61 protein-coding genes and 1 pseudogene (1 of these 62 running past the window's edge) are annotated in these 57,671 nt (G+C 38.6%); 26 read left to right on the top strand and 36 right to left on the bottom strand.

Annotated elements, in window-relative coordinates:
* Positions 1-180: 180 nt before the first annotated feature.
* Genes RWN13_RS17975 through RWN13_RS17985 form a run of 3 tightly spaced genes read right to left on the bottom strand, consistent with a single transcriptional unit; the run spans position 181 to position 3,018 of the window.
* Positions 181-483 carry a PTS sugar transporter subunit IIB gene (locus RWN13_RS17975; RefSeq protein WP_314066456.1) on the bottom strand — a complete coding sequence of 101 codons (303 nt, stop codon included), beginning with the start codon at positions 481-483 and terminating at the stop codon, positions 181-183.
* A gap of 1 nt (position 484) precedes the next feature.
* Complete coding sequence (locus RWN13_RS17980) at positions 485-955, bottom strand: PTS sugar transporter subunit IIA (protein WP_314066459.1); 471 nt, start codon at positions 953-955, stop codon at positions 485-487.
* A 2-nt stretch (positions 956-957) separates the two neighbouring features.
* Entirely contained in the window at positions 958-3,018 is a 2,061-nt protein-coding gene (locus RWN13_RS17985; protein WP_314066461.1) for a BglG family transcription antiterminator, read from the bottom strand.
* A 401-nt stretch (positions 3,019-3,419) separates the two neighbouring features.
* Between RWN13_RS17985 and RWN13_RS17990 the strand changes: the two genes are divergently transcribed.
* The 3 genes from RWN13_RS17990 to RWN13_RS18000 all read left to right on the top strand — a co-directional run bounded on the left by RWN13_RS17990 (position 3,420) and on the right by RWN13_RS18000 (position 6,143).
* Complete coding sequence (locus RWN13_RS17990) at positions 3,420-4,925, top strand: hypothetical protein (protein ID WP_314066464.1); 1,506 nt, start codon at positions 3,420-3,422, stop codon at positions 4,923-4,925.
* A gap of 180 nt (positions 4,926-5,105) precedes the next feature.
* Positions 5,106-5,378, top strand: coding sequence for a hypothetical protein (locus RWN13_RS17995; RefSeq protein ID WP_314066467.1), 273 nt, complete (start codon positions 5,106-5,108; stop codon positions 5,376-5,378).
* A 324-nt stretch (positions 5,379-5,702) separates the two neighbouring features.
* Complete coding sequence (locus tag RWN13_RS18000) at positions 5,703-6,143, top strand: hypothetical protein (RefSeq protein ID WP_314066469.1); 441 nt, start codon at positions 5,703-5,705, stop codon at positions 6,141-6,143.
* A 395-nt stretch (positions 6,144-6,538) separates the two neighbouring features.
* Here RWN13_RS18000 and dgt read toward each other — a convergent pair whose 3' ends face one another.
* Positions 6,539-7,933 carry a dGTP triphosphohydrolase gene (dgt, locus tag RWN13_RS18005; protein ID WP_314066471.1) on the bottom strand — a complete coding sequence of 465 codons (1,395 nt, stop codon included), beginning with the start codon at positions 7,931-7,933 and terminating at the stop codon, positions 6,539-6,541.
* Positions 7,934-8,218: 285 nt separating this feature from the next.
* On the opposite strand from dgt, the gene RWN13_RS18010 reads away from it, so the two are divergent.
* The 3 genes from RWN13_RS18010 (at position 8,219) to RWN13_RS18020 (ending at position 10,572) form a co-directional block, all read left to right on the top strand.
* Positions 8,219-9,082, top strand: a complete 864-nt coding sequence (locus RWN13_RS18010; RefSeq protein ID WP_314066474.1) for a hypothetical protein — start codon at positions 8,219-8,221, stop codon at positions 9,080-9,082.
* Between the two features lie 688 nt (positions 9,083-9,770).
* Positions 9,771-10,136, top strand: coding sequence for a MerR family transcriptional regulator (locus RWN13_RS18015; RefSeq protein WP_314066477.1), 366 nt, complete (start codon positions 9,771-9,773; stop codon positions 10,134-10,136).
* On the top strand, positions 10,114-10,572 hold the full coding sequence (locus tag RWN13_RS18020) for an SRPBCC family protein (protein WP_314066479.1): 459 nt from the start codon (positions 10,114-10,116) through the stop codon (positions 10,570-10,572). Before RWN13_RS18015 ends, RWN13_RS18020 begins: the two co-directional genes overlap by 23 nt.
* Before the next feature lie 43 nt (positions 10,573-10,615).
* On the opposite strand, the gene RWN13_RS18025 is transcribed toward RWN13_RS18020, so the two are convergent.
* Both RWN13_RS18025 and RWN13_RS18030 read right to left on the bottom strand, forming a co-directional pair.
* The gene (locus RWN13_RS18025; RefSeq protein ID WP_314066481.1) at positions 10,616-11,977 is read right to left on the bottom strand and encodes an Nramp family divalent metal transporter; all 1,362 of its coding nucleotides are present in this window, start codon (positions 11,975-11,977) and stop codon (positions 10,616-10,618) included.
* Between the two features lie 169 nt (positions 11,978-12,146).
* Positions 12,147-13,778 (bottom strand): peptide ABC transporter substrate-binding protein, encoded by a 1,632-nt coding sequence (locus RWN13_RS18030; protein ID WP_314066484.1) that lies wholly within the window; start codon positions 13,776-13,778, stop codon positions 12,147-12,149.
* A gap of 281 nt (positions 13,779-14,059) precedes the next feature.
* Between RWN13_RS18030 and RWN13_RS18035 the strand changes: the two genes are divergently transcribed.
* The 3 genes from RWN13_RS18035 to RWN13_RS18045 all read left to right on the top strand — a co-directional run bounded on the left by RWN13_RS18035 (position 14,060) and on the right by RWN13_RS18045 (position 18,105).
* A complete protein-coding gene (locus RWN13_RS18035) occupies positions 14,060-16,309 on the top strand; it encodes an L-type lectin-domain containing protein (RefSeq protein ID WP_314066486.1) in 2,250 nt (749 codons plus the stop codon).
* Between the two features lie 64 nt (positions 16,310-16,373).
* On the top strand, positions 16,374-17,024 hold the full coding sequence (locus RWN13_RS18040; RefSeq protein ID WP_314066488.1) for a WxL domain-containing protein: 651 nt from the start codon (positions 16,374-16,376) through the stop codon (positions 17,022-17,024).
* 46 nt (positions 17,025-17,070) lie between these two features.
* Positions 17,071-18,105 carry a DUF916 and DUF3324 domain-containing protein gene (locus tag RWN13_RS18045; protein ID WP_314066491.1) on the top strand — a complete coding sequence of 345 codons (1,035 nt, stop codon included), beginning with the start codon at positions 17,071-17,073 and terminating at the stop codon, positions 18,103-18,105.
* A 116-nt stretch (positions 18,106-18,221) separates the two neighbouring features.
* On the opposite strand, the gene RWN13_RS18050 is transcribed toward RWN13_RS18045, so the two are convergent.
* From RWN13_RS18050 to RWN13_RS18075, 6 genes are all read right to left on the bottom strand, one after another.
* Positions 18,222-19,523, bottom strand: a complete 1,302-nt coding sequence (locus RWN13_RS18050; protein WP_314066494.1) for an MATE family efflux transporter — start codon at positions 19,521-19,523, stop codon at positions 18,222-18,224.
* 357 nt (positions 19,524-19,880) lie between these two features.
* Complete coding sequence (locus RWN13_RS18055) at positions 19,881-20,414, bottom strand: DUF308 domain-containing protein (protein ID WP_314066497.1); 534 nt, start codon at positions 20,412-20,414, stop codon at positions 19,881-19,883.
* Between the two features lie 48 nt (positions 20,415-20,462).
* The gene (locus tag RWN13_RS18060) at positions 20,463-21,611 is read right to left on the bottom strand and encodes a S1C family serine protease (RefSeq protein ID WP_314066500.1); all 1,149 of its coding nucleotides are present in this window, start codon (positions 21,609-21,611) and stop codon (positions 20,463-20,465) included.
* Between the two features lie 348 nt (positions 21,612-21,959).
* Positions 21,960-22,163 carry a type II toxin-antitoxin system PemK/MazF family toxin gene (locus RWN13_RS18065; RefSeq protein WP_314066504.1) on the bottom strand — a complete coding sequence of 68 codons (204 nt, stop codon included), beginning with the start codon at positions 22,161-22,163 and terminating at the stop codon, positions 21,960-21,962.
* 114 nt (positions 22,164-22,277) lie between these two features.
* On the bottom strand, positions 22,278-22,556 hold the full coding sequence (locus RWN13_RS18070; protein ID WP_314066505.1) for a hypothetical protein: 279 nt from the start codon (positions 22,554-22,556) through the stop codon (positions 22,278-22,280).
* A 28-nt stretch (positions 22,557-22,584) separates the two neighbouring features.
* Positions 22,585-23,127 carry an HAD-IA family hydrolase gene (locus RWN13_RS18075; protein WP_314066507.1) on the bottom strand — a complete coding sequence of 181 codons (543 nt, stop codon included), beginning with the start codon at positions 23,125-23,127 and terminating at the stop codon, positions 22,585-22,587.
* A gap of 614 nt (positions 23,128-23,741) precedes the next feature.
* Here RWN13_RS18075 and RWN13_RS18080 point away from each other — a divergent pair.
* From RWN13_RS18080 to RWN13_RS18090, 3 genes are read left to right on the top strand one after another with little or no spacing between them, the layout of a single operon-like run.
* Entirely contained in the window at positions 23,742-24,014 is a 273-nt protein-coding gene (locus RWN13_RS18080; RefSeq protein WP_314066509.1) for a hypothetical protein, read from the top strand.
* 10 nt (positions 24,015-24,024) lie between these two features.
* Complete coding sequence (locus RWN13_RS18085; protein ID WP_314066510.1) at positions 24,025-24,381, top strand: hypothetical protein; 357 nt, start codon at positions 24,025-24,027, stop codon at positions 24,379-24,381.
* A 21-nt stretch (positions 24,382-24,402) separates the two neighbouring features.
* Entirely contained in the window at positions 24,403-24,666 is a 264-nt protein-coding gene (locus RWN13_RS18090) for a hypothetical protein (protein WP_314066512.1), read from the top strand.
* A 27-nt stretch (positions 24,667-24,693) separates the two neighbouring features.
* On the opposite strand, the gene RWN13_RS18095 is transcribed toward RWN13_RS18090, so the two are convergent.
* Both RWN13_RS18095 and RWN13_RS18100 read right to left on the bottom strand, forming a co-directional pair.
* Positions 24,694-26,205 carry a hypothetical protein gene (locus RWN13_RS18095; protein ID WP_314066514.1) on the bottom strand — a complete coding sequence of 504 codons (1,512 nt, stop codon included), beginning with the start codon at positions 26,203-26,205 and terminating at the stop codon, positions 24,694-24,696.
* Positions 26,206-26,228: 23 nt separating this feature from the next.
* Positions 26,229-27,248, bottom strand: a complete 1,020-nt coding sequence (locus RWN13_RS18100; protein WP_314066515.1) for a hypothetical protein — start codon at positions 27,246-27,248, stop codon at positions 26,229-26,231.
* A gap of 266 nt (positions 27,249-27,514) precedes the next feature.
* Between RWN13_RS18100 and RWN13_RS18105 the strand changes: the two genes are divergently transcribed.
* On the top strand, positions 27,515-28,156 hold the full coding sequence (locus tag RWN13_RS18105; RefSeq protein WP_314066517.1) for an immunoglobulin-like domain-containing protein: 642 nt from the start codon (positions 27,515-27,517) through the stop codon (positions 28,154-28,156).
* A 245-nt stretch (positions 28,157-28,401) separates the two neighbouring features.
* Positions 28,402-28,653: a hypothetical protein gene (locus RWN13_RS18110; protein ID WP_314066520.1), complete on the top strand. Its 252-nt coding sequence runs from the start codon at positions 28,402-28,404 to the stop codon at positions 28,651-28,653.
* 68 nt (positions 28,654-28,721) lie between these two features.
* Here the strand turns inward: RWN13_RS18110 and RWN13_RS18115 are convergent, their stop codons facing one another.
* From RWN13_RS18115 to RWN13_RS18145, 7 genes are all read right to left on the bottom strand, one after another.
* Positions 28,722-28,886: a hypothetical protein gene (locus RWN13_RS18115; RefSeq protein WP_314066522.1), complete on the bottom strand. Its 165-nt coding sequence runs from the start codon at positions 28,884-28,886 to the stop codon at positions 28,722-28,724.
* 15 nt (positions 28,887-28,901) lie between these two features.
* Positions 28,902-29,708: a peptidoglycan amidohydrolase family protein gene (locus RWN13_RS18120; RefSeq protein ID WP_314066524.1), complete on the bottom strand. Its 807-nt coding sequence runs from the start codon at positions 29,706-29,708 to the stop codon at positions 28,902-28,904.
* 3 nt (positions 29,709-29,711) lie between these two features.
* Positions 29,712-30,212 (bottom strand): phage holin, encoded by a 501-nt coding sequence (locus RWN13_RS18125; RefSeq protein ID WP_314066525.1) that lies wholly within the window; start codon positions 30,210-30,212, stop codon positions 29,712-29,714.
* A gap of 595 nt (positions 30,213-30,807) precedes the next feature.
* Positions 30,808-31,248, bottom strand: coding sequence for a YopX family protein (locus RWN13_RS18130; protein ID WP_314066526.1), 441 nt, complete (start codon positions 31,246-31,248; stop codon positions 30,808-30,810).
* A 14-nt stretch (positions 31,249-31,262) separates the two neighbouring features.
* Positions 31,263-31,451: a hypothetical protein gene (locus tag RWN13_RS18135; RefSeq protein ID WP_314066529.1), complete on the bottom strand. Its 189-nt coding sequence runs from the start codon at positions 31,449-31,451 to the stop codon at positions 31,263-31,265.
* Positions 31,441-32,352 carry a DUF1642 domain-containing protein gene (locus RWN13_RS18140; protein ID WP_314066530.1) on the bottom strand — a complete coding sequence of 304 codons (912 nt, stop codon included), beginning with the start codon at positions 32,350-32,352 and terminating at the stop codon, positions 31,441-31,443. Before RWN13_RS18140 ends, RWN13_RS18135 begins: the two co-directional genes overlap by 11 nt.
* Before the next feature lie 34 nt (positions 32,353-32,386).
* The gene (locus tag RWN13_RS18145; protein ID WP_314066531.1) at positions 32,387-32,557 is read right to left on the bottom strand and encodes a hypothetical protein; all 171 of its coding nucleotides are present in this window, start codon (positions 32,555-32,557) and stop codon (positions 32,387-32,389) included.
* 115 nt (positions 32,558-32,672) lie between these two features.
* Here RWN13_RS18145 and RWN13_RS18150 point away from each other — a divergent pair, with 115 nt between their 5' ends.
* Positions 32,673-33,059, top strand: a complete 387-nt coding sequence (locus RWN13_RS18150; protein WP_314066532.1) for an immunoglobulin-like domain-containing protein — start codon at positions 32,673-32,675, stop codon at positions 33,057-33,059.
* Positions 33,060-33,185: 126 nt separating this feature from the next.
* Here the strand turns inward: RWN13_RS18150 and RWN13_RS18155 are convergent, their stop codons facing one another.
* Complete coding sequence (locus RWN13_RS18155; RefSeq protein ID WP_314066533.1) at positions 33,186-33,446, bottom strand: hypothetical protein; 261 nt, start codon at positions 33,444-33,446, stop codon at positions 33,186-33,188.
* 115 nt (positions 33,447-33,561) lie between these two features.
* Here RWN13_RS18155 and RWN13_RS18160 point away from each other — a divergent pair, with 115 nt between their 5' ends.
* The 7 genes from RWN13_RS18160 to RWN13_RS18190 all read left to right on the top strand — a co-directional run bounded on the left by RWN13_RS18160 (position 33,562) and on the right by RWN13_RS18190 (position 40,184).
* Entirely contained in the window at positions 33,562-33,885 is a 324-nt protein-coding gene (locus tag RWN13_RS18160) for a hypothetical protein (protein WP_314066535.1), read from the top strand.
* Between the two features lie 144 nt (positions 33,886-34,029).
* Positions 34,030-34,326, top strand: coding sequence for a hypothetical protein (locus tag RWN13_RS18165; RefSeq protein ID WP_314066537.1), 297 nt, complete (start codon positions 34,030-34,032; stop codon positions 34,324-34,326).
* Between the two features lie 304 nt (positions 34,327-34,630).
* Positions 34,631-35,368, top strand: a complete 738-nt coding sequence (locus tag RWN13_RS18170) for a site-specific integrase (protein ID WP_314066540.1) — start codon at positions 34,631-34,633, stop codon at positions 35,366-35,368.
* The gene (locus RWN13_RS18175; RefSeq protein ID WP_314066542.1) at positions 35,349-35,732 is read left to right on the top strand and encodes a tyrosine-type recombinase/integrase; all 384 of its coding nucleotides are present in this window, start codon (positions 35,349-35,351) and stop codon (positions 35,730-35,732) included. The genes RWN13_RS18170 and RWN13_RS18175 overlap by 20 nt, the downstream gene beginning before the upstream one ends.
* Positions 35,733-35,981: 249 nt before the next feature.
* A complete protein-coding gene (locus RWN13_RS18180; RefSeq protein WP_314066543.1) occupies positions 35,982-37,760 on the top strand; it encodes a flavocytochrome c in 1,779 nt (592 codons plus the stop codon).
* A 100-nt stretch (positions 37,761-37,860) separates the two neighbouring features.
* Complete coding sequence (locus RWN13_RS18185) at positions 37,861-39,471, top strand: histidine kinase (protein WP_314066546.1); 1,611 nt, start codon at positions 37,861-37,863, stop codon at positions 39,469-39,471.
* On the top strand, positions 39,468-40,184 hold the full coding sequence (locus tag RWN13_RS18190) for a response regulator (RefSeq protein WP_314066549.1): 717 nt from the start codon (positions 39,468-39,470) through the stop codon (positions 40,182-40,184). The genes RWN13_RS18185 and RWN13_RS18190 overlap by 4 nt, the downstream gene beginning before the upstream one ends.
* An 84-nt stretch (positions 40,185-40,268) precedes the next feature.
* Here RWN13_RS18190 and RWN13_RS18195 read toward each other — a convergent pair whose 3' ends face one another.
* From RWN13_RS18195 to RWN13_RS18220, 6 genes are all read right to left on the bottom strand, one after another.
* Positions 40,269-40,580, bottom strand: a complete 312-nt coding sequence (locus tag RWN13_RS18195) for a transketolase C-terminal domain-containing protein (protein ID WP_314066550.1) — start codon at positions 40,578-40,580, stop codon at positions 40,269-40,271.
* Positions 40,567-40,854 carry a hypothetical protein gene (locus tag RWN13_RS18200; protein ID WP_314066552.1) on the bottom strand — a complete coding sequence of 96 codons (288 nt, stop codon included), beginning with the start codon at positions 40,852-40,854 and terminating at the stop codon, positions 40,567-40,569. The genes RWN13_RS18195 and RWN13_RS18200 overlap by 14 nt, the downstream gene beginning before the upstream one ends.
* Positions 40,855-41,096: 242 nt before the next feature.
* Entirely contained in the window at positions 41,097-43,286 is a 2,190-nt protein-coding gene (locus RWN13_RS18205) for a glycosyl hydrolase family 65 protein (RefSeq protein ID WP_314066554.1), read from the bottom strand.
* A gap of 132 nt (positions 43,287-43,418) precedes the next feature.
* Positions 43,419-44,288 (bottom strand): AraC family transcriptional regulator, encoded by an 870-nt coding sequence (locus tag RWN13_RS18210; RefSeq protein ID WP_314066555.1) that lies wholly within the window; start codon positions 44,286-44,288, stop codon positions 43,419-43,421.
* Positions 44,289-44,409: 121 nt separating this feature from the next.
* Entirely contained in the window at positions 44,410-44,814 is a 405-nt protein-coding gene (locus RWN13_RS18215; protein ID WP_314066557.1) for an organic hydroperoxide resistance protein, read from the bottom strand.
* A complete protein-coding gene (locus RWN13_RS18220; protein ID WP_314066558.1) occupies positions 44,798-45,250 on the bottom strand; it encodes a MarR family transcriptional regulator in 453 nt (150 codons plus the stop codon). The genes RWN13_RS18215 and RWN13_RS18220 overlap by 17 nt, the downstream gene beginning before the upstream one ends.
* 245 nt (positions 45,251-45,495) lie before the next feature.
* On the opposite strand from RWN13_RS18220, the gene RWN13_RS18225 reads away from it, so the two are divergent.
* The 3 genes from RWN13_RS18225 (at position 45,496) to RWN13_RS18235 (ending at position 46,862) form a co-directional block, all read left to right on the top strand.
* Complete coding sequence (locus RWN13_RS18225; protein WP_314066560.1) at positions 45,496-46,155, top strand: phenylalanine--tRNA ligase beta subunit-related protein; 660 nt, start codon at positions 45,496-45,498, stop codon at positions 46,153-46,155.
* A 190-nt stretch (positions 46,156-46,345) separates the two neighbouring features.
* Positions 46,346-46,645, top strand: a complete 300-nt coding sequence (locus RWN13_RS18230) for a hypothetical protein (protein WP_314066562.1) — start codon at positions 46,346-46,348, stop codon at positions 46,643-46,645.
* Positions 46,646-46,670: 25 nt separating this feature from the next.
* Positions 46,671-46,862, top strand: coding sequence for a hypothetical protein (locus tag RWN13_RS18235; RefSeq protein WP_314066564.1), 192 nt, complete (start codon positions 46,671-46,673; stop codon positions 46,860-46,862).
* A gap of 54 nt (positions 46,863-46,916) precedes the next feature.
* On the opposite strand, the gene RWN13_RS18240 is transcribed toward RWN13_RS18235, so the two are convergent.
* The 4 genes and pseudogenes from RWN13_RS18240 to RWN13_RS18255 all read right to left on the bottom strand — a co-directional run.
* Entirely contained in the window at positions 46,917-47,867 is a 951-nt protein-coding gene (locus RWN13_RS18240) for a DUF979 domain-containing protein (protein WP_314066582.1), read from the bottom strand.
* Between the two features lie 8 nt (positions 47,868-47,875).
* Positions 47,876-48,565: a 5-oxoproline transporter, DUF969 family subunit gene (locus RWN13_RS18245; protein ID WP_314066567.1), complete on the bottom strand. Its 690-nt coding sequence runs from the start codon at positions 48,563-48,565 to the stop codon at positions 47,876-47,878.
* 192 nt (positions 48,566-48,757) lie between these two features.
* Positions 48,758-51,934, bottom strand: a complete 3,177-nt coding sequence (locus RWN13_RS18250) for a M14 family metallopeptidase (protein ID WP_314066569.1) — start codon at positions 51,932-51,934, stop codon at positions 48,758-48,760.
* 532 nt (positions 51,935-52,466) lie between these two features.
* Positions 52,467-53,804: pseudogene (locus RWN13_RS18255) on the bottom strand (PTS transporter subunit EIIC); the annotation flags it as partial.
* 258 nt (positions 53,805-54,062) lie between these two features.
* Between RWN13_RS18255 and RWN13_RS18260 the strand changes: the two are divergent.
* Complete coding sequence (locus tag RWN13_RS18260) at positions 54,063-55,262, top strand: enolase C-terminal domain-like protein (RefSeq protein WP_314066571.1); 1,200 nt, start codon at positions 54,063-54,065, stop codon at positions 55,260-55,262.
* 2 nt (positions 55,263-55,264) lie between these two features.
* Here RWN13_RS18260 and RWN13_RS18265 read toward each other — a convergent pair whose 3' ends face one another.
* From RWN13_RS18265 to RWN13_RS18280, 4 genes are all read right to left on the bottom strand, one after another.
* Positions 55,265-55,969, bottom strand: a complete 705-nt coding sequence (locus RWN13_RS18265) for a GntR family transcriptional regulator (RefSeq protein WP_314066573.1) — start codon at positions 55,967-55,969, stop codon at positions 55,265-55,267.
* Between the two features lie 129 nt (positions 55,970-56,098).
* Positions 56,099-56,326: a hypothetical protein gene (locus tag RWN13_RS18270; protein ID WP_314066575.1), complete on the bottom strand. Its 228-nt coding sequence runs from the start codon at positions 56,324-56,326 to the stop codon at positions 56,099-56,101.
* Positions 56,327-56,444: 118 nt separating this feature from the next.
* Positions 56,445-57,602 (bottom strand): amidohydrolase, encoded by a 1,158-nt coding sequence (locus RWN13_RS18275; protein WP_314066577.1) that lies wholly within the window; start codon positions 57,600-57,602, stop codon positions 56,445-56,447.
* 28 nt (positions 57,603-57,630) lie between these two features.
* On the bottom strand, positions 57,631-57,671 hold the 3' portion of the coding sequence (locus RWN13_RS18280) for an aminotransferase class I/II-fold pyridoxal phosphate-dependent enzyme (RefSeq protein WP_399553699.1). The gene runs 1,054 nt beyond the window's last position; only the last 41 of its 1,095 coding nucleotides appear in the window; its start codon lies off the right edge, out of view; its stop codon occupies positions 57,631-57,633.

The following is a 57,671-nucleotide window of genomic DNA, read 5'->3' on the forward strand; positions in this document are numbered from 1 at the left end:
TCCCTTATCTCTATAGACGAACGTCTTAAGAATAACGGCTCTTCGCTTCGCTTCGGTGTCCCTTATCTCTATAGACTTACGTCTTAAGAATAATGGCTAAAGCATTAAGCATAGGGGCCCTCCTTTACTCTTTTTTCTCTTTTTTCTCTTTTTTCTCTTTTTAACTCAGTTTGACGTGTTTTATTTAACTCTCTGGTTGTCTCCTTTTAGAACGGCGATAATTTGTGCGTCCATCTCTTCCATGCCTAGTCCTGTGATATATGAGGTGGCTACGATGGCTGGAATCTCATAGGTGGTTGGTAAAATGGTGGTTGAAATGATTAAGTCTGCGTCTTTTTGTAATGATTTGGCTTCAACAATTTTTATTTGTTGAATGTCTGCCTCAATCTGGTTATCTTTTAATAATTGTTCGATTCGATTCATCACAACGGTTGATGTGGCTATCCCTGCTCCACATGCTACTAATAGTCTTTTTTTATTCATTCTAATCGTTCCCTTCGACTTGTATTTTTTCCAGTGCACTTAAGACGTCCTTGATGCTCTTTTCTTGCATAATTTCTTTAACCAGTTGTTCATCTTGAATCACTTGCATCAGTGTTTGAAGAACCATCAATTGATTGTCGGCTTTTGTTAAGCCTAAAATAAAAACCAATCTAACGGGCACTTCCACTTCGATATTATCCATGGATTTAAACGAAACGGGTTCGTTTAATGTGGCCACGGAGATAAACTGTTCTGTGATGTATTCCGGATCAGTATGAGGGATGGCCACGCCATAATTCCCTAAGTTCAAGCCAGTCGGAAAGTTGCCTTCTCTCTCTTTCAGTTTTTCCACGAACTGTCCTGTTCCAAATCCTCTAGCCGAGATTTGCCCGCCAATGTCGTCAAACAACGCATCACTGCTTGCGTAACTTTTATTTAAGAACACGAGTTGTTGATTCAAGAATTCAATCATATTTATAATTCCTCCAGCTTTCGATAGTGATACGAATTAATTTGTTGCGCAATTTCCCTGATGGGCTGTTTTTTCATTGTCTCTAAAAATAACTGGTCTTCAGCTATTTCTAGCAACTCAATTAAGGCGTTAAAATGAGCTTTTTTATTAGGTGAGGCGATCATCACGATGTGCGAAACCGCTTTATCTTCATAGCTTAAGGGTTCCTCTAAAACCAGTAAACTCATGCCCAACTTTGTAGTAGGCTCAGGGCTAGTGTGAGGGATGGCAATATTCCCTCGCAAAACAATGCCACTTGTTAGTTTAGGTTGCTCGGACTTAATCGTTGAAAGATAGGTCTGACTGATGATGCCATTTTCCAACAATGGCAGGCTGACAATCTCAAGGGCCTGATGCCAATCTTTAACTGCTTCTCTCTTTAAAATGTGGCCTTCATGAATTAAAGTTGCTAGATTCGCACTGTTAGTCTCCTTTGACTCCCTCTTTGGGTTAGTGTTGACAGGAGAGAATACCGCCAACAGCTCTTTTCTCATCTTCTCCCGATCTAACTGTTTGGCGTGTTTTTCTGCTGTATGAATAATATCTTCAATAGTAATGTCAATCCCGCTAAACTGATATAAGACGGACATTACTTTATTGCGAATATTAATCACATCTAAGTCTTTCGATAAGTCAGATACAAAAAAGACTGGCTTGACTGACTCCAATGGCAGTGAGGTGAAAATTAAATCGTAGGGGTTCGTTGTTTCTCCCATCTCTTTTAGTGACATAGGTGGGTAAAAAAATAACTCTGGGAATATTTTTTTTAATGAATTTTCCAGCAAATTGGAAAATGATAACCCATTTTGACACACAATAATGGCTCGGAATTTCGCATCTAGCTGATTGGACTGTTCAATCAAATGACCTCCGATTAGCATCGATAAAAAACGGGTCTCCACCTCAGGCAGTTCCACTCCCAAATATTGGACAAGAGGGACCTTGGATTCATTGATTAAATTGTGAATGGCTTCATAGTCATCGTCTAAAGTAGGCAATCCTTTATAATCAGTGGTCAATTGGTATTTAATCCGATAATAAGCTGGTTTAAAATGAATAAATATTTTATCAATCAAGCGCTCCTTATTACTTAGGCTCGTGAATGCCACCCGCTCAAATTCGTCAACAAAGGCAATGATGGCTTCCCGTAACTGAGGTAGTTCTTCGACTAGGGGCTGTTCTGTTTGGTAAACATTGCTTGATAATAAATGAAGCGTAAAATACAATTTTTCTTCTTCTGATATCACTGTGTCTTGGATTAATACTCTCACGGCATCAAATTCTCTTGTATCTGCTAGCTCGTGGTAATCGATAAAAAAGATTCCAGTAACATCGTGGCCCAGTTCAATTCGAAATAAAATCCCCATAATGATGTATGGCAAGACAGTTGTTTTCGTATCAACAAAGGACAAGTCTAGCTTTTTTTCGACTTTCTCTAAATTTCGGTAAATCCCTTCAAACCTCTCCTCTGAGATTTTCATAAAGTACTTTAAGTAGCGCTCCCCATCTAGTTGATTCATCACATAATTGATCAGATGAATCATGATATTGCGTATATCCCACTCTTTGCCCCTTATTTCATATCCTGTTAATCGGGAGTAGTGAATGCTTAGCTTAAAAGGGTCCATTATTTTTTTTGCTTGCCTTAAATCGCTTAGGACGGTATTTTTACTTATTTTGAATTCATAGGTGAAAAAATTAATGGAAAAGTCGGCTTGGCGAACTAACATGATCAGAATCATAATGGCAGCTCGATCAGCAGAATCCGAAACAAAAAGCGTCTCAGAACTTGTGGTACTAGATTTAAATAAGCCATAGATTCGTTTGTCAATATTAAATTTACCTTGAGCTGTCCTGGTAATGATGGGGATATTTCTATCCATTAACACGTCATTCATCTTCTTAATTGAATAGTCAACTTGCCGTACGGTGAGATTATGCCGTTCTCTTAACTCGTCGATTGTCAGACTGTCGTTTTTAACGATATCCGACAATAACAGTTTTGATCGATCATCGACTTTCATTTTATATTCCCCCTAACACTTTTTAGTATAAACGATACTTGGTTCGTTTTGTTCACGCTTACATCCCAATTGTTTGTGTCGTAAAAAAACAAAAATGAGCTGAGCCCCTCTCGTACTTGTGATTGATCACAAATCAAAAGAAGGACAGCCCTCTAGCCTTCCTGTCATGTTCCTGATAATTCACAAACAAACAAAAGATTAAATAACTATTATACCAATAATAAAGGTTTGTAATCGTTTCAACTTGTTGGGCTTTTTTCATTTTTTTAGAGACTCTATTGCCCAGTGAAACCCCTTATTTTGACGATTCCCAATTGCCTCTCTTTTTCAACCTGTGATACAATATAATGGAAACGTTTTACATTTTCGAATGACTACCAATCAAGACAAAGGAGGATCGTATGGTAAAAAAGAAGATAGGCTTATTCTTCGGTGCAGGGGCGGAAATCGGTTATGGTTTACCTGCAGGTGGCCGTTTCGCTTTGGACATTTTTAAAATGGGCAAGGAGACCGACCGAGACCATTTCAAGGAACTTATCGCAAGGATTGACCCACGCTCGCAAATCGCTCGACAATGGCTACCTGAGGGCTATGGCTCTCGAAGTATCTATGTCTTTGGCAAAGGAAATTTTGAAGAAATCATCGCCTCTAGTTTAGAGAACCAGAAAGATGTGATTCTGACTTATTTGGACGCTTTTGATAAGGGGGTAAGTCGGGTCATTAACCAAATCGATGGGATTGATGAAGACGGGGTTAGGCGCGTTTTTGAAGAGAGTTATCACCTGAGGATTGGTGACTTTTTATATGCGGATCGAATTCAACTAAACCAGAAACTAACCAGTGAATCCGCGATTTTTTCCTCACCTTTTTTCTCAGCCTTTTTATACATGCTAGAAAAAACAGCTAATAAGGAGATTCATAAAATCGTTCTAGGAATCATGGAGTTATTGGTTGGCTCTCTTGGAGAACATCTTGTTAATGAGCTGAACAATGAATTAGTGAAAACAGATAACACTAGTCTTAATGTCTTTAATGACTTAGGAAGTTTATTTGCCTTGAATTACGGTTCTTTGGGGAATACAGGGCTTGAACTGGCCTTGCGGGAGAGTTCGGTCTCCTTAAAGGAAGACGTCACCGTTGAGGAGTTATTTGTGGAAATCGGCACTCGTTTACTGGAAGATGCTTACTCTCAAGTCTTGGATTATCAAGGGCTAATTGACAGTCATTTCAGGTATTTGTATCAGCCTAAGGTTCACTGGGCCAAATTTACCCGAATCGCGGTCTTTCTCCATAGTGTCCAACGTTATATTCAGGCTCAGATACCAGAGGAAATTCCTAATGAAGGGATTTATCATGACCTGAGACTCTCTGACAGATACACCCTCGCAACTATCGGCACCTCCAACTATACCAATTTGCTTGACACGCTGATTGCTAAAGAACTGTGTCCCCCCAAAAAAATAGTTCATTTAAATGGCTATCTTAACGATTGTTACGATCCTTACCGCAATCACATTTATTCCGATGACGGAAATGTTGACCCTAGTAACCAACTGACGGTTCCTTTTCTCTTCACACAAAGTGGGATTAAGCCTTTAACCGCCGTCTCCATGTCAGAACGTTATGTGGATTATTACCGTGATTTAAAACGATGTCAGGAAATTGGGGTTTTGGGTTATGGGTTTAACGGTGATGATGGTCATATAAATGGGATCTTCAGGCGCTTAGTTGACGAGGATCATAAGCTGCTTCATCTCTTTCACTATGGGGATAATTTGCCTGGCCGTGATTTAGCTGAGGTGTATGCCGAAAAATTACGATTGACTCAAAAGGAGAACTTGATTGTCCATCTCATCGATGACTTACGGCAAGTCCAGGGCCAAAACTGGACAACGGTCTTTGAGTAAGGGGGCTTAATCAAGACGATCAACAAAGTAACTTTATTTCCCTGATTTTCGATGTTTACCCGTAATAACTCAAGGAAAAATACCAATTAACTTGGAGTTAAGCCAACTTAAAGGTAACAACTGGAAACAAAAAGGCCTGCTGACAATTAAGCTTTCAATACTTACTTTATAGAAAAGGAGGTGAACCAACTGACCGATACACTTAAACCTCATCCATTACTTAACTATCACTACTATTATTCGACTACAAGCCCGACCGTTAGCGGCTACTTTGTCATTCACAAGAAAACCTGTCTTTTATTGACAAAAGAGAAAAGCCAGCGTCGCTTCATTGGCTATGCTCAACGCCCTTTAGACGCCTTGTTTATTAGCCAAAAGATTTTTCCAGCTGATTCCTTTATTTTATGTCAGGAATGTGGGGAACTCTTATGGCATAAACCGCCTAACCGTTAACAGATTTTTTGGCAGTTAGGGAAAGAAACATGACCTTTAAGGCCTCGTACCTCAATACCAAAAGCTATTTGCTAAACATACTTTAACAACAAATGAAAGAGGTAATAGCGATGGCAAAGGAAAAGATATTCTTAGCAGATTTCCTTACTTTAAATCAAAGATAATCAAGTTGTTTAACGGCCGACAAACACAAAACTAATTCCCCCTTTCCCCTACACAAAAACGCCTCTTACTCATCAGTATAAGTAAGGGACGTTTTTGTGTGATTGATTTTTTTGCTTTTTCCCTTTCCATGGCTTAGTATGAGAGGTAAGGAGGGGTGGTATGTCTAAAAAAGTTAGTAAGGCCGGCCATTTAATAGGTCACATGGTGTTTATCTTTGGTTTGACTGCATTTCTTTTATTTTTATTAATTAGAGTCCTTGATTTTTTTATCAAAAATGTCTCAACTGAATCTGTTTTACTCGAATTAATTCAACTTAATTTTAAGGAGTTATTCGTTTTTGGTTTCTTTTTACTTCTTATTTTGTTTGCGATCTGGCTACTGTTTACCTTGATTATTTTTCTTATGGGGATTGTCCTGCCGATTACAACTGCCCAGATAGAACATTATACGATTTTCTTAGAAAAATTAACCATTGCTCTTTTTCCAACCTTATTATTAGCTGGTTCCTTAAATGCTGATTCCTTCACCTTGGTTACTAGCTTGGTTTCATTTTTCGCCATTTTTTCTTTTGTCTTTAAACCCCATGTTAATAAGAACTAAAAGAAAACAAGCTGGGACATAAAGTCGTTTTGCTCCGAGCACTACACAAGTTACGATGTCCCTCATCTCTAAGGTCTAAAGACCTAAGAATGACGGCAATCTCGAAGAACCGGTCCAAGCGAATCGGCTTTTTCGATTGCTCGGTTTTTGAGAAATTGCCGAGCCTTCAAATCTTAATGCTTTAGCATTTAGAATTTGTTGAGATCGAAGCGTAGCGTAGAGCCTTAACTCTAGCATTTTAATGCGTAGAAGTTTAGGACAGCGAAGCGAGCAGACTTTTGGAGCGCGTCTATCGCATAATGTTCGTAAAAATATCGGAGGCTGGGACTTTTGTCCCAGCCTCTACTTATTACAAGTTTGACACGGGCCAAAATCGACTCTCACTAACTGCCTTCCTAGCGATTAATCACTTCAAAACCCATTAATTTTTCCGATAACCTTAACGCTTGTTCATCGGTTAATTCTGTTAAAAAGTCCACGACCATTAATAAACGATGATAGAGCTTATCGCCTTGACTTGGTTTTTTGTATCCGTCCAGATCGGCATGATACAGATGTTTGACCTGAGTGGATAAGTGCATATTAACGACTCTCTCCTCTTCAGTTCTTTCTTCTTCAAAATATATGACAGCTGGCACAAAACGCTTTAATAAGTCAAAAATACATTCTCTGCCAATTTGTTCCGATTTCTGCAATTGTGAATGGCAAATAATTTGTTCTTCAACAAATCCTTCTAACCCTTTCATTAATGGTTCAACATCCGTCTCATAAAATAAATCATGTCGGTAATCCCCAGTCATGATAGTTGTGTGTTTCTTGTTAAAACTTGAAGCTGCGTTATTAATGAAGCGCAACTGCAAGTCTTCAATCCACAATAAAACGGCCGACTCATCCTGTTCTTCCTTATATAAAAAATGAGTTCTCTGTCCTAATAACTCCCTGTACTGATACAATTGACCATAAGTTAGCTTGCTGTCATCAATCTTATTTTGTAAGTAACTAACAATTTCTCGAGTGTTTATGAGCCCTTTTCCAATTGCCTCTTTAATGGTAGAAGTAGTCCTGGCTATGTCTGATGCGGCTTGTACGATTAAGGTCAACGGGTGTTGGTTAATGACACCCATTTCATCAGAAACGTTTCTATAAAATTGCTGTTCACTCTGGTAGTGGTCCAAGTGGGATTGTTTCCTCTTTTTCGAAGGACGTAAAGATAATTTTAACATAGTGTTTAAGATTGGATACGTTAAATTAAGTTTTTTTCTGAGCTTTTCATCGTGTAAGTGTCTCACTATTCTTAAGCTTTGAGCTTGGATATTGAGATGCTCAAGATCACGACGTTGTTGTTCGCCTAGCCAATCGACTACTGGTCTTCCATTGTAAGTAAACCCTACCAAGTATGCTTGAAACCAAGCTCGCATCGCAGCTTCACCACAATAACCAAATGCTGGCAACCCAATTTCTTGCATTAAGCCAACTGCACTAACAGTATTTGACATTTTGGCAATTTCTTTCAGGCTTAGACTTTTACGCATATTTCGTTCGGCAAATTTATGAACAATCATTTTTGAAAAATAAGAAACTTCCAGCGAATGCACCATACTTGTCCGGCAACATTCCCAGCTTTCAAGAGGAAATATATGGGTTTTTTCTGGTAGTTTCTGAAAGGCTTCTGACTTAATTATATTCATGCTATCGATGTTATACGCACTTTCTCCTCGTAAATAAAAAATATTACTGGTGTTATAGCGCTTCTCTACTAATAATTGTTGCCAATCCATCTTACGTTCCATACCATCACTTCCTGGGTTTTATTATACTTACGTTTAAAAAAAGAAGAAGCAAAAACTAGTAATTGTATTTATTACCAAATTTATGCCTCTTTGTTTATTGCTATTTAAGTATGACCGACTGTACACATTATTCCACCAAGCGGGACTATTAATAAGCTTTCTAATATAATTAACATAAAAATCCTCCTTTCTTGACATATATATGTTTCATAATATTAATATTAGTATATAATAAAGAAAAGAGTGTATTTTTTTCATATATGAAAAAAGGAGGAAACCATTAAAATGATGTACGGAGAAGAATTCAAAAAACTCAGACTTGAAAAACAATTAACCATCGCTGATACCGCTTCTGGAATCATGTCTATTTCTCTACTATCAAAATTCGAAAGAGGACTATGTGAAATTACTGTTAGCAAATTTGTGAAAATATTAGAACGGGTCAATGTTACGTTAAGTGAATTCGAACTGATAGTTAGCAATTTTCAAAAAAGTAGAATGATGCAGCTACTGGATGAGTTAAGAGAATCTTATTTAAAAAAAGAATTCGATAAAATTGAGGTGATTATAGCAAATGAATTAGACCTTTGGAAAAATACCGGACATATTCGTCATCGCTACAATTCCACCATGTTTTCAATTGTTTATGACGAACTACGCGATACCAATACAACTAAAGAAAAAGATATTGAATTTCTAACCGATTACCTTTTCTCAATTGAAGATTGGACTCAATACGAACTCATTTTGTACGGTAATTCAGTAGCAGGTATCAAATTTAATGCCATGATGCTCCTATCGAATGAGCTCATTCATAAAACACGGTATTTTCAAAATAATGCCGCTCACCGAAAAATGATTGCCCAAATTTTACTTAACTCAACGATAGTTTGTCTGATGAAAAATGAATTAGACATAAGTTTAAATTTTCAAAACGAGATCAGCCAACTACTTACATCCGAGCACTATCTTCATGAGAGAAATGTACTTAATTTCTGCAATGGGATTTACTTATATAAAAAAGGAAATACTATTGAAGGTGAAAAAAAAATAGATGCGGCATTAACAATCTTTAAACAACTTGGTTCTGACCATTTAGCAGCCAATTTTACCGAATTTTTCGAAGATGTCAAAAATTCAAAGTCTTAATAAATTATTCCTATTATCATTAAAGCTTATTCACAACAAGTTCACATTTAGAGGTTATTATGTATATATACCAACAAACAACCCTAACAAAACTTTTTCATTCTTCTATTTACCTGATGACCCTTATCCTTACTTATTAAGATTAACGGCTTCAGGTAAATAGAAATCTCCCAGCCCCTAGTGAAAGCTAGGGGCTACTCCTTTGTCATTTTTTACGAAGGATTAAGATAATTGGCGTTTGTTCGTTTTATATTCTTTAAATGACAAAATTGTCACTTTCCTTCAATAGATTTCATGATAAACTTAATTTAAGGCGAAAGTCTTAAGGTTGTTAACCTCTTATAAATTGAAAGGCCCAATAGGCTGATTGACTGATCCCCCTCACTCAATCAGCCTATTGGGTCGTTTTCTTAAAGAAAAGTTACAGGTTTATTCTGATAAATGATGGTTTTCCTTCACAACTCTTTCACAGTTGCAAGCTATTATATACCTATACCAACAAACAACCTAACTAAACTTTTTCATTTAATTTGTTCTCCCCCGAATAAGTTAAAAACTCCTAGGCCCCTAACTTCCCGTTAGGGGCCTCTCCTTTGTAAAAAACTACCAGCACCATTAACTCGACTTTTACTTCACTTGACCCTATACTATGGTTCATGGTTTATAATAACTTCAGGTGGTGATAAGAATGTATCGAATTGGTCAATTCTCAGAGCTAACGGCGATTACTATCTCCTCATTACGGTATTACGAGAGAATTGGTTTATTGCTGCCCGATCGGGTTGATTCACAAAATAACTACTGCTATTACGACAATAATAGTTATTTAAAAGCCATTCTAATCAGTGGCATGAAAGAGATGGGCTTTACCTTAAACGAGATTAAAGTCTTGATTGTCACTCAAGATGATGAGGCCTTATATCTTGCCATGAAGACTAAACAATCTGACATAACCGCAGAGATTCACCGTTTGAGAGAGGTTCTCAGCACTGTTGAGGATTATTTATCAAACTACGAAAGGGATGAAGAAAATGGGTTGGGAACGAAAGATTAAGATAGAGGCGCCTATTGAAACCGTTTGGGCATTATTTACAGAGGCGAACATGCATCGCATTATGCCGCAAGTTGTAGGGCATAAACTGATCTCAACAGATGAATCAACCAATACCTCTGTCTACGAGGAGACATATGCTGAGGGAAACCGCGAAGAAACCTATTTGCTAACGGAAATTATTCATCTTGATAGACCAGAAGAAAAAAGAAAAACCTTTGATTTTACTATTGCCAAGATGATTCATTCAATCGGTGAGTTTCACTTAAAGATGGTAGATGACAGACAAACAGAATTTATCTACAGCGGTAAAAATGAAGGGGCAAACTTTTTAGGAAAAACCATGTTAAAAATGGCCTCTAATAAGAAAAACGAGGCTGTAGTGGAATCCTTTGTTCAGCTAGTTAAACTTGAAGCCGAAAAAGACGCGACTAAATGATAAGACGCCAAGCCCTTTAAAATCAAGGGGCTTGGCGTTTTTATTAAGCAAAGGTAGACATGATTAAATAAATATTCAACCCTGTTAGGGTAAGGGTTAGAAACCAAGCAAGAATCGTCACAAACAGTGAATTTTTAAACTCTCCCATCATTTTTTTGCTACTGGTAAAAATGGTTAAAGGCAGCATTGACACGGGTAAAGCAATACTTAGAAAGACTTGGGTGTAAATTAATAATTTTTCCACGACTTCTTCCGAATCCCCAAAGAGCAGGATACAAATAATAACTGGAATAACCGCTAATAAACGGGTGACGAGGCGTCTTGCCCAGACTGGCATGCTAAGTTTAATATAGCCTTCCATCACGATTTGCCCAGTCAATGTACCGGTAATAGTTGAATTTTGTCCGGAAGCTAATAAAGCGACGGCGAATAATATGCTTAAGACTGGTGAGGCAATGGCACCTACTATTGACTTATCGGAAAGAGCCCGATAGAGTGAGCCTAATGTGCTCAAATGATCACCGTTCCCATGGAACAAGGCCGCCCCTAAGGTTAGCAATAAACAATTAATAACAAAAGCAACGGTTAATTGCAGATTGGAATCGATTCTGGCGAACTTAACCGCTTCTTTCAATTCTTGGCGATTTTCACGATCATATTGACGGGCTTGAACGATTGATGAATGTAAGTATAAATTATGAGGCATGACAGTGGCACCCACGATCCCTAATGCTAGGAATAAGGCGCTCTTATTTTCCACTATTTGTTTGTGGGGGACGAAGCCCGCTAGTATATCACTAAACACTGGTTGGCCCAACATCACTTCATATAGGAATATCACCAGAATCGTTGCAATCAAGACTGATACAATGGCTTCAATTTTACGGAATCCTAACTTAGTCAGCATCAACAGTAGGAACACGTCTAAAACCGTTATAAAAACGCCTAATAGTAAGGGAATGCGAAACAATAAATTCAACGCAACGGCACTCCCAATCACCTCGGCGATGTCGGTTGCCATGATGGCTAGTTCTGTTATTATCCAAAGGACGATGCCCAATTTTTTACCTGTTTTCATTCGAATAGCTTGAGCTAAATCAAGTCCGGTGACAATGCCTAATTTGGCTGACATGTATTGGAGCAACATGGCGATTAAACTGGAAATTAAAATAACGGATAACAGCAAGTAACCAAACTGAGCACCACCTGCGATGGAGGTGACCCAATTCCCTGGGTCCATATACCCAACTGCCACTAGAGCTCCCGGCCCGGAATAAGCCAACAGTTTTTTCCAAAAACCAGCATTTTTAGGAATTGAAACGGTATTGTTTATTTCTGGCAAACTTAGGCCATTTAGTTTAGTTGTTAAAAAGTGTTGATGTGAATCTCGATTGTTATTTTTCATAGGAGCGCCTTCTTTACGTTTTAGGTATACCTAAACTTTACTCCTGTTTGTTCATTTTGGCAAGGGGTTACTATTAAAAATTTTAAAAAAAGCAGGGAGTGCCAAAAAAAATAACTCCCACCTAAACACAATCAGGTGGGAATCACGTTTTATCATTTAAACTATCCGTTTACTCTTCCAGATATGCTTCTTTAAAATCAAACTGAGCACCAACACTGTGGGAAATGATTCCTTTGAGTTGGGGATTTCTCAATCGTGATTCAGCTTTTTGGAAAATCGGGTTGACCCCTGTTTCTTCCATTAATAGATTCTCGGCTTTAACAAAATCTGCCCAGCGTTTTTCTGGCTCTGTCACATTAGTTGTAGCAGCACTTTCAACTAAGGCGTCGTATTCTTTATTGCTGTATTTGCCGTAGTTATAGGGTGAATCAGTCTTCATTAAATCAAGGAAACTACTTGGGTCAGCGTAATCCGCTCCCCAACCAAAAAGAAAGAGATCAAATTCTGTGTTGCGACCTTTCTCGACTGCCACTGACACTGGCACAATGCTAACACTAACTTTAGCGCCTTCTAAATTGTCTTCAATGGCGAACTGAATGGCTTCTGCTAATTTACGAATAGAGTCCACGTCATAAGATAATAACTCTAAGGTCACGTCCCCTGTCTTGGTTTCCTCTTTGGCTTCTTTCCAGAGTTTTTTCGCTTCTTCAACATCAGTTTTCACATAATTTGTGGTGACATCTGCAAAATCTTTGTTGGTCTCAGGTGCAAAAGACATGCCTGAAGGGACTAATCCTTTTGGCACAATTGAACCATCAGCTAAAATATTTTCAATGATTTCTTCACGGTTTAATACAAGTGAAATAGCTTTTCTGGCTTTCGAATTTGTAAACAGACCTTCTCGCTGATCATATGATAAATACGTGGTGCCCGCTTTATCAAGGGAAACAAAGGCTTCATTGTCTCGATATTGTTGGGCAAACTCACCGGATAATGGTAAATCATCCAACTCGCCTGCTTCAAAAAGCTTCACGCTGGTTCCGGGTTCTTTGATCACTTGATTGGAAATTTTGGCTAATTTAACTTTTTTATTGTCCCAATAGTTTTTATTTTTAACATAATCCCAAGTGGTATCGGTTCCCGCTCCATCAAAGTCTTCTAAAACAAAGGGCCCATTGTAAATCAAGTTTTCGTTTGTTTTGGCATAGTCCCCTCCTTCTTTTTCCACAAATGCTTTATTTTGTGGGAAGAACGTTGGAAAGGCCAGCAAACTTTCAAAATAAGGTGTTGCCTGAGCTAGCGTAATTTCCAACTCGTAATCATCAATGGCTTTAATGCCTAGTTCTTCAATTGGCTTTTTGCCTTCGGTAATTTCTGGGGCATTTAGAACACTGTTAAACAGGTAGCTGTATTCTGAGCCTGTTTTCGGATTAACGGCTTTTTGCCAAGCATAAACATAATCGGCTGCTGTGACTGGGGTTTCATTAGACCATTTTGCTTCTTTATTCAACTTGATTTTATAGGTTAATAAATCATCACTTACATCTGGTAGTTCACTTGCTCCCGCTATGATTAATTGGTTATTTTCGTCAAGACGGTACAACCCTTCCATGACGTTATTTAAGACCGTAATGCCATAAGTATCACTGGCTAAGGTTGAATCCAAGGTTGATAATTCATTTTCGACAACGATTGAAATTTCCTGAGCGGTTTCTTTTTTGCTCTCTTTCTCCGTTTCAGCTTTATTACCACACCCTGCCAACAGAAGTGCTATACCAACGATCATCAGTTTCTTTCTCATTAAATCCCCTCCTAATTCTCATCATCTTATAATAAAAACCTCAGGAAGTCAAAACTTATTTTGGCAAGTCTTCACTATTTTTTTTAACGAGGAGAACTTTTAACGGCGCATAACTCGTTCACTCCTTCATTTTAACGATTTTTTTCCAATGTCATGTTTTGACGAAATAAACCACAAAAATTGAACCTAGCTCCTGTTCATTTTTAGTTATACTGAACTGGCAATCAAGAGGAGGGCTGACAATCAAAACAATTAAGCTTTTTATCTATATTATGTTCGTGTTGGCAGCTGTTAGTTTATGTCATCTTGGCAAGACAGTTGAAGCAGCGAATGAACCGATACCACCTAAAAATGTCATCTTGTCGGATATTTTTACAACCACACGTCATTCAACTATGATAACTGATTCCATTGTTCAAATTACACCTGATGCTCAAAATCGGGAAGGCGCCATCTGGTCCACTGATAATAATCTCATGAATCTCAGAGAAGATTTTAGTTCAGTGATGCATCTTTACTTTGGAAATCGAGGGGGAAATGCCGGAGATGGTATGGCCTTTGTCATGCAAAATTCACCAGAGCGGCAAAATGCTTATTCTTATAGTGGTGCCAGCTTAGGGGTTTGGGCAACCCAAAAGGAAGGGGCAACTCATGGGGGGATAAAAAACAGTTTTGCTGTGGAATTTGATACCTATTACAACAATAATAAAAACGATAGTCGCTTTGACAATCAGTTAAACGCCCTTGGGCAAGCTAATCATGTTGCTAATGCCTTTCCTGGTCGGCCCGCTATCTGGGATGATTGGAGTGCGACTTATATTGACTGGTATGCTGGCTGGGGCGATGGCAATCAACGGACACTCAACCACAATAATATCCAATTGCCTGGTCCCCTCTCTAATGACCAGTGGCACCGATTTGCTGTTGACTGGTCTGCTGACACTAGCACGTTAACGTATCAGTTTGCGAATTTGTCACCAGTTAAAGTGCCCATCGATGTTTTGGCTGATTTTGGCAGTTACGATGTGGTCTGGGGATTCACTGGTTCCACTGGAACCAAAAGTCAAATGAACCGAGTGGTTTTTGAAAAGGTCCCAGGGGTAGTCAACGCTTCCTCCACCGTCACAGTTGCCCGTTCTGGTAAGATACTTGAACCTGGAAGTCCTGTTTATTCCGGTGAAGAGCTCACTTTTTTGCTGGATGCGACTTACTTATCGGGTAAACAAGATTGGCTAGATGTGGCAGCGGATTTCACTTTAAGTGATTACTTTGACTTAATTCCCGGTACGACTAAAAGGATCCATCCTAACACGGGTGAAGCATTTCCTATTGAAGATCACGACTGGCAAGAGAACCGCTTAATTACAGCAATTGGAGATTTATCGCCATGGCTCACTCAAAAGCAAGTGGCATTTAAAGCCACCGTCAAACCAGCTCTACCAGGATCTCATATTGTTGAGCAACAGGTTAATTTTAGCGGCAACAACCACTTATTGACCTCTGAGGGCTACTCTTTGACCATTGAAGGAAATCGGCCTCCTGACATAAGTATTTCAAGTACTGAAAACGAGATTCGTTTAGACAACGAGACAACTATCATCGAAGGTCTCTGGCAAGATGACGGTGACTCACTTACGCTCTTTTCCTTGCTAAATGGACATGTCTATCACCAAGAACCCTTACATTCAAGCAATGGAAATACCTGGCAACTTGAATTCCCCGAAGGAAGTCTAGCTGTCGGAAGTAATCAGTTAGTGGTGTATCTGGTGGACAATCAAGGTGCTGTTTCCAATCAGGCCACCTTAACATTTAATGTAGCAAGCCCACCGAGATTAAGTTTAGCTGATTCTGCTCTCAATCAAGACGTCATCTTTAGTGACCCCTTTGATATAACAGGATCTTGGGTGGATAAAGACAGCCCCTTGGTTCAACTCTACTACACGATCAATAACGGGCCGGAAAAACTGGCAACAGACTTGATTGAGAATTCAGATTTAGGCGCTCAGACTGACTTGTTAGCCCCTATCATGTCTCATGATTTAAAGATGGGTGAAAACCACCTTGTCTTTTTCTTAAAAGACAGTGAGGGCTTTCCCTCCAATAAAGTGGCAACCCTTATAACAGTCACCGGTGCACTTGAATTCAGTTTTATTAGTCCAACAGTCAGTTTTGAACCTTTAAGGATTCCCCACGGAGTTGCTTATGCTAAACGGCAAAACAATTGGACTATCAACGTTAGAGACACCCGAAATACTCAATCTAATTGGCGGGTACAGGCTATTTTAAAAGACAGCCCCGTTCCCAAAGGCAAGCATTCTCTAGAAAATCATTTGATTTATCTCAATCAAGATAAAGAAATTCCATTAGAGATTAATTCACCCGTAGATGTCTTTAGTCATCAAACAACGACAACAGAAAATGTCCCCGTCAGCTGGCAGGAAGATCAAGGTTTATTATTTAAAGCAAACTCGTCCATGTACGCAGGTGAGTATGTTGGTGAAATTGGATGGCGGGTCGTTGACGCCCCATAAAAAGGTATTTTAATGTCATAACCATGACAATTAAATAAAAAAAAGAAAAAGGACGTGTCAATTTATGAAAAAAACGCTATTAGCTAGTGTCATTATTTGCAGCTCTCTCTTATTTGGTAGCTTAGAAGGGGTTATTATGGCAGCTGAAACGGGAGATAATCATCAATCCCTAAGTGAAATCAGCATTACAGAAGGAGACGGTTCTACGGATCCTCTTGAGCCTGGGTTGCCTGGTGACGAAACAGGACATACTGGTTCATTGACGATTGATAATATCACACATTTAACCTTTGGAACACAACAGTTATCATCTAAAAAAGAAGTCTATAAAACCACCTCGGCAAAACCCAATGTTCAGGTAACCGATCAACGGGGAGTCGGAACTGGTTGGAACTTAATGGTCGCTTCCAGCAAGTTCAGCACTGAAGAGGGGCAAGAATTAAAAGGCGCCTTCTTGAAATTTGAAAAAGGTCGCGTAGGAACCACCGAAGATAACACCTCTGATGCCCCATTAGCTAACGAAGTCAGTTTTGAACTGTCCAATGATCCCATGATTATTATGTCAGCCGATGAAGACGCTGGTTTGGGGACCTGGGTCAACCGTTTATTTAACGAAGGGAACACCGATAATTTGGTCTCATTGGAAGTCCCTTCTGGCAATAAAGTGGGAGTTTACTCGGCTAATCTTGATTGGACCTTAAGTGACGCCCCATAATTAGAAGGCATCTGTTCAACTAAACTAAAAACAAGGAGTGGTCAGTATGGTAAGAAACACATGGCAGCATTGGATTGGTGGCTTTATGATTATCATTGTGTTGGTATTTGGTGCTTCAACAACTTCTGCTAATGAAATCGGCTTTGGCATTAAAGCAACTATTCCAGACAATCAAATTGATTCTCAGTTAACCTATTTTGATTTAAAACTTGAACCAGACTCCTCACAACAGCTGTCTGTCACCCTTACGAATACGACCGCTCAGGAAAAAAAGATTCACCTAATCCCTAATCGAGCAACAACCAATCAAAATGGCTCGATTGATTACAGTCAAGAAAAAGCAGTGAAAGACGCCAGTTTAGCCATTGATTTTAATGAACTAATCTCTGAAAAACAACTGGTGACCCTTGGACCTAAAGAAGTTAAAGAAGTCGCTTTTACGTTACATGCACCTAAAAACGCCTTTAAGGGAATCGTTCTAGGAGGACTGTTCGTCTATGAGGATAAAGAGAAAAACACTGAAACTAAGGCTGAAGAAGCCATTCAAATCACCAATGACTTTTCTTATATTATCGGTGTTAAATTACGTTCGAATGAAACCGAGATTGAACCGGATTTTGTCTTAAAGACTGTTAAACCAGAGTTAAAAAATCATCGAACAGCAGTTGTGGCCACCATCCAAAACAACCAGCCCGCGATTGTCCGCGAGATGACCATTGTCTCTAAAATAACGAAAGCTGACAGCCAAAAAGAGGTTCTCTCTAATAGCAAAACAGGCATTGGGATGGCCCCAAATTCTAGCTTTGATTTCCCCATAGGTTTTCAAGATCAAGCCTTGAAGCCTGGCAGCTATCACTTGCATTTAACCTTAACCATTGAAGATAAAACTTGGGAGTTAAGTCGTGCTTTTGATATTAGTCAAAATGAAGCCCATGAGATTAACAACAAGGCCGTTAATCTCGAAAAATCGCCGCTAGTCATGATTCTAATGATGATACTGATAATATTAGTATGCATTATTATCCTGCTTGTTCTTATTTTAAAGAAACGAAATACCCAGTCTCCAGATAGACTAACTTAGACGTACATTAATGGCCTGCTTGCCCTTGCAAGTTATTACCAGAGTTTTACTAGATGCTTATGCCGTTCAAAATCATTAAATAATCCCCCTGCTCAGATAGTGAGCAGGGGGATTATTTAATGGTTTTGAATTGTCTTCCGATAGAAACGTGAAAAGAGAAAGCTTAGCCAAAGATAATTGATAGCCAAACCCCATAAGATGGTCATAAGGGAATTAAGACCGACTAATTGTAACACCAGCAAGACACACACGACTAACCCATTGACCATTCCTGTGAGAATCAAGGTCTGACGTTCTTTTCCAATGGCTTGCAAACTATACTTATTTATTTCAAAAAATAGCTGGCTTGTAAAAAAAAGCAAGACAACTGGAAGAATTTCCATGGCTTGATGGATCAACTCTGATTGATTTGATAATAGTGGCAAAAGCGAGGAACTAAAGCAGACGACAATCAGACTTACACCCAGATAACTGGCTAATGTCACTTTTGCGGTTAATTTTGGCAATTGCCGTAGCTTATTGGATTGGCCCTTTCCAAATGCTTCGCCAATCAGGATCAATTGACTATTAGCGTAAGGAAACATGGCGGACTGAGCCAGTTTGACTATTACCAGACAAAGGCTATAACCAGTAAAAATCGTAAATGGCAAACGGCTTACTAGTGCTGTCACTATGACACTAAAAAGAGTCCCTTCTAAACATTCTTGTCCAAAAAGTGGGCCACTTTTTTTTAATAGAAACCATTTCTGGCTGCTTTTAATCCCTTTCAGCATCCTTAAGCCTTTCCTTAAAACAACACAATAAAGCCCACATTCCATCAACAAGGAAAACATGGAAGCAACCCCTAGTCCTAACAGCTGCTTAGACTTTGGTAAATAAGCAAAAGCAGCTAAGGCCATCAACAGATGAGCTAACGAACTAATGACACCAGCAGTAACGATCATCACGGGCTTCTTTTTAACTTTCAACTGGTTGGAGAATGAAAAGATGGTCACATAAATCACGAGTTTGAAGGCTGAAATTCGGCCGTAACTTATGCCAAGGACTAGGGTCTCCCCCTTAAAATGATAGAGATGTGCCAACAATTCAGGCAGCAACATCATCACCAGTAAAGTCCCTATTCCTCCTAGCAACAGATTTAAAAACAAAATCGATTTAAAATAATTTTGGAAAAGCCTTGGATTGCTTTCCTGAATACGTGAAGCATAGATATTAAAGGAGAGGGACCCTGCCCCTAAAATCCCCACAAGGGAATAGACTAACCCATCCACCACTTCCGTTGCCGCAATGGCATCGGATGAGATTCTACCAATCATCGCCGTGAAGATGACACTCATGGCTGTACCTAATAGACTGTTAAGCAACAACGGCAATGAGACGTGATTTAGTTCACTTCGTAAGATATTTTTTTTCATCATAGACCTGCGCTTTCTTTTTGATAGAAAGCAGGTCTCAAAAAGCGGCACAGATTATTCCCCTCAAACAAAAGACCAAAAAAAATTTGGTCCAATCAACACAACTTAATGGCGACCTGCTTAATGAACCTGAGCGAAAACTGCTGTAAACAGCCCAAGCTGAACTAAACGGTGGCAAATTTGCCATCGTTTTTTGGGTCATTAAGTATTACACAGGTGCGTCCATTTAGGTTGATACCTCCTTATTTAACGGTTATTTAATTTAACTATAACAGCTCAACTGCTGGCGGACAAGTCTTAAATAGCAAAAAGCACTGAACGTTTTCCTAAAAGGAGACACTTTCAGTGCTTGGTGAATTTTTAAGCAAAAGAAGCTATGACTTCTTCTATACCAAAGATTAAGAAGTAGAAACCAATCAAAAATGGCACCGTCAATGCTGAGACAATCGGGTTAAAGAATAAGGAAATCCCGATAAGCACACAGACGACATTAAAAATGATGGAGAGCCAATAAATCCATGTACTTCTTTCTTTTAAAAAGCCCGCATTTAAAATATGGGCAATGGAATCCGTAATAAACCAAATGGCGAAAATCCATCCTACGACCACAATCCCAGAATAGAGATTAAATAAAAGGATGATCCCTAACAAAATATCTAAGACGCCGGTGACAATCAGAAACGTCGCATTCATTCCTGTTGTACTTTTTACTTTTGAATATTTGATAAAATTATTAATCCCTTTGATAATCGCCAAAATGCCAAACCAAAGAACTAAAACACCAATGGCCATTGCCGGCTGTGTGAAGAAGATAAAGGCGGCAATAATATACAACACGCCAATCAGTAAGTCCTTCCAATCAAACCCTCTGTTTTTCACTTCTGTTGCCATCATAATCATTCCTCTCAATAGGTAAATAGATACGGGAATTGTCCCTTTAATTTAGTCGCCACTACGGGCCTTTAATTCAACTGTGGCAGTTTGTTTTTCTTGGCCACGGTAAAACTCAACTTTAATTTTATCGCCTATTTGATACTGATACAATAGCGTTTGTAACCCAACATTGTCGTCCACCGCTTCGCCATCAATCCCAACGATCACATCTCCAACAGCTAGTTTCGCAGCCGCAGCTGGTGAACCCGCTTGAACTTCTAACACAACCACACCTGTTGCCACATCATCAGGCAAATCAAGGGCTTGTTTACGTGTCTCAGCGTTAACCAAGAATAAGTTATAAGGCGTTACGCCTAAAAATGGTCGTTCAATCTTGCCATTTTTTTCAAGTTCAGCAATGATCTTAATCACGTCATTACTAGGAATCGCAAAGCCCATGCCTTCAACACTGGCTTCGGCTATTTTAATTGAATTGATGCCGATAACTTGCCCTTTGACATTCAAAAGAGCGCCCCCTGAATTCCCTGGGTTAATCGCTGCATCGGTTTGAATGGCATTAATACTAGTAAGTTCACCATCATCTGTCTTGTTGGTAATGGTTCGTTCGACTGCAGAGACAATCCCCTGAGTCACCGAATTAGCATACATGGAACCTAAAGGTGAACCAATAGCAATCGCTGGTTCTCCCACTTGAACCTTGCTGGAATCTGCAAATTCAGCTGCTTTTGTCACATGCTCGCTGGACATTTTCAAAACAGCCAAATCGGTAAATGTATCTAGGCCAACCACTTCAACCTTCTCCGTTGTGCCATCTTTCATCAACACTTCTACAGCATCTGCCCCAGCAACAACATGATTATTCGTCACAATATAAGCCTGATTTCCTTCTATTTTATAAATAACCCCACTGCCTTCACCAGCAGCTTGTAGCGTCCCTTCCTGATTCAATAAATCATTAAGCGACTGATTGCCACTTTGCAAATTAATAATTGAGACCACTGTTTCTTTGACCTCACCGACCATTTTAGTTACATCGCTGTTAACTTTATACGTCACATTACTCGTACTTGTCTCACTTTTACCTAAAGTGATGGTATCATTCTTCACCAAACCGATTAATATGCCACAAATAATCAACGCTCCTAACATGCCACCTAACAAACTGTAGCCAATAATTGCCCCTTTGCCTTTTTTCAATTGACGTCCCTCCATTCATTTAATTGGTTAACACTATTTTATAAACATAACCAGAACACCTTTAGACTCCTTCTCGTGTCTAACTTCTGATTTTTTCCCTGTTACCCGTATAATTAATGACCCAATATAACTATTATTGAACAATACCTTTGTTATCTATTACGTTAACGCATAACGCTTATAAAATCAATCAATAACACTTGAAATACCGTCATTAATTGGGCGAAAACGTCTTTAAATGGGTGGAAAAATAAACCTATCCTCAGATCCAGATTGTTATCGTTCATTAATGGATACTATAAGCGACAAAAAAAGCAGAGAACCCCTCTCCCTGCTTTTTTTGTCTATCTAATACATCAGCTTTATTTTCTCACTGCATTCAATAACAACACTCATAGGTGCCGACTCAATGAATCTAAATCCACGTGCTGAAATATCTATCATTTTATGGTGCTCTAACAAAATCTCTTCTTCAACTTTCAACCCAACTGGCAAAGAGACATGGAGTGGAAAATGTTTGATTTTGCTTGTAATTGGCGCAACGCTTACCATGTTTTTTTAAAATGGAATTCTTTTCCCAACAATGATACATGGCCTACCCCCCGTTGTTCATGCCCGTTTGTAGGATTTAAATTTAAGTAAACAATGTCACCTTGACAGAGATTATCAATCGATTTCTTTGCACTTATCATATGATTTCCTCGCCAACTGGTCCACCTGTTTCCCACTCAGAGGTATCAAATGGTCCTGAATCATAGGTTTCAAATAACTCTTCAATCGTCTGTGGTTTTTTTCTTTTGGAACAAGAATAATTTGACCATGTTTAATGGTCATATCAAAAACCACTGAACCACTGACATAACCTAACTCGGCAAGATCCTCCTTAGAAATTCTAATACCATTTGAATTTCCCCATTTGGTTAATTTGACTTCTTTCGTTATCATTAGTAAGACCTCCTACTTGATTGTCAAGTCAGACGTTTGTTTGAATTTCTTTGATGCAAGCCAATAAATCGACATGGTTCGTCACTTCAATCACCCCTTCTTGGGTAGCAAGTTCTCCTTTAGTATTTAGCCAAATCACCTGCCATCCCGCATTAAGCGCCCCTTGAACATCGTTCACCGGGTTATCCCCAATATAGTAGCGAGGATTCCCTTTTAGTCTAGTTGCCATTAAATCAAATACTTGTCTATCTGGTTTGGAAACACCTACGTCTCCTGAAACAAGAACTTGTTTTGGACTGAACCAGCGATCAAGCCCTAATGACTCTAGTTTCATTCGCTGATGATCACTTGGGCCATTGGTGATGATGCCTATTTCCATCGATTGGCTCTGGCAGTAGTTCAGTATCTCGACGACTGTTGGAGACAATGAGATATGGTTTTGTTCATATAAGTAATCTCTCTGCCATGATTGGCAGTTCTCATGAGATAACACAATCCCCTGAGCCTCATAAGCCAACTGAATTCGCTGAACCCGCATGTCTTGGAAGCTTAGTTCCCCCCGCTCGCGCATAAAATAAGCTTGTTCACTGAAATATTGAAACTGCTCGTACAACTGGTCTATGTCGACTTCACCAAACTTCAGGCTGTTTTTTTCCGTGGCCTTAACAAACTGTTCCTTCTAAAAATAAAGGGTATCATCTAAATCAAATATCAGGCTAATCATGTCATAAACTCCTCATTAGTTATTATTTTTCCAACCAGCACCAGTTAGGGTCATTATCAAACTGGGCGATAGATTCATGATGACTTATCGCTTACTCAACCCCCAAAATGCTGAGTCACCTTGTTCTCATCAATCGCTTCATTTACCTTCATTGTACCAAATAGTTCTGGTATAAATAAAATTAGATGTTCCTCCATACGTCAACAACTAAACAAATGCCTACAAACCAACGATTATCTATTAAATGGCGAGTCACCATACGCCTCCATTCGCCATAATTTAGTATTCAAATGGTATTCAATTAAACAGTATGAGCGCACTTTCTCAAAAAAATGTTAGTTACCCAATAAAAGAATGCGAATTTCCTCTTAGGAATTCACGTTCTTTTTTCATTTCGCTGATGTGACTTGACAAAGAGAACGTACGTTCGTATAATTAAGAACAAGAAAAGGAGTGAGGGCATGAAATCTAATCAAATTGGCATCGTGGACAAAATAAGAGTAATTAAAACTTATCCAGATATGTTAGTACGTTTTACATTAGTCACATCATCAGAACGAATCAACTGTATCGTAACAAAAAAAGAATTAGCTCAGCAGCTATTGTTTATAGAAAATGGTCAGACTGAGATTGCTTGCTTTGGCCATGTTAGTAAAACTAACAAACTTGTTATCGATAAAATGACGATTAGAAATCCTACCTCATTCCTGATGGCATTCGCCATGCAAGCGTAGGTGATCACAAATGCGATTCATAAGAAAATTAGAACTTGATAAAGATTTCTTTGCTCCAAGGTATTTCGCTAAACATACTAAAAAATTTCGCCGTTTATCAGCTGAGAAAAAAATTATTGAAAGTGTCAGCTACAATCTATGGTCTTTCTCAAGTCCTAAAATACCTATAGGGGCTGCGTTGATTCCAGCAAGTAAGGCTGATCACATGCTTTTATTTAGTTTAGAAAAGACAGAGGTATTAAGTACAGTGCCTTTTAGATTGGAAAGATACCTTAATGTTAACAATATAACTGTTGGTAAATTAACTCCTAATCAGGCTCTTTATGTATCATTTGAGGAGATTGACAGTCAATACAGAAATAGATGAAAGGTTAAAGTGGTTCTTTAAATGGATATGACTGAATTAGATATAGTGGAAAAGACGTTAGATTTAATTGTAAGCATCGTTGTCCAGGTTGATGGTAGAAAAGTATTAACAGGGGATTTAATTGAGAAGAAAGAAACACACAGGTATTGGTCTAATAGAGAAGCTAAAGTTGCGGCTGAAGAGTTTAAAATTGCGGCTCGAGAATATTACGAACCGAAGATACGGGCAAATTTATCTGAATTTAAAGAGTTAATCAAACAACAAAAAGAGCTAGGCCGGGTTTAAAGGTCTAGCTCTTTATTTTATGCAAGATTACAACGTACCTACAAACAATAATAGTATGCTTATAATAAGAATTGTTAATCCCCACATAATTATTGTTGTTAATCTAGCTCGTTTCATAAAATCCATATCATCTCTATAGTTTTCATCATTATTAAATATTCTCGTTATATCTTCTTGATTTAAAACTGAAAGATAGTAGCTTTTATTCTGTTGATAATTTTTCTCAACTCTTTCAATATCAGAATTCATCTCAACAACACTTATTAATAGGTAAATGAAGGACATAGCTAAGAATGCAATTGTAATTTTTGTTATATCCTTTGTAAAGATATTCTCTATTTTTCCTGATGAAATAGTATTAAATAATACAGTAGAAGCAAAAAATGCAAAAAATGCAAAGAAATTATTTTTAAACTTAGATGTCAAGTTCTCAACTTTTTCTGATGTTTCTTTGTTCAAATCCTTTAAAAGAGATACTACTTGATTTAATACTTCAACATACCTATCCACATTTTCCTTTAAATACAGCTCAAAATTTGATTTTATTGAGGGTAATAATGATGTATAACGAGAAAATATTGATTTCCCATCAAAAAACAGTGTGATTACATTTCTAGTAATTCCAATTCTTTCATCTATACTATCTCCATTTTGATAAACCCAATCATAAATTTCATAAAAAACTTTAGCTTTATTGTCTAAATCAGAAATATATTTGAAATCCACATTTTCAATAACTAATCTGTTTCCTTCTATTTTCAAATCTAATTCATCGCCTTCTAAGGTTACAACATTTGATATACAGGAAATAGACAGTAATAAAGTCATCTTTTCAAAAAAAATTTTGTATTTTGTATTTTCTACTTCAAAATGTAATCGAAAATCCTCAGGAAGAAACAAAGTAGTGAAAAGAAAATTACATTTCTCAAAAATTTTGTCCAATTTAGATTGTCTAAGTAGTTCGTTTCTTTCTTGATTACTTGTATTCCAGTTGTATTCTGATATTGGTTTAGACGATATAATAAACTTGTTAGTAATCAATTCAAGCTCATCAAAAATCAACTCAAAATAGACAATCTTTACATTTTGAAAATAGCTTTCACACTTTCTTAAGCTTTCAAATAAAGTAATGTCTGTATCTGAATCATTTTTCGTAAAAAATTGTAATAAAGAATCAGTAGAATAAAAAGAATAGACTGTGCACTCTTTAGTGACAAGGTTATTTTTATCAATATATATTTCTATTTCAAATGACTCTTCATCAATTAATTCTTTCTTCTTAAAGTATCTTTCGCTACACTCTAACACCAAATCAATTATGTCTATACTGCCACTATCAAATAATTCACTATCTTCGATATCTATGAAAGTTACCACACAATTATCTCTATCCTTTTTAGCAGTTAGCAAATCCTTAAAACTTTTCATGAAGATGTCAATGTCATTTTTACTACTTATAGAAATCTTCTGAAAGATCACTTGATTAACATTTTCGGAGGTAATAATGAAAGGTACTCTATTTTCATTTTCTTCACACAATTAAAAGTCCTCCTTTCAAAATGCTACGTCCATTTAAAACTATCAAAAGTACTAGGATTAGTAGAACGAATTTTGATAAACTGTTCTCCATTCTCTTCAACAGATTGAATATTATTTCTAATTTGAGAATCTACACCAGTCAATGTAAGATCAATAAAATTATTAACTTGCTTAGTTTCTTTCCATTTTTTTGCTTTAATCGCTTTCGGTTTAATATCGAACTCTGTATCAGCAATTTTATTTTTATATGCTCTTGCAACATTACCAGTCACTTTTAACATATCTATTTCACTATTTTCAGGAGTATATCCTCCAATAATATCTTCTATTAATTCTTTTTTTCTAAAAACTTTTCCGGTTTTAAAATATCCAAGTACTATATTTCTACATAAAACATAATCTGAGGGATATTTTTTTTCAAGATCTTTCCTCAATTGATTGGTTATAACAGTAAAAGCTTTTTCCGTATTCTGTTCATCTGAACTTAATTCTTTAACTTCTAAAAAATCGGATTGCCAGTAATCAGAGATTCGCCGATTATTATCTGATATTAAAATACTTATAATTTCATCAGGTTTTCTCATTTTAAAGACACATGTTTTAAAAGCTTTCTTATCGTGAGGTAAACCTTCTTTTGAAACTAAGTCGCCAACATCTAAAAATCTGTTAGATTCAATTTTTGCAATTAAAAAATATGAAAATTCATCCTTAATAAAATACGATTGTATTAAACTTCCCTTTTTGATCTCTTTCTTCAATTGTTTAATTTTTTCTTGAGTTTTCACTTCACTTTTCAACAACCTTTTAGCTACTGTATCTCGAAAACTATCAGAAAGTTGATCCAGTAAAAAAGTGTTTTTTACTACACTTACTACCTCTGTTGTTTCACTTTCAATTACAAATCCCTTAGTATGTGGATTTATCAGTATTTCATCAGTTAAGGTAGTTATGTAATTTTGAACATCGTTTTTATCTAACTCTTTAAAAATAATTTCTTCTTTTTCTAAATCAATATGGTGCATTGTAGTAAAAATTGTTTGCATGAGTATTCTCCTTTTAAAAAAATATAAGCTATATGTCAATTAAACCAAAATAGAGAGAAGAAAACAAGCGTTTTCGTATCTCTCATAGCTTATATAATCTCAAAGGACTATAATTAATTATATCACGGGGAACACCAGTTTGCACTATTTTTGTTTAACTCAATACTTATTAATTTGTAAAAGATTAATAATCGTTCGAAAAACATTGCTTTTAGAACTAACTTCTTTATAATTAAATGTATTACAAGAAATGGAGGATTTATAATATGAAAAAGATAGGTAAGATAAAATGGATCGGTTTGTTAGTTGTAGCTACACTTATTTTTGGTTTTTTCTCAATATTTAAAACAAGTACATTTAAATCAGTGAAAGTGTCAGCAGCTCAAACTGCTGATGCGCCATCTCTCTGGACGAGGCATGACTTCCTTCTAAAAGGAAAAACATTTGAGCCATACATAAGAGCTTACGATAAGATAGATGGAAATATATCAGACAAAGCCGAGTATACCGGATTTGTAGATACCAACAAAGTAGGGACTTATAGTTTAACATGGTCAGTTACAAATTCAAGAGGAATTTCAACAACTAAAATACAAATCATAAGAGTTGTTGAAGAACTTCACGACATAGGCCTAACTATATACGAGTCTCCAGAACTTCATGGTGTTGGGAGCTTACTTATACCTAAGGGTGTAGGGGCAACTTGGTTCGACACACCTACCGCACTAGCGGAGTTAGGAGTAACTGCAACTGATGCTGAGGGTCATGATATAACTTCTAAAATCGTTATCGAAGGTTTGGAAGAGTTTGATCCATGGGATGACCGTGATTATGAAATTACATTTAAAGTTACAGACTCATTTGGAAATACAACTTCAAAATCTGTTACTTGGCGTCAAGAACCGTAATTTTTTTTAAATTACTAACTACGTATATTCATACTTTTATTCTATAACGTAACAACACTATCGCCATTTCAAATAATATACGATATAATTTAAGAACTACCACACCATTGCTTTCTTTCGTAAATTAAGCTAATGTTCCATGGTAGAAGCAGCCAGGCACACTATCTGGCTGCCTTTTTAATTTGTAAAGAAATAAAAGGTTCTATTTGTGATAAGATGGAGAAAAAGATAAAGGAGAGATTTTCATGAGTAAATATATTGGGTTATCTAATTTATTGTCTCAACAATCAAGTGACTCTATTACCTTGACTTTCGACAAAATCAATTCATTATTACCTACAAATGATGGACTTCCAGCTTCCGCTTATAAATACAGAGAATGGTGGGCCAATAATAGTAAAGGTCACTCCCATGCTCGCTCATGGTTAGAACAAAACTTTCTTGTCGATTACATCAATCAATCTGAAGAACTTGTTACTTTTATCAGAAACAACTAGTTATCTTAATAATCTAATGAAAAATAAACAAAAAGCCTTGACCTCAATTGAGAATCATGGCTTTAACTTTACTTTTTCATTTTAGGTAGTTCTTTGATAAAACTCTTTGTTGCATGGTTCAACATATTGTAAGCTTCCATAATTTTCCCCTCCGAGTGTAGTCGCTCAGTCTCTTCCCGATCACTTTTTAAAATGTTCACTCTGTCTTCATAAGTTAATTCTTTCTGACTCAAGTGGACCACTCTCCTTTAAGGTAATTTTCCAGCATTTAAGCGGCGTTGCATCACACTGACACAATCAGACTTAGGACTAATGAAACCGTCCTGAACAGTCCCCATTTTAGCTTGTAGAGCTACTATAAATTCTTTAGTGATGATTCTCGATTGAGTAATCCCCAACCACTTGCACATAGTAATGATTAAATTTGAACCTGACTCACCATTTCCAAACTCGGCTGAATAAATATTTTTAGTATGATCATTTAACGGTTGTGAGCTAATAACCCCATCACGAATGCTAAGACCAAAATACTCTTGTAGTCGTTTAGTTGTACCAGGTCCCCATTGACCATCAACAATCAAAATAGTCATTTGTGGTTTATTTCCAGTTTCAGGAACAACAATCCCTCCGGTATCCTTAAGACGATAATAATAAACTGGCAGCCCTGAATAATCTCCCATCCATTGATAAGCTGGTGTAACAGCCATGTTATTTTTACCATAGCCATAGGTACAATGGATGATGTCCTTGTTACTTAAGAATAAGCCTGTGTGACCTCCTGAACCTAGAGAATTCCCCTTTATGCCAGAAACAAACACATCGCCGTACGATGCTTGAGAACGACTTATAGGGATAAGCAACTTGCCTTCCATACTATAGAGTGTCTCAGTGTTACCAATGAACGTTCCTTGTTTTAAGAATCCTCCAGCAATCATTGCAGTATGGACGGCACTGGAACAATCATAAGAGTTAGGGCCCAAACGATTAGACATTGAATAAGAGACTTTACCTTGCCTAGTTCGCATCCAATCCATCATTTTAGTTTTATCAGCCATAAATTAGTAGCCTCCTTGATCATCTAATTCATCGTAAAACTCAACATCACGTTTAGTTTTGCCAGGTTCGACATACTTCATTGCTCTGTTACTGTCTGCAATTCCGTCCGTGGTACTGTCCGGCACAATATTAAAAGCATTGACAAGTGTCAACCCAACCAAGAATGGGTTACTAACAAATTGAATGAAAATAGTTCCCACCATCGCCCAAGACGTGATATCTTCAAACTTGTAACCAAAATAGGCCAAGATAGGAATTAAAACCGCTGCTGCAAACCTCGCAATAAATGCTAGCTTTACTCCTGGTCTATTAGTAACAAAACCACTTACTTGATTTTGTGGGATCCCTGTAAGTTTAATCAAATCCTTTTGTGACATACCATGATTATTCAATAGTAATCCCAGTTTACAGTGAAGGTGAACTTCATTGTCATTAACTTTCACAAAACTTCTCACCTTATCGCTCACCTTTCCAACTAATTGAATATCTGTCTTATTCATCATTTACACCTCTTTCGTGTTAATATCTAGAAAAATTAATTATTTACAAATCTTTTTTGTGTTTTCGTAACTATTTGTTTGTACCACACTTTGGTATAATAGAATAAAAAAGTGAGGTGTAACATAAATACTGAATTATCTAATACTGAAATCAAAATATTGAAATTTTTTAGAGACCCTCGTATAGGATTAAATCGTCCCTATGTGTCGGCGGAAGTCGTTCAATCCCATTTTAGATTAACCCTTAGCATGGCTAATCATTGTCTAGATAATCTTTTACGAGGTGGCTTCGCCAAAATCGACACCCTTCACGACGAAGCCACGTATTACCAAATTACTGAACAGGATAGTTTATATTTAGAAAAAATTAGATATAAATTGAAGTCTAAAATAATTTGGAGTATGGTAGTCCCTATCGCTGTCTCAGCAATAACATCTTTGATCATCACTATGCTCTCATTTTAAATAAAATACGACTAATAACGACACGATGATAGAAGTAACTATACTTAGCGCATCAATCATAATTTTTTCTTGTTTTTCCATAAAGTAAGCTCCTTTCTTTAAGATTGGAGCTTTTTATTCTCCAGCTGATTAATCACTTTTCGATTAATTCAGGATTATCATGTATATTTCCTACAATTTCAATGTTGTAATCTCCACTGTCATAAACCTCTGCAAAAGAGTTCATTTCTGTTTCGATATTCGGCATACTAAAAGCTGGATAGTTCCCGTACTGCTTATCACTCAGCCCCCAAACTACTTCTGACACTTCACTCCAACCATAATCACTCGAAACCAAAACGACGCTACCATCATAAATTTCTACATGATTATCATCTGTTAAACCTACAAATTGTCCAATCGTTTCTGGAACCACTTCAACACAATATTCGTGCAATCGTTCTAGAGGAAAAGCTACTTTATCGCCTAAAACTAGATGAATCATGAAAACTTTATCTCCAAAACTGTTCGGGACCGGTACACCGTATACCCATTCACCATTATCAACTCGTTTGGCTCTATATTTAATATTCATTCCACCACACCTTTCTATTCCATGCTAAAATAAATAGGTACTAAATCATTCTCAACTCTGAAACTAAGTACCTTCGCCTTCTTACCCTCGCCTATCACACGGTTAAACTCAGTGTGTCTGGCTCTTTTTTTAACCAAGGTACAAGGCAACCCTTTGACAGCATAAGGTACACCAGCACTTATTAAATCTACTTTAGCTATCATGATTGACCTCCTCGACTGGCACTGCAAACGGCCAGAAGCGCTCGTCTAATGCTTTTATAGTTTCTTCGGTCAACTCTGGAACAAAATCTCTAACTCTCCTTGGTGATAAACTAAAATTACTTTCATCACTTGTTTCATCGTGCAAGAGATACATGTTCTTGGTTTCCAGCTCTGCTTTATTCTCGTTCCACTCTAACGCTGGAAACGCCACATAATACTTCGGCTCTTCCTCGACTTCATGGCCATATCTAACCGCATCTAAAAATCTGTCTGGATCAGCGAAAGACCATTCTAGAATTTGCTCTTTCGGCCATGACGAACAAATCGTAAAAAGATTATTATAAGCATCAATACCGTGATCACCGTTTTTCTTAACAAACATCAAGAACTCATCCATAAACGGTGGCACTTTAACCTTGTGATTATACTCGATATTCCCAAAAGAGCCTGCTGCTACTTTGGCTACAATGTCTCCAATTGTCATTCTTGTTAAATTTTCTAACTCTTGAGCCTTATGATCGTTACTGAATCTTGAATTTCCTTCGTTAACTAATATATCTATTTGATCAGTGATAGCTTGACCTGATATCTTATGTCCTTCTTCGTTCAAACTAGCTGATTGTAAAGCCGCTTCTGTAAATGCTTTGATGTCATCTAAACTCATTTCACTTTTGCGATCATTAAAACTTTTAAGAAGCCTTTCATATTGATTACTTGTTTCTTTCATGTTTAGTCCTCCTTGAGCTTTTGCCAGCTTTTTAAAATACTGATCTACTGAGTCTCTCTCTTCTTGTGTTGCGTCTCTCATTTCAAGACCTAAAAATTCTTTCACAATTTGTTCGGCAGCTTCTTTCCCCCACTGACCTACTTCTTCTTTTGTGGCTTTAATTTTAATACTCAATCCATCCACTCCTTTCGATTACCCGAGAGATTAATCAACGACCACTAAGATAGTCGCTCTCTAACTTCTTGCGGTCAGAATCTGTGATAAACATTCCAACTAATCGATCTTCGTCACCGCACTGCTCACACTGCCTTTCTTCATAGCTCAACTCTTCATCCGTTTCAAAAAAAATGTCCAAACATGAAATGTATAAAAACTTCATTCTTATTGCCCCTTTCTATTCTCCGTGATATTAATAATTTTCATATATAACAAATCAGTTCATTTAATATAGTTTTATGTTACAATTAACCTATCAAAATATTGGAGGTTTTTTAATGAAAAAGAAGAGTTATATTGAGTTAAAAATTAATAAAAAGTTTATTGGTGTTTTCATGTCTGCGATTGTGTTAGTGACTAGTATTGTAGCTTTTAGTTTGACTGGATTTGCTTATGGCAATAGACCCCCTATTGGAAATGAAGCCCCTGTAATTATTGCAACAGATTTAAATTTCCCTAAAGGCGCTGCAATAAATGAAGAAATTTTACGTAAATCAATTACTGTAACCGACAAAGAAGATTGGCATATATCGGCTAAAGACGTTGCTATATCTGGGTTAGAATGGGTTGATATTGATGAGCCTGGAACTTACAGGATAGCCTATACTGTCACAGATTATGATAACCACGTTACCTCAACGTCTATCAATTTATTTGTTTATTAGGAACTAACAAGGGAGAGGAGGATGAATCAAATCCTCAAGTTGGTAAATAACATTTAGGCAAATGTCCCATTTTTTACGCTCATAATTTTTAATTATGGGCTTTTTATTATCGTAAAGAATAGCAAGCTAAACGCTACGTTTTTCCAAAAATATTAAAGCCTCTTTTAGTGGTAATTCTAGCAACTCGGTTAGTTCTTTTTGATTTTTTATAAGAGACACCTTTTCATCGTTGCCACTATCCCACTTACAACAAATTGAATTTTCATCTACACGATAAGTAATGTAGCCTTCAATCCCTTTAGTTTGTAAGGTTTTAGAAAGTTCATTTTCTAAATCCGCTAATTTTTTTGCTTGATTCACAATTTTTCGATAAGTTGGAACTCCCATTTAAACACCTCCAAGTTGTTAGTTTTCTAGGTATTACAATTATTTAGTCCATTCTTTCAGTTTTGAACTACGGAAATCATTGTGGTATTATTTATATACTTAAGGAGGTTATCTCTTGAAAAAAATACTATTCATTTTGGCTACTGTAAGTATTATTTTTCTTAGTTCTTGCTCAAATAAGCTTAAGGAAAATAAAGTAACCGATAATTCAATTTCATTTTCCGAAGCTCTTAGTGTAGAAGGTACTAACAATGAAAATAGTCGCCATAATGGTCAAAAAATTAGAGCTATATACATTACTCAATATGTTGATCCGCTTACTGATCTTACTTCCGATGTTTACTCTACTCAAGTGATTGGAATCTATGAAAATGAACCTCCCTTCATAGTTGCAACAAGTCACCCATTAAGTTATGTAGCAAACTCATTTGATTATTAATACCTAGAGAATGCTTTATCAAGTACAGAAAATAGACTTAATGGTGATGATTTTATCATTAACCCTAACTTCAAAGATCCATTCTTCAGCTTCAACTTATCAACAAACAATGATAAAAATTCGATCAATAAGGAAGCTCTTCATGTGAAATCAATAGATAATATGAACTATCTGATTTTTGATGCTGATCAGGATCAGATATCTTTTACAATAGGAGATACTCTCCCTTCCATGGTAAAAGATAAAGAAGCAATTAAAGTTAAGGGAGAACGTTTAATAGGATTTAAAGAGACAAATCCTACTAATGATAAAGTACGTTACCTTTTATTTGAAGCTACTAACGATAAACAAATTGCTGTTTTTGATGATATTGAAAATGAATTTATTAGTTTGAATAAAAATATTGATAGTCAAATTCCATGGCCCCACCTGACAAACTAATTTGTTAGGTGGTTATTATTTCAATAGCAATTAAGAACTGTATTTTACTTTTTCACAACGATCGTTATAATATGTCTCACCGTCGATGGTTACGTGTTCCGTAAGCATTTAGATATCGGATATATGTTACCGAAATGTACCGGTTTTACAATTTCCCATTGCATTCTCCTCGCATATTACTTATAATGCTCTCATATAAAAGGTTTTTGATTAAGAGGCAACTTTAGCATAATTAATGACCTCTTATCTTAGTATCACATTTTGTTGCTCTTTTTACGTGCGCTCACACGGAAAGGACAAAATAATGGCAGTAATTAAAAAATATACAAAAAAAGACGGGTCAATCGCTTATATGTTTAACGCTTACTTGGGAATTGATCCAGAAACAGGAAAATCTAAACGGACAACTAGGCGGGGGTTCAGAACGCAAAAAGAGGCTAAAATAGCCATGTCAAGATTGGAGTTAGAAGTTGACTCAGGAGGGCTTGTCAAACAGTCCTACAAGACATTTGAAGAGGTATACGAGGTTTGGTACGAGCAGTATAAGAATACTGTTAAACCTGTAACAGCTGACCAAACAAAACGATATTTCCGGTTACATATTCTCCCAAAGTTGGGAGACATGAAAATAGCTAGTATTACAAAATTCACTTGCCAGAAAGCGGTAAATGAATGGAGCGAAGAATATAGCGCATTTCATCTTATTAAGAGCATTGCTCAAAAGATGTTAAACTATGCCGTCTCTCACGATATTATCGAGACAAATCCTATGCAATTTGTCATAATGCCAAAGCGAGTACCAAAAAAACAGGAGAAGGTTATGTTTTTGGAGTTAGATCAACTTAAATACTTCTTAATCAGAGCTAAAGAATTACTACTGTATCATGATTACTTGATTTTCAGAGTATTAGCTTTTACAGGCCTTCGAAAAGGCGAGTTAGCGGCTCTATTTTGGAGTGATTTTGACGAGATCAATCAAACTATCTCCGTAAGCAAAACTGCTGGGGTACTTAATAAAAAAAATGTACATATCTACTCCTAAAACTAAGCAAGCGTATCGCCTCATTAGATTAGATGACATCACATTCTCCGAACTCAAACAGTGGCGGAGACAGCAGAAAAAAGAATTACTCAAGTACGGTATTAGAATACATTCAGGAGATAAACAGCATATTTTCCACAGAAAAAACAATACAGTCCTATACCCTGAATACATCAATGATTTGCTATCCGATAAATTAAAAGTAGATTTCACACCTCACTCTTTTAGACACACACACGCATCGCTTTTATTCGAGTCAGGAGCTTCTCTAAAGGATGTGCAGGCCCGCTTAGGTCATACCGATGTAAGAATGACAATGGACATCTATACCCACGTCACGAAAACAGCGGAGCGAAAACCATAGACAGATTAAGCAAATATGCTAATTTCTAAATATGGTATTCACTTTGGTATTCAACACGCTAGACTTGTTGTCAAATAGCCATTTCTAGCGTGTAAATTATTTCTGGTATAAATAAGGGATGAATGCTAATCATCACACTCTCCTAATTTTATAAAAAATCACTTATTTCTATAAAGACTTCCTTGAGAAAAGACCTTATAATTAACTTGTTCAAACATTAACAATCTAATCATCCAAGGAGGAGTCAATATGAGAAAGAAACATCAAATGGTAGTTTTGGCAATACTGAGTGTCATTCTACTATTATTAGTGGGTTGTGGAAATAGTGCTGACAAGGCCACAATTAAAGATGGAACTTATGTCGGCGAAAGCAAAGGCAATGGCGGTACAATTACCGCTGAAGTGGTCATTAAAGAAGGCAAGATTGCGGATATTAAAAATACCAGTGATCATGAAACAGAAGGTTTAGGCGATGACGCGGTTGAACGTATTATGACGGCCATGGTTGCTAATAACACCGTCAATGTGGATGTGGTCTCAGGTGCCACAACATCATCAGAAGGCTTTATCACTGCTGTAAAAAGCGCTTTGGCAAAAGCAGGCGCAACGGAAACTGACTTTATGGCTGGTGATAAAATTCCGCTTAGCCAAGTTCTTGATCAGGAAGAATATAACGTTGATGTGGTAGTCATCGGTGCCGGTGGTGCTGGTCTTTCTAGTGCAGTTGAAGCTGCTAGCGCAGGGGCCAAAGTGGTAGTACTTGAAAAAACTTCGGCTGTTGGTGGAAATACAGCCGTGTCTGGTGGTGCTTTTAACGTTCCCGGCTCTGATTTGCAAAAGAAAAAAGGAATTGACGACAGCGTTGATCAATTTGTTAAAGATGCCTTGGAGGGAGGCGATAATTTAGCTAATCCTGAACTGGTAAAAGTGGTAGGTGAACATGCTTTAGAGGCCTACGAATGGATGCGGGATGATATCAAAGCTGAATTTATCCAGGATCGTGTCCAACAATTCGGTGGTCATAAAGTCCCTCGTTCTGTGATTCCCGTTGGTAATACGGGATCTGAATTAACCAATAAATTGAAAGTAGCCGCTGAATCCAAAGGCGCCCAAGTCTTTCTCGATACGGAAGCAACTGATTTAATTCAGGACAAATCAGGAAAAATCATCGGGGTGACTGCAAAAAACAACGGTAAGACCATTACTATTAACGCCTCAAAAGGCGTCGTGATTGGCAGTGGTGGTTTCGCCTCTAACGTCGATATGCGTACAAAGTACAATGCTGACTATGGAAAGCAGTATATGACCACCGCCGTTCCTGCCAGTACTGGTGATGGAATTATCATGGGTGAAGAGGTTGGAGCTGACTTAGTGGACATGGAACAAATCCAGGTTTATCCAACTGCCAGTCCTAAAACAGGCATCATCTCATATGTGGCAAATTCACGGTTTGACGGTGGCTTATTAGTCAATCAAGAGGCGAATCGCTTTATCAATGAAGTGGGACGTCGTGATGTGATTTCCAAAGCGATTCTTGATCAGCCCGGTGGCTATGCTTATCTAGTCTGGGGCCAAGAAATTGAATCTGTTGGTCATATGACTGAGGTTCACCAAGCTGAATTCGACAAAATGAAAAAAGATGATGTGATTTTTGAAGCTGAAACCTTGGAAGAAGCAGCCAAACACTATGACATTGATCCACAAAAATTTACAGCAAGCATTTCTCGTTTTAACGGCTTTGTTGCCGATGAAACTGATCCGGACTTCCAAAAACTAGGTGCCTTTGTCAAAGTTGAAAAAGGTCCTTTCTACATTCAAAAAGTGATTCCTTCTACCCATCACACCATGGGTGGTTTGAGAATTAATAAAGAAGCCGAAGTCCTCGATCTTCAGGGGAAAAAAATTCCTGGACTTTACGCTGCTGGTGAAGTTACTGGCGGCATTCACGGGACCAACCGACTAGGTGGGAATGCTATTACTGATATCATTGTTTTCGGCCGTATTGCAGGCGAAAACGTCTCAAAATAACCTGCTGACTGTGCTATACTAAAGCTATCTTAGGATAGCTTTTTTTACGATACAGGACAGAATAGTTTTGGAAAACCTTTCTTACTTATAGGAGAAAAAAATGAAATCATTTTACCAGCACATTATGAAGCCATTGATGATTGGCAGTGTTATTTTAGTCTTAACCCTTGCCTTAGCAACGATTGTTTACATGAACCGAATTATCACGCCGGATATTGACAAGTTAGCTTCGGAAATTCTTAGTTTAAAGGTGGATGAAGTCGATAACTGGCTTAATCGACACATTAATGTGTCTGAAAACCTGGCGCTTTTATTAGCTGAGACGCCCTTGACAACTGAGAACCGAGAATCTGTTTTGGCGATTCTTGACAATAAGAAACTGCAGACAAGTCAGGAGTATGAGAGTCTTGGTTTCATTACCTTAGAGGGTGAAAAATATTTGACCAATGGTGCTCATTTCAGTGTGACTGACCGGGACTATTACCAGCAACTTAAGGAGCCAAATCTGACTCATCTCTCTATGACTATCAGTTCTCAAGCCAATGCGGCTCAGGTCGTCTTAATCGTCTCAAAGGTCTTTAATCATCTAAATGAACTGACTGGCTATGTCAGTTTGGCCTTACCTTTGGCTTACATCAAGGAGACTGTCACCAGTTCAAACAACTTGTATTCAACCTATATTTATCATGCCAACACCGAGCAAACTTTAATTGGCGAAGCTTCTGCAATGACGCCTTTTGTCACTATGGACCAAGCGATCCCCAGCAATCCAAGCTGGCGCATCAAGTTAGCAATCGCTCGTCAAGATGTCTTGTTAAGTATGGATAAGACTTTTGTTTTTATTGCTTGTTTAGCGATTGCGTTAACCACGCTTTTTATGATTATTATGAGGAAACGGCTAGTAAAGGTCAACCAGCCGATTGAAGCTCTGGATCAAAAAATGGCGGCAACCTCAGCGGGCAACTATGTGGAGATCTTGCCCAATCAAGAAATTACGGAACTTAACCAAATTGGTTTAACTTACAATCGGATGGTAGTTAACATCCATCACCAACAGGACGTTATTCGCCAACAAGCCCATCAAAAAAATGAAGTGGAACATCAGGCCCTTTACGCCCAAATCAAACCTCACTTTCTTTACAACACCTTGGAAACCATTCAAGCCATGGCGTATGATCTTGACAGTGAGTTGCTTGAAGAAGCAATCGGAAACCTAGCAACCTTTTATCGCACAGGCTTAAGCAGTGATGCTCAAATCATCACAATCGCTCAAGAATGTCAGCACATTGACAGTTATCTCAGTATTTTGCGACTGCGCTATGATACTCTCTTTACTTATAAGTTGACCAATCTTGTGGATCAGAATCAACTATTTCTAAAATTTACCATCCAGCCCTTAGTGGAAAATGCTATTTATCACGGGATCAAACCTCTGGGCACTGAAGGTCATCTAGACATTAAGATTGAAGAGCAGGCAGGCGACATCATCGTTAAAGTGATCAACCCTGCTCCGACTCTAACCATGGAAGAAGTTGAGGCAGTTAATCAACAATTGCAAACCGCTACGAATGATAGTTACGGCCTTTACAATGTTAATCAACGATTAAAACTGCGCTTTGGGAGTCCCTATGGCGTCAATGTTTACTTGGAAGATCACTGCTTTATTGCCATGATTAAACAGCCTAAAATCAAGAAAGGAGATGCTTTATGAATATCTTAGTCGTTGATGATGAAGAACGGATTCGCCAAAATTTCATCAAACGGTTAAGCCGACTTCCAGTTAAATTTGACAATTATTACCAAGGGAAAGATGGTGTTGAAGGCCTTGCCGTTGTCCAATCAAAACAAGTTGACATTGCCTTAATCGATATCAATATGCCCTTTCTTAATGGCCTTGATTTGATTCAAGCACTTCACACACAAAATGTCGAGTTGAGCATCGTTATAATATCCGGTTACGATAATTTTTCTTATGCTCAAGAAGCTATTAAATACGGTGTCAAAGCTTATCTTTTAAAACCAGTTAAGCGGCAGGAATTTGATGAAACCATTATTGCCCTTTATCAAGAACTGGATTGTAAGCGACAAGAAAGTTTGGCTGACCAGATTATCAGCCGAATGAAACAACAAATCAGTTGTCCCCAGTTTAGTTTAAGTGATTTGGCCACCGAGATGGCCTTGAGCAGTGGTCATTTATCCAAGTTGATCATCCATGAAACAGGCGACTCCTTTGGTGAACTACTGACACGCCTACGGATTGAGCAAGCGAAAACCTTAATTCGGGAACTTCCTTATGGCACAAAAATGTATGAAATTGCCGAAATGGTGGGCTTTAACAATCAATACTATTTTAGCTCTGTTTTTAAAAAGCAGACAGGCCTGTCCCCTAAAGAATTTTTGAAAACCACCCAGCGGTCACCATAGCTTGATAAAGATGTCATCTCTTGATGAGTGTTGATTGTCACTCATCAAGAGTTATGTAATTTCCATATTCTACCGTTAATAGACTCAAATGACGTATTTATCTGCTACCAGCTTTTGAACCTGTTTCATAATATCCTCTTTCAGATAGTCGGTCTTCCCCACTTGACCAAAGGATTCATGAACCCCAACCCGCGATAAAGGAGTCGGACAAGTTTCACTTAAGACCTCTGCAACAGCACTTCCCAATCCTCCGATTACATTATGATTTTCTGCTGTCACGATGGCTCCTGTTTCAGCGGCTTCTTTAATTATTGCTTGATTAATCGGTTTGATTTGAAAAACATCCACAACCATGGTTTCGATGCCCTGACTGCTCAATTCTTCAGCTGCCAGCAATGGCTGACTGCCACGTCAACCTCTCGTCGTTACCCATAATACGAATTCTATTGGCTGTTACTAAGTCTTTTAACACCGGTACATTCGCACCCTCATAGTTATTTTCTGGTAATAATTTTTTTAATAAGGCATCTTTCAGTTGTGCCTTTTGATGAATGGTTCCAAAACGCGCCATGTTTGCCATAATCTCATCCACATCCAGTGTTGGAAAGACCACCAAATGAAAATCTTTTGACACTTTTTGCACTAAATATTGCTTAAATAATTCAACCATTAAAGACTTTACAATATAAAGTGGTTTACTTGAACTGAAGTATGCAGTGGAAAAAAATCATAACTTTCCGTTGCTAATTCTTTGGCAGTAGCAACGGAACGACGCTCTAACCAATGAAATTGAGAAATAACTGCTGTAACTCCTCCCCTCTCTCCGTTTCTTTATTTTACAATAGAATGGAATGGACTACCTAAAAATTGACGCAAAAAAACGCCACCTCTCTAGGATGACGTTTCAGCTCTTTATTTGATTCGCACACTCACCTGACTGTCTGTTTGTTGCAGTACTTCCAAGGTCTCATTTACTTCCAACAATCTAACCTCAGCCTTGCCTTCCTTTAATTCAACTTCCACTAAGGTTCCTTGAAGTCTCAATCTGAATCTTAACTGACTGATTTCTTTCGGTAAATGATTGGTCACATCTAGTTGCTGATGGCCAAAGGAGACACCAGCAAAGCCGTAAATCAGACTTAGCCAGCTGCCACCCATATTAGCAGCGTGAATCCCATCCTGACTATTGCCTTGCAAGTCGGTTAAATCCATTAAGGCGGTATCCATAAAATAACTATAGCCTTTTTCAGTTCGCCCAGTTCGGCTTGCTAAAATACTAAAAACGGAGCGAGACAGAGATGAATCATGAGTCGTAACAGTCTCATAAAAGTCATAATCTCTCATAATCTGTTCCTTTGAATAATCCTGTGGAAACAGCATCTCTGCTAATAACCCATCAGCTTGTTTTGACACCTGGTGCTTGTAAATGACCATGGGGTGATAATGTAACAACAATGGGTAATTTTCTTTTGGCGTTTCTGAAAACAGCCATGGGGCTTTTTCAAAGAACGTATCATCCTGCTTGATCAACCCTTTTTGATCATCATAAGGCAGCTTCATCTTATCTGCCGCTCTTTGCCAACTTGATAATTCTTCTTGAGCGATGCCATAACGTGTCCCTAATTCTACGGCATAACACAAATTATTTTGTGCCATTTTATTGGTGTAATAATTATTATTCACTAAAGCCGTATACTCGTCTGGCCCCGTTACTCCGTTGATTTGAAACTGTTCACTGCCATTTATTTCTACCCAGTCACCGTAACTTAACCAAAAACGAGCTGTTTCAAAAATGACTTCGGCCCCTTTTTCTTGAATAAATTGACGGTCTCCTGTCACCTTTTCATACAGTTGAAAACCATAGGCTATGTCGGCATTAATGTGCAATTGAGCCGTTCCTGCTGGATAATAAGCACTAGCCTCTTCACCATTAATTGTTCGCCAAGCAAACAAAGCACCTTTTTGAGCCAGCTTTTTGGCCCTTGCTTTTGCTTGAGGTAAGATGGAACAACGGTATGCCAAAAGGCTTTTGGCAATTTCTGGTTGCGTATAAGTGAAGAATGGTAGCATGTACATCTCAGTATCCCAAAAGTAATGGCCTTCGTAACCTTCTCCTGTTAAGCCTTTCGCCCCAAAGTTCGTCAAGCCATCTCTACCAGCATTTTGATAGAGATGAAATAAATTAAAGCGAATTCCTTTTTGTAGCTCTGGGTTTCCGAAAAGTTCAATATCACTTCCTTGCCAAAAAGCTTGGTAGTGTGACAATTGGCCATGATACAACCTTTCGAAATTCAAGTGTTGTCTTAGTGACCTTAAGCCTTCTAAGACTTGGGATTCATTTCTGACAGGGAACGAGATCAACGTAAAGTGATCAATCGAGACCGGTTTCTGCTCGTCAGCTAAAAGCTTAATCCCAATTGTGTCAGTTCCTACTTCCGTTTCCCCAGCCTCATTGATCATCACTTGGGACATCAAAATATCTTGTCCACTGTTCGCTGTCAGTTTTAACCAATTATCTACGATGGTTTCTTGGCCTAACTGTCCCTTCGCCTTTGCCACTCGTGGATCACTTATCTCAGTATCAGATACCGTAACATGTTCAAAATGGCTGGTCACCATAAATTCCCCACTGAAATTAAGAGGGGTCAAGGTTAATTTTAAGGCACTGACCTCTGGCTCAACTAAGGAAACAAAGGCCGTCACTTCAACTGTCGCTTTTTTTCCTGTCAACGTTTCAAGTTCATAAGACTCTGTCAAGGTCCCCCGTTCCATATTAAGTTCATACGCTTTTTGCTGAATGCGCCAGTCCTTTTGCTGGCTAGGCTCGCCTACGATGCTAATGTCTAAATTATGGCTGTTCGGCAATTTAATCATCGTTTGATGATTCTCTGCATAACCATAGGCCCACTCGCCGTAAGTAATTGGCTCTGTTTCGTAAAAGCCATTAACAAAGGTGCCAGGATTACTTTCTCCTGCCAATTGATTAAATAGGGCTGGACGACGAACCCCCAAGTGCCCATTACTCAAAGCAAAAAGAGTTTCAACATAGCTGGTAGTGTGTTGCTTTAGGTCCTTAAGTGTTAAGTTAAATGCTTGATTCATATTAGTCTCCTCTTAGATGCATTTTCTATTACTCACATTATAAAGCACTTTCAATTCAGTTGATTCCCAATAATTTGCTTGATTATTCTTATATTTTGTCTTATCTCAAGTCAAAAAGTTAGCAGCTACCTGCTAAGGACCTTCAGCTATCCGGTGCTCCATCTTTTTTCGGTACATTAAAGGAGACATGCCCATTGACTGTTTAAACCAGCGATAAAACGTTTTGTCATTCTCAATGCCACTCTGTCCAATGATCTCAGAGACATTTTGTGACGTGTTAATCAACAACCATTTCGCTTTATTAATGCGGTAATCATTTAAAAATGTAATAAATGTTTTACCAGTGTTTTTCTTAAAAAACTTGGTAAAATAAAAATCACTATAGCCCACAAGTTGAGCCACATCTGCTAACATTATTTTTTGCTGATAGTTCGTTTCTACATAACGGAAAACTTTAGCCAGTTTTTCCAGAATAGCTTTACTATGAACAGTTTCTTGAGTGGGATTCTCCCTTTTTTTTAGAGGAACTCGTCTTAAAAGTAACACAAGTAACTCTAATAAATTGGCTTTTTGTTTAAATTGATAGCCAATCTCTTTCTCCTGCTCTTCACGGTAACACTCATTCAGCAATTCTCGTAGTTGTTCTTCGACTTCCCTGTCCCAAAGTGGACTATAGGGTTCCATCTGTTTAAATAATTCTTGTAAATTGACCTGATCCGTATCCAGATTCGCAAAGAAGGATAAGTCAAATTGAAAAACAATCCGTTCACTGCCAGGAGATGCGAGAACATAGTGGCTATCGCCGCCGTTAATGACCACCATCTCCCCAGCAGATAAGGTGTAGGGCTGATCATTGATGCCCAAATTGATCCTTCCTTCTGTCACATAGATGATTTCAATCTCTCGATGCCAATGAGGAACGGTCAGTATATCTCCGTCATTCAGTAAAATGCGAAAGGGAAACTCATCAGCCAGTTGTGGCATTTCCAGATAAATAGCCATTGTTATGCACTCACTTTCTAGTTGTTGTTACTATTGTAGCATATCTTTCCTCCTAATTAATCCGTCTTAAAACAAAACTAGGCCTCCAGATAGCTACTATCTGAAGGCCTAGTTCATTTATTTAAATGACGATTAATTCAACATCAATATTATTTCGAGTTGCTTTTGAGTAAGGACAAACTTCATGAGCTTTAGCTACTAATACTTCGGCTTGAGCTTTTTCCACGTCATCAATCTTCACTTCCAGTTGAACACCCACTTGGAAACCACCTTCTGGATCACTGTAAAGCGACACACGTGCAGTAACCGAACTCTTTGATTCGATTTTTTCTTTCTCCATCACTAACTCAAGGGCACTGTTAAAGCATGCGCTGTAAGCAGCTGCAAAAAGTTGTTCAGGATTAGTTGTGTGTTCTTTTTTTACACCAGGGGAGACGACCTCATATGAAAAACTTTTATCTGGTGAATGAACTTCCCCAGATCTGCCGCCTGTATTAACGATGCTTGTTTCAAAGATTTTTTTCATGAATGATTCCTCCTATTTTTTTGGTCAATAAGTTCACTTCTTCTAGTAAAGTGGTATATGTTTGCTGGTCAATCCTTAGTTGGTCAATACAACCGGATACCTGATGATTGATCTCTGTTTCCAACTGGATAGCTTTAGGTGTTAGTGAGATACTCACCTTACGCTCATCTTCTGGCAGACGTACTCGCACCACATAACCACTCGATTCCATCCGCTTCAACAAAGGCGTTAAGGTCCCGCTATCTAAATCTACCATCTTTCCCAAGGTCGTTACGGTTTGATTGTTTGTTTCCCACAAAGCCAACAGCACAATATACTGAGTATAGGTCAAGCCGAAGGGTTCCAAAGCTGCCCCATACATCTTGGTAAATTGCTTAGAGGCTTTATAAATGGAAAAACAAAGTTGCTCATCTAATAATCGCTTCGCTGATATCATATTAACACTCCTAACTTGCGAACAATTCAATTGTACACAACCTTTTGTAATTGAGCAATTATTTTGCTTAGTGGCTAATTCTCATTCGCCAAGTTAGCAGTTTCTTTTTCAGCTTTTTTAAGATACACTTAAAAGAGCTTGTAACTGGAAAGGAGCTTTTCCGATGTATCTTGCCCCACTCTTTGAAAATGATGTACCAAAGGCCCTTTAATAGTCAAACCCCACAACTAAAGGAGCGAATGACCATGATACTTTCAATTAATTCACGGATTACAACTGAAACACCCCAAGTTAAACTATTACTAACCGAACTAGAGTTTACCTATGAAAAAAAACAAGTCACTATTTGGAACGACCTGCTTAACCCACTAATTGAAGAGATTGAGCAACAGGATGTTGAATGTATTCGGCAAAATCCAGCCATTATTGGCACAAAAAAGACCTATAAACATTACGGCAAGGATCCAGCTCGTTTCCGTCCTTCTTCAGAAAGTCTTTGGCGTCGGCTCGTCCAACAAAAAGGGCTGTACCAAATTAATTCTCTGGTTGACCTCAACAACTATTTGTCCTTGCGCTATAAAATTCCTTTTGGCGTGTATGATGCTGAGACACTTTCACTCCCCATAGAATTAACCATTGGTGAAGAGGGGATGAGTTATTCCGGGATTGGGAAGGCAGCCATTAATCTTGAAGGGGCCTTAGTTCTCAAAGACCAGCTTGGCTGCTTTGGCGGACCTACTAGCGACTCATCTCGAGGCATGATTACCAGTAACACTCATCGAGCATTACTGATTGGTTATGTATGTGATGAATACAGTCCGTTAGAAAACATCCAAGCTGATATTAGCAAACTATTACCGACTTACTTACTAAATGGTAGCGTCCACAGTCAACAGATTATTTAACCCTGAAACTAGAGAGGGACTTCCTAAAAAGAAACGAAGACGGAATTTTTTCCAACTTCGTTTCTTTTATCTGCATACGTCTCATTGCATAAAACATCCCTTTTTAGTACAATGAGGTAAGACGTATTTTAGGAGGGGGTTGTAAGCCGAATTGGTCACGCTACAAAAGAAAAAGCTTAAGAGGCGTCTAATGATTGGCGGTTACACTGGAGTATCGGGCTTAATTTTCTTCCTTTATTCCTTTCAAGCCCTTAATACCTTATTAAATGACCCCGACTCTTATTCCCCTTATGTTGCTCCCAGAATTATGACGTGGTTATATGATAAAATCGGTCCTTTGTTAACGACTGTGATTTCGCTACTGATCGGCTCTTTAATGATTACCGTTGGACTGTATCAATTGCTTGCTTATGGCATTCAAAAAAATAAACTAACGTCGACCAGCACTAAGGGTCATCCTCATTTACTTAGGATGATTGATGAAGAGTAGTCGGACAAAAGGGAAGGGATAACGAATGAAAAAAATACTACTCCTTAGCCTACTCCTGATCGGCCTGAGTGGCTGCGCTCTAACTAAAAAACAGTCACCTGATGACTCATTAGATTCACTTCCAAACTATGAACTTTATGAAGAGATTACTTCTGATAAACTCATTACACCAGAGATCGAGTCCAGTCAAACTTCAGACAGTTCTCCAACCAACTAATACGACAAAAAGGAATCAAATTAGGTCAATCCTAACTTGATTCCTTTTATTCATCTATTTAAACAGTATCATGTAGCCAATTTGAAAAATTAAGATTAGGACAGCGGGAATAATTTGATTTTTTATGACACCAAATCTATCTTTCATGTCCAGCATCGCCACTGGCACGACATTGAAATTAGCAGCCATTGGGGTCATCAATGTGCCGCAGTATCCGCAGGTTAAAGCGATCATGCCAATGATAACTGGGTTCGCCCCATAAGCTAATACAAAAGGTGCCCCAATCCCGACAGTCATTACGGTAATCGCAGCAAAGGCATTCCCCATAACCATTGTAAATAATACCATTCCCAAGGCAAAGACAATAATCCCCACGTTAACATTGCCTTCCGGAATAAATTTACCGACAATCTTGGAGACCACATCCCCAACACCGGCAGCCGTAAAGATCGCACCTAAACTGGCTAACAACATCGGCAGCATGCTGAGAGGGCCTACTTGAGATAATAGTCGTTCTGAATCATTTAAAAAGACAGTTGGTTTGTTTTCTGGTGAAAAAACCATCAATAAGATCACTGACACAATTACCCCAAAGCCAACCCCAACTAGGGCCCCTAAATTAGTAAACAAGGCAAAGATAATCGCAAAAATTCCCATGCTAATGGCTGGAATAAAGATTTTAGCGCCAATCTTATCAGACATTTTTTGCATGTATTCCGGAGAAGGGGCATGTATTTTCCCAACTTTAACTTTTTTGGTAATGGCCGGTAAGGTCATCACGATAACGATTATTCCTGATACCAGTGGCGGAAACCAACGGCCAAAGGCTAAAACGATTCCTAACGAACACCAGAAAATAGCTGTCCCATAAGGTGCCGGGTTTTCTTTATCTAAGGCGTTCTTGACGCCTACATAAAAAGCGATAAATCCCATAAACATATATAACACTTCTAATAATTTAACACCTAAGGTTATTTCAGGTGCTGTACTTGTAAAAAACTCAATGATTCCCATTATTGTTCACCTTTTTTCTTTGCTTTATATTGCTTCTGGAATTTGCGGTCTTTTAAGTTATAATAAACAATTCCCACAAACAAGGCAAAGATACTCACTGGAATTGTCGCTTTCGCTAAATCCACTAACTCCACTTTATACCCAAGGCTGGCCAGTGTCGATTGAACTAACAGGCCACCGCCGCCTCCTACAAAGAGAACTTGACAAAAGAACCAGGCAATATTTTCCATACCAGAAGCCATTCCTTTTAATTCCTCAACGTGCTCTTCACTAGGCTCATTGCCGGCTGCTTCGATTGACCCAACTGCCATCGGCATGATGATTGGCAAAACAAATCCAGCAACACCCCCAAAACTAACGTTAAATGCGGCAAAAATCCCGCGCATGATTCCGTAAGCCCCAATCACCAGACCGGAAGTTGCCCCTTTTACATGACCGATTAATTTGGCCGCTTGATCTTTTAGACCGTTCCGCTCCAAAGTCCCTGTCACTAACATAATAATAATAAAAATAGCCATGGCACGATTGGCCACAAAACTTGCCCCTAAGGTTTCCAACAACCCTTCCACACCTAAGCCACCGACTAAGGCAGTCGCAATTGCGGCAACTAAAATAATCAAAATTGAATCCAGCTTCAGAGCAAATCCAACAATGACGATTAAAATACCAATTAATTTTAAATACTCCATGTTCTCTCCTACTTTCTTTTCTCTCCCCTGAATTTTCAGGAATTTTTATGAATCATTACAATTATAAGTCAGGACGCTACGATTTACTATCTAAATCCGCTGTATTACGTTGAAGACTTTCACTTTTTTTAAAATCACTCTGACTATATCAATTAAGCAAGGAAATTGTCTCACTGATTCATTCACACCCCCTTAATCAGAACTGGCTAGCAATGGCCTTTGTCGAATACGAGCCAACTTAAGTGACCCCTCCGTAACTTGCCACTCTTCAAACCACGTTGGTTCCAAGCTTAGTAACAAATCAATTGTCGCAATATCATGAGTCAAATGGGTCTCCCCACATAGTTTCAAATAGTCTCCTTGGGCCGTCTCATCGGCCACTTCACTTGTATACGCAACTGTAGTAATCCAAGGAAAACGAATCGAAGGATAACGGTGGCTGTTTTCGTGATTAAAATAAATCCAATAGTTTATCATGTTTTGGTAATAATCTGCTGGAAATAATTTTGGTAACCATTTATGTGCGTAAGTCTCAAACCGGTTCATCCATTCCTGATTTAAAGCGGTCATTTCCTGATTAGCACCAATCGCCGAGGCAATCTCTTTTTCAAGAGCCCGGTTTAGCTGTAAATTAGCCTTAAACCTGTCGTCTTTGATTGCCCAAAAGTAGCCGTATAATAAGGAACGGGGCAACCAAAAGCCTTTATAGGATGGCGAGGTGTAACCAGAAAACTGCTGATCCCATTCATGTGAAGGCACGCCATGATTATCGACCACTACATCTGGCAACAACTGATACCAAATCTTCGTAAAGGCTAGGGCTTCTGGATAGATGGTTTCAGGGTTAAAATACTCATGATAAAACTCTTTGCCTACCGCATTAAAACGCGCCACATGTAATTTCCAATAAGGATTTTCTTGCTGTAGTTGATAGTGAATCTCCGCTCCATCCACATTTTCCAAGGGTACAATCATCAGGTTTAGTTTCTCGCTTAAGTTAGCGTACTTGGGATTCGTGACAAGTTCTTTTAATAACAACAAGGCCCCATTTGTACCCGACACTTCATTTGCATGATGGCGCGCGTTAATAATCAATGAGGGGTTATTGGTTAGCCGTTTCACTCTAGACACATACTGCTGCTTTCCTGCGATTTCAATGCCATAAATTGGACGACCTTGGTAGGTTGTACCAATTTGCGAAACAGATAGCTCTGGCACGCACTTAAGCTGGCTAATTATCTGGTTGTAGGCCTCGTCCCCAATCACTTCCCTTTCCATTAAATCAATGTCCTCAATGGAAAGAACGGGGTTCGCCACTTGACTAAGTGGAACAGCAGCCTGAAACAGCCCTGTTTTAGTTTTAAATGTCAGCCTACCAAATCGGTGCAAAAATTTCAGCACTGTCAGCTGACCTGTTTCGACTAATCGAGCATAACTTTCCACATACTGATCAGAGATGCCATCAACACTGATTGTCAAATCAAATAGCTGATGTTTTTCATTGTACGTGACCTCCGTTACAACCACAGATAATTGCTCTTTTGAGACGGAAGCATATTGCTTAAGACCTTTATTCCAAATAAAAGGCTGATTGTCTTCTTGGTCATAAACTGAGCATTTAAACTTGGGTTGTCCCGCCCCTACTTTTAACTGTGGCAATAGCAGCCCTGGGGCATCCAATAAGCGGTCCCATTTCAGCAAACCGTATGTTTTGAAGTAATCCAAGCCAACAAAATACAAGTCTTCATGAAAACTATTTAAGCTGGAAATCATGTCTTGTCTGGTAGTTAACTGATACTCCGGTTCGCTGACGGTAGCTTCCAAAATAATTTTCGAAAACAGTGGTTCCTGACAGTTCTCTTTTAAGCCCCCTGTCTTTTCATTCAACAACTCACCAAACTTAGGCAGCAATTCTTGTTGATAAATCTCCCAGATCTGTTCCAAATCTGTTTTGATTCGCTGTTGAATGACCTTTTCCTGATTTACCTCGACACGTATCTCCCCGGTTGCCGGGTGAGTTTTGCCTAATTCTGGGAACTCATCAATATAAGCTCGTTCAGCCCAAACAGCCTGATAACTTTTTTTGTAGATTTCTTGCCCTTGATGATAACCTTTTAAGACATAAGTACTTGCTTGTTGACTCTCTCTAAAATGAATCTCATCCCTTGAAATAGCCAGTTTTTCTGCTAAAACATCATCGATGGGATAAAGTTCCTGTAAAAAGCGAATAGGCAAATCATACCAATGTTCCTCATCCACACCTACATTATGGTAAGTCGGTGTTGCCCCATCCTCATCCAGCCATTCCAACTGCCCCTCTGGTAAAAAAGGGTTAAAATAGACGACAATTTGATCCAGTTCTTGCAACTGGGTTAATTCTGGCAAGACGTAATCACTAATCCAGGAAAAGCCCTGCTTATATGCTGATACAATTTCAATCTCCTGAAGGTCTGCCCCTTTCTCTAATAGCTCACGTCTGATTTCTTTTTCCAACTGTTGCCGTTGTTCCAAACCTTCACTTAAAACACCGTAAAGGGCTACCTGATCCCCGGCCTTAAGGGTTGGATAAACGGTCTCACTCAATACGTCTTTAAAGGTATCCACTTCCCACTGAAGTGGATACTCTTCTTCGAAAACTTTCACTGGTTCAATATACTGCAAAAATGGTTGTTGATCCACTTGTTGATGAGCTGCTAAATAAACCTGTTGCCCATCAGCATTTTGCAAACAAAAACTTTTTGTTATTTCCTGCATCACGTCGATTAGTAGTTGACCACTCTGCTGATCTGGAAAAAATTGACAGAAATCAACCATAAACTTCAGGAGGGATTGACCATCCCCCTTCACTTTCACTAGTCGACGTCCCTGATGGTCTGTCACACTCAAGCTAGGCTCTCCTTGCTTCTCCATTATTAAGACATTACCTTCATCTTTAGCATCAGCAAAAAGAGCGCCTTCAAATGCCGTTGTTTCCATACCAAAACGAAACATTAGCTGGCACAAAGCAGATAGCTGCCAGACATCCACCGCCTCCTCTAACCAGATTTTTAAATTCAACTCATCCGCTAAAAAATCGTGATTGTTGTCCTCTAAAATGTAGCCCTCTGCAAAAAGGGATTCCAGCCCTTTTTGATAGCGCCAATCAGTCTTTGCTGTTTTTTCAGCAAACTGATTAACGGATGCCCCCACTGATTCCTTCCCCTGCCTCAACTGAAACTCCTGATAAAGTGATTCCCCATTGCTCCAATTCCCAATCTCACAAATAGGGAATTCGGCCGCCACTGTCTGAAATCCCTGCATAAAGGCGACTTGAATGGCTTGCTTTTGTTCCTTTAAACTCATATTCATTTTCAGGACTAGTTTTTCCACTTTCTTCTCTCCTCAAATAGATTTTTGTCAGTGTCTGTCATTATCTTATTTTTTGGTATTGTTCTAGAAAATCCACTATTGATTACTGCCTTTTCTTTATCATAGCATAACCATTAACACCTGTTAACTGATAGTTATCTCGCATAAAAACAGGCAATAGATTATTTCATCGTGGATCTCCAACTCTTTTCCTTATTCGTACCACCATTTCCCTCGCCTTTCAAACTAGTTCAATCTGAGGCTTTTCCAGAACCTATTTATCAAATCTCTTTTGCTTTTACTCAATTAACTCCTATTAAAAAAAACTGTGACAAACGTTGATGTATTCGATTTAAACTCATTTGAGATACAATAAAAGACTGGTCTCGAGATAGGGGAAGTTGAATCCCTTAGAAAATAAATGAAATCCTCATCAAGAGCTGGACAGGTAAATCTTGGCGGCTCTTTTTTAGCACTCCCCTTTTTTTTGCACAAAAAAAGAGCCAGCATCTGACACTGACTCTCACAATTATTAAGCTGTTTTTTCTGTTTTTGGTACTAGGAAGTATGCTAATGCAAAAGACAACGCAATTGCCAAAATAATCCCTAAGACCGCAAAGATGAAGTACTGGCCGATATAAGCTGGCAGGCTAAAGATACTTGAAAGAATATAGCCATAAATTCTCACTCCGAAAGCCGCAATAAAGGCTGAGGCAACAGAACTTCCAACTGTGGCAGCTATAAAGGCTTTTTTGTATTTCGTTAAAACACCGAAGAGTGCAGGTTCAGTAATCCCTAATAAACCTGAGACAGCTGCTGACACGATAATTGATTTTTCTTCCTTGGAGCTGGCTTTAAAGTACATAGCAGCCGTTGCCCCTGTAATGGCCATATTCGCCATAAACATCATCGGCATCAACATATCATAGCCTTGATTGGCAAAGTTTTGCAAGGCAATCGGCGTCATGGCGTGATGTAACCCGGTTAAAATAGCAATTGGTCGAATGGCTCCAACAATCACCCCAGCTAAAATTGGCGAAATTGAGAATAACCAACTAACACCGTCCGCTAATAAATTACCAGCATGAATGCCGATGGGGCCAATAACGGTTAAGGCTAAAATCCCTCCTAAAAATAGCGAAATCGTTGGTGTAAAGACCGTTCTCAACACATCCGGCAAGACTTTATCCACCCAATTATAGATATAACTTAAGGCAAGAACAGAGAAGATAATTGGAATAACCGTTCCGGCATAGTTAAACACGGGCACTGGCACTAACCCAAATAATAGAAATTGAGAGATTTCCCCAGCAGCGACTGCTGCGCTCATCGTCGGAAACTGCAACGTGGCTGCAATCGCAATGGCTAGGTACATATTGGTTTTAAAAATTCTGGCCGCAGAGGCTGCCACGAAAAATGGCAAAAATGTAAAAACACCACTTGCTAGCATATCAATGACTAAAAAGGTCGGCGTCGTATTGGAAATGACATTTAGCGCTACTAAGCCGGCCATCAACCCCTTGATCATTCCTGCTCCTGCAATCGCCGGGACAATAGGTCCAAAGACCCCTGAGACCGTATCCATAAAGAGGGACACTAATCCTTTTTTCTCATGGCTTTCAGCTGGTGGCTCAGATTCTGATTCCAAGTTTAAAATAGTTGCCAAGGTTGTAAAGTACTCTGTCACCGTTGTTCCAATGACAACTTGCAGCTGATCACTTTGATACTTAGTCCCCATGACACCTGAGACCTTCTCCAATTCATCATAGTTGACCTTCGAGGCATCCTTTAAATCAAAACGTAGACGAGTCATACAATGCCAGGCATTGTTAATATTACTTTCTCCGCCAATATTTTCAATAATCTCACGGATAGATTGTTCATGTTTCATTCCTACCAACTCTTTTCTTTTAAAATATCGTGATTCCGTTTGCAAGGTCATAATAGCATAAAATAAGCAGACATCAAAACAGTCCTAATATGTATAAAACAGCAACCTAAACCTTTATTTAAAAGCTTTCACACTTGTTTTCCTAAATAATTGGACTGGTTTTTAAAGCTATTCTGCTCTTTTGGCAAGCCAAATTGACTCTACACTTTAAGCATGGTTAAATAGCTACTATAGATAACTATTTTGAGGAGTGTGGAAATGAAAGAAACAATCATTACTGATGTTAAGTGTTACGCAATCCGACCTGATCGACATAACTTAGTGGTCGTTAAAGTTGAAACAAATCGTGGGGTTGTAGGATATGGTTGCGCCACGTTCCAACAACGTCCCCTTGCAGTTAAAACCATGGTTGAAGAATACATTAAACCCATTTTAATGGGGAAAGATGCTAATAATATTGAAGACCTATGGCAAATGATGTTAGTCAATGCTTACTGGCGTAATGGACCCGTGATTAACAACGCCATTTCAGGTGTCGACATGGCGCTTTGGGACATTAAAGGGAAACTGAGTGACATGCCTCTTTACCAATTACTTGGTGGCAAATCACGAACAGCCATTCCCGCTTATACCCATGCCGTAGCAGATAATTTAGAGGACTTGTATGCTGAAATCGATCGCTTTTTAGGAGATGGCTATCAGTATATTCGCTGTCAGTTAGGTTTCTATGGTGGCAATGGAACCAACATGAATCTACCAGAAGGTCAGTTAGCTGGCTCTTATTTTGACCAAAACCAATACATGAACACAACGTTGAAAATGTTTGCTGCTGTCAAAGAAAAATACGGACACCAATTCCAGATGCTTCATGACGTTCACGAGCGACTTTTTCCGAATCAAGCCGTCCAGTTCGCCAAAAAAGCGGAACCCTTTGATTTGTTCTTTTTGGAGGATATCTTGCCACCCAACCAAAATGAATGGTTGGCACAAGTCAGAGCACAAACAACGACGCCAATTGCGACTGGTGAATTGTTTAATAACCCGGCCGAATGGAAAAATCTAGTGATTAATCGCCAATTGGATTATATGCGGGCTCACGTCTCTCAAATCGGCGGCATTACGCCCGCCTTAAAACTGGCTCATTTTTGTGACGCTATGGGTGTTCGGATGGCATGGCATACCCCTTCGGATATTACACCGATTGGTTTAGCCGTCAATACTCACTTAAATATTCACCTGCACAATTCAGCCATTCAAGAAAATATCGATGTCCCAGCTAACACTAAAACACTCTTTAGCCACGTCCCTGAACCTGTTAAAGGTTATTTCTATCCGATTGACAAGCCAGGAATTGGCGTTGATTTTGCCGATGATTTTGCCGCTGACTTTCCACCTGTCTATCGGGAACACGAATGGACTCAAAGTCGAATTCCCGATGGTACTCTCGTAACGCCTTAAGTTTATTGTCTGAACTGATGATTTTGTTTATTAAAAGGCGTGATATACGTGCAGGAATAATCAATGGCCACTATTTCACTGTATTCGTAAACTCGACCGTCATCAAATAAACACCGATTTTCAATTTTCATTGCCGGGCTGCCCTTCTTACATTGAAGATAGGCAGCCTGTTCTTTGCTGATTAAAACTGGTGTGTAGCTGGTGATGTAATGGGAAATTTTAAAACCAGATTGCTGGACAAATTTCTGAATTGAGCTTTCGACAACCTCTTGGGTTAAATCAGGAAATAACGCCACTGGCATTCGTGATGTTTCAATTTGGGTTAATTGAAAATTAACGATTCGCAACCGCTGAAATTGCCAGACAGCCTCCCCTTTTTCAATTTGAAAGGTTTGACAGTCTTTTTCATTGGCCCCTTCCTTCGTGAGATAAATCGCTTTTGACGAAATTCGATCGTAGGGGTTACGGGTCAGGGAATTGTATACCAGAGGATTTTGTTTGGCTCCTTTAGTAATATACATCCCCGATCCTTGGACCACCTTGATTACCCCAATGTCCTGAAGACTTTTTATGGCTTCCTGAATGGTAAATCGAGAGACCTGATAGGTCTCGGCTAGTCCTCGCTGGTTGGGTAGCTTCCCCTCAGGAAATTGATTTTGATAGATTTTACTAAGTAAATCTTGAACGATAAATTCTCTTTTCTGCATGGCTAGTTCTCCTCGATTATTTTCATGTATTGTAACCTATTCCACCAAAAAAAGCACCTCTCTCAAATCCCTTCAACCTCACAATAATACCTCTGTTAACTAAGGTGTGAGAGGTATTTTTGCATTAAACTAGTTTGCTGTGGCTATTTTCATAAACATGGCCACACTGCTAGACTCCTTAAACCTAAACGACTCATGGCGCTTATTAGCCGACAGACTTACAACTAAGCAGACATTGATTTCTGATGCTGCATCACACTCTAAATACGCTGAAAGTTCAGCCATCATTCGTTTCCCCAAACCAGCATCGCCAAGCACCCGACTCATTGCCACCCGTTCTGTTTTGCCCGAGAACAACAAAAAACAGCCTATTCTCTAAGGTTTTCTGAGCCTTACTTACAGAACGACTGCCAAAATTCTTATAGGGTTACAGCCTCTCTCATTTATCACCCCCTCAAAAAAAAGATTCCCCAAACTACTGAGAAATCTTTAAACTAAAGGTCTGTTTAAGTAAGTGACGGGCATTTTCCACATAATAAGCAACAGCATATTCCAAGGCGCGATCATCTACTTCAAAGGCCGGATGATGCCACTCCTGTGGCCCGTTTGTTCCAATAAAGGCAAATAACCCAGGAACAGCCTCTTGATAATAAGCAAAATCTTCGCCACCTAAGGTCACCTCAGGGACAATGACCGTAGCAAATTGGCCCGTCACCTGACTGACTTTGGCGGCCAGAGCCCCATCGTTCCAAACAGCAGGTGGACTTTGCACCCACTCCAATGTGCTTGTCTGACCAAATGCCAGAGGAATATTAGCCACTATTTGAGCTGTTAACGTCTTGACTGTCTGTTGTACCTCTTGACTAAAGGTCCGAATAGTCCCTTCAAAAAAAACGGTCTCAGGGATGACGTTCCATGTGTTTCCACCAGTAATGTGAGTCACACTTATGACAGCCGAATCCAAAGGTGAAACGTGACGACTGACAATGCTTTGGAGAGCCGAGACAATCTGACACGCCGTCACAACTGGATCTGATCCATTATGAGGCGCTGCAGCATGACTGCCAACACCTTTAATCGTCACCTTAAAACGATCCACAGCAGCCATTAAAGGCCCTTCCTTGATGCCAATCGTCCCTATCGGCAAGTCCGGTTTATTATGGAAACCAAGAATGGCCGACACCCCTTCCAAATGACCTGCCTCAATGACTTGACGGGCACCACCATTGTCTTCTTCAGCAGGTTGAAAAATCAAACGAACTCTACCATTTAGTTGAGATTCTTGGGCTTTTAACAAGGTGGCCGCACCCAAAAGAGCCGTCGTGTGAAAATCGTGACCACACGCATGCATCACTCCTGGATTGTTTGATGCATAACTCAAGTTGGTGGCCTCATTAATCGGCAAGGCATCAATATCTGCTCGCAAGGCAATCATCGGTCCTGTTTGACCAATTTCAGCAATCACTCCCGTGGTTAAGGAGGTCTCCAAACAGGTGATATCCAGTGCTTCCAAATACGTTTTAATATAGGCTGTGGTCACCACTTCCTGATTGGATAGCTCTGGATTGGCGTGTAAATAATGGCGAATTGCCGTTAATTCTGCTATAAAAGCTGGGGATAGTTCAGTTAACATGATGTCCTCCTTATTGAGCAACCTGCTCTTAAAGTTGCTCAAAAGCCTGTTTTAAATCAGCTATTAAAT

Source organism: uncultured Vagococcus sp., assembly GCF_963518325.1.
GTDB lineage: Bacteria > Bacillota > Bacilli > Lactobacillales > Vagococcaceae > Vagococcus_D.

What these genes read in the sequence shown, in the direction of transcription:
- RWN13_RS18265 (WP_314066573.1), bottom strand. Translation starts at nt 55,969, where the DNA reads ATGCAGAAAAGAGAATTTATCGTTCAAGATTTACTTAGTAAAATCTAT.
- RWN13_RS18075 (WP_314066507.1), bottom strand. Translation starts at nt 23,127, where the DNA reads ATGCGCGAGCGGGGGGAACTAAGCTTCCAAGACATGCGGGTTCAGCGA.
- RWN13_RS18055 (WP_314066497.1), bottom strand. Translation starts at nt 20,414, where the DNA reads ATGATGGCAACAGAAGTGAAAAACAGAGGGTTTGATTGGAAGGACTTA.
- RWN13_RS18130 (WP_314066526.1), bottom strand. Translation starts at nt 31,248, where the DNA reads ATGAATATTAAATATAGAGCCAAACGAGTTGATAATGGTGAATGGGTA.
- RWN13_RS18135 (WP_314066529.1), bottom strand. Translation starts at nt 31,451, where the DNA reads ATGATAGCTAAAGTAGATTTAATAAGTGCTGGTGTACCTTATGCTGTC.
- RWN13_RS18105 (WP_314066517.1), top strand. Translation starts at nt 27,515, where the DNA reads ATGAAAAAGATAGGTAAGATAAAATGGATCGGTTTGTTAGTTGTAGCT.
- RWN13_RS18235 (WP_314066564.1), top strand. Translation starts at nt 46,671, where the DNA reads ATGAAAAAAATACTACTCCTTAGCCTACTCCTGATCGGCCTGAGTGGC.
- RWN13_RS18010 (WP_314066474.1), top strand. Translation starts at nt 8,219, where the DNA reads ATGATGTACGGAGAAGAATTCAAAAAACTCAGACTTGAAAAACAATTA.
- RWN13_RS18065 (WP_314066504.1), bottom strand. Translation starts at nt 22,163, where the DNA reads ATGGTAAGCGTTGCGCCAATTACAAGCAAAATCAAACATTTTCCACTC.
- RWN13_RS18030 (WP_314066484.1), bottom strand. Translation starts at nt 13,778, where the DNA reads ATGAGAAAGAAACTGATGATCGTTGGTATAGCACTTCTGTTGGCAGGG.
- RWN13_RS18260 (WP_314066571.1), top strand. Translation starts at nt 54,063, where the DNA reads ATGAAAGAAACAATCATTACTGATGTTAAGTGTTACGCAATCCGACCT.
- RWN13_RS18210 (WP_314066555.1), bottom strand. Translation starts at nt 44,288, where the DNA reads ATGGCTATTTATCTGGAAATGCCACAACTGGCTGATGAGTTTCCCTTT.
- RWN13_RS18245 (WP_314066567.1), bottom strand. Translation starts at nt 48,565, where the DNA reads ATGGAGTATTTAAAATTAATTGGTATTTTAATCGTCATTGTTGGATTT.
- RWN13_RS18170 (WP_314066540.1), top strand. Translation starts at nt 34,631, where the DNA reads ATGGCAGTAATTAAAAAATATACAAAAAAAGACGGGTCAATCGCTTAT.
- RWN13_RS18190 (WP_314066549.1), top strand. Translation starts at nt 39,468, where the DNA reads ATGAATATCTTAGTCGTTGATGATGAAGAACGGATTCGCCAAAATTTC.
- RWN13_RS18125 (WP_314066525.1), bottom strand. Translation starts at nt 30,212, where the DNA reads ATGATGAATAAGACAGATATTCAATTAGTTGGAAAGGTGAGCGATAAG.
- RWN13_RS18215 (WP_314066557.1), bottom strand. Translation starts at nt 44,814, where the DNA reads ATGAAAAAAATCTTTGAAACAAGCATCGTTAATACAGGCGGCAGATCT.
- RWN13_RS18120 (WP_314066524.1), bottom strand. Translation starts at nt 29,708, where the DNA reads ATGGCTGATAAAACTAAAATGATGGATTGGATGCGAACTAGGCAAGGT.
- RWN13_RS18200 (WP_314066552.1), bottom strand. Translation starts at nt 40,854, where the DNA reads ATGGTTGAATTATTTAAGCAATATTTAGTGCAAAAAGTGTCAAAAGAT.
- RWN13_RS18085 (WP_314066510.1), top strand. Translation starts at nt 24,025, where the DNA reads ATGCGATTCATAAGAAAATTAGAACTTGATAAAGATTTCTTTGCTCCA.
- RWN13_RS18090 (WP_314066512.1), top strand. Translation starts at nt 24,403, where the DNA reads ATGGATATGACTGAATTAGATATAGTGGAAAAGACGTTAGATTTAATT.
- RWN13_RS18100 (WP_314066515.1), bottom strand. Translation starts at nt 27,248, where the DNA reads ATGCAAACAATTTTTACTACAATGCACCATATTGATTTAGAAAAAGAA.
- RWN13_RS18000 (WP_314066469.1), top strand. Translation starts at nt 5,703, where the DNA reads ATGTCTAAAAAAGTTAGTAAGGCCGGCCATTTAATAGGTCACATGGTG.
- RWN13_RS18145 (WP_314066531.1), bottom strand. Translation starts at nt 32,557, where the DNA reads ATGAAGTTTTTATACATTTCATGTTTGGACATTTTTTTTGAAACGGAT.
- RWN13_RS18150 (WP_314066532.1), top strand. Translation starts at nt 32,673, where the DNA reads ATGAAAAAGAAGAGTTATATTGAGTTAAAAATTAATAAAAAGTTTATT.
- RWN13_RS18205 (WP_314066554.1), bottom strand. Translation starts at nt 43,286, where the DNA reads ATGAATCAAGCATTTAACTTAACACTTAAGGACCTAAAGCAACACACT.
- RWN13_RS18180 (WP_314066543.1), top strand. Translation starts at nt 35,982, where the DNA reads ATGAGAAAGAAACATCAAATGGTAGTTTTGGCAATACTGAGTGTCATT.
- RWN13_RS17990 (WP_314066464.1), top strand. Translation starts at nt 3,420, where the DNA reads ATGGTAAAAAAGAAGATAGGCTTATTCTTCGGTGCAGGGGCGGAAATC.
- RWN13_RS18275 (WP_314066577.1), bottom strand. Translation starts at nt 57,602, where the DNA reads ATGTTAACTGAACTATCCCCAGCTTTTATAGCAGAATTAACGGCAATT.
- RWN13_RS18020 (WP_314066479.1), top strand. Translation starts at nt 10,114, where the DNA reads ATGGGTTGGGAACGAAAGATTAAGATAGAGGCGCCTATTGAAACCGTT.
- RWN13_RS18015 (WP_314066477.1), top strand. Translation starts at nt 9,771, where the DNA reads ATGTATCGAATTGGTCAATTCTCAGAGCTAACGGCGATTACTATCTCC.
- RWN13_RS17985 (WP_314066461.1), bottom strand. Translation starts at nt 3,018, where the DNA reads ATGAAAGTCGATGATCGATCAAAACTGTTATTGTCGGATATCGTTAAA.
- RWN13_RS18230 (WP_314066562.1), top strand. Translation starts at nt 46,346, where the DNA reads ATGATTGGCGGTTACACTGGAGTATCGGGCTTAATTTTCTTCCTTTAT.
- RWN13_RS18110 (WP_314066520.1), top strand. Translation starts at nt 28,402, where the DNA reads ATGAGTAAATATATTGGGTTATCTAATTTATTGTCTCAACAATCAAGT.
- RWN13_RS18175 (WP_314066542.1), top strand. Translation starts at nt 35,349, where the DNA reads ATGTACATATCTACTCCTAAAACTAAGCAAGCGTATCGCCTCATTAGA.
- RWN13_RS18220 (WP_314066558.1), bottom strand. Translation starts at nt 45,250, where the DNA reads ATGATATCAGCGAAGCGATTATTAGATGAGCAACTTTGTTTTTCCATT.
- RWN13_RS17980 (WP_314066459.1), bottom strand. Translation starts at nt 955, where the DNA reads ATGATTGAATTCTTGAATCAACAACTCGTGTTCTTAAATAAAAGTTAC.
- RWN13_RS18185 (WP_314066546.1), top strand. Translation starts at nt 37,861, where the DNA reads ATGAAATCATTTTACCAGCACATTATGAAGCCATTGATGATTGGCAGT.
- RWN13_RS18040 (WP_314066488.1), top strand. Translation starts at nt 16,374, where the DNA reads ATGAAAAAAACGCTATTAGCTAGTGTCATTATTTGCAGCTCTCTCTTA.
- RWN13_RS18070 (WP_314066505.1), bottom strand. Translation starts at nt 22,556, where the DNA reads ATGATAACGAAAGAAGTCAAATTAACCAAATGGGGAAATTCAAATGGT.
- RWN13_RS18080 (WP_314066509.1), top strand. Translation starts at nt 23,742, where the DNA reads ATGAAATCTAATCAAATTGGCATCGTGGACAAAATAAGAGTAATTAAA.
- RWN13_RS18025 (WP_314066481.1), bottom strand. Translation starts at nt 11,977, where the DNA reads ATGAAAAATAACAATCGAGATTCACATCAACACTTTTTAACAACTAAA.
- RWN13_RS18155 (WP_314066533.1), bottom strand. Translation starts at nt 33,446, where the DNA reads ATGGGAGTTCCAACTTATCGAAAAATTGTGAATCAAGCAAAAAAATTA.
- RWN13_RS18225 (WP_314066560.1), top strand. Translation starts at nt 45,496, where the DNA reads ATGATACTTTCAATTAATTCACGGATTACAACTGAAACACCCCAAGTT.
- RWN13_RS18045 (WP_314066491.1), top strand. Translation starts at nt 17,071, where the DNA reads ATGGTAAGAAACACATGGCAGCATTGGATTGGTGGCTTTATGATTATC.
- RWN13_RS17975 (WP_314066456.1), bottom strand. Translation starts at nt 483, where the DNA reads ATGAATAAAAAAAGACTATTAGTAGCATGTGGAGCAGGGATAGCCACA.
- RWN13_RS18050 (WP_314066494.1), bottom strand. Translation starts at nt 19,523, where the DNA reads ATGATGAAAAAAAATATCTTACGAAGTGAACTAAATCACGTCTCATTG.
- dgt (WP_314066471.1), bottom strand. Translation starts at nt 7,933, where the DNA reads ATGGAACGTAAGATGGATTGGCAACAATTATTAGTAGAGAAGCGCTAT.